A 56,937-nucleotide genomic window follows, 5' to 3' on the forward strand; every position below is an offset into this window, starting at 1 on the left:
CTCGATATCCCTTCCGAACACGTCGAAGATCCGTTTGCCCTTCTTATGCAAGTAATACGAATAAGCCTGCAATAAAGTCACGTAGACTTCGACCCCATACTCGCGGGCTCCGGCTCCCGCCTCCTCAAGCTCGTCGAAGATTAGACCCAGCTTGCTCTCGAAAGCCCCCCACTGCTCGAGATCGATCAGCTCCATTAAAGTCTGGGAACGATAAAGCTCCGCAAGCGGCCGGATCTCCAAAGCTTCCTTCTTCTGCTTCGCATGAAAAAAGCTTTCCGTCTGATAGCCGATATAGTCGGTGTAGATTGACAATGCGGAGTGGTACATGGACGGAACGTCCTTCGGAAACCCGCCCCGGTTGCTTAGCACGATGGACACCTTGGATTTCAAATACAATTTGATTTGATGCTGGGAGAGCCTCGCCAAATCTTCTATCCGATCGGAGCCGTCCCGGGCCCGATCATCCGCCGGTTTGGGTTGAACGAGGAAAATCAAATAGTCGTACGAATCTTTGCAGTAGATCACATGGAATCGATTCGAGAAAACTTCTTCCACGATGTTGAACATGGCATATTCGATCAAAGACAGGCTGTAGAGGTCCGTCTTCGAATTCTCCTCCACCCTCATGCACAAGAGGACGGCTTCCTTATCGACTTCAAAAGGAAGCTCGTACAGCTGAAGCTTGTCCTTTAAGACGGGTGCGGGATACTTTTTGGCGGATAACAGATCGAACAAGAACATCTCCCTCAACTTGGGCAGGCTTTCGCGAAAACGGTAATAAAATTGCTGCTGGTCCAGCAGCGCCTTTCCTTCTTCCGCAATTTTGCCGATAAGGCTGCGAATGGTCCGTTCCAGCTCCTCGTTCGAAACCGGCTTCAGCAAATAATCGCAAACCTGCTGCTGGATTGCTTCCTTCGCGTACTGAAACTCGTCGTATCCGGTAAGGATGACGGCCTTCGTGTTTTTCCATTTCTCGTTCATTCGGGCGATCAGTTCGAGTCCGCTCATTCCGTTCATCTGGATATCCGTGACGACGATATCGACGGAACGGTAATTCAGCAGCTCCAGCGCCTCTTCGCCGGAATAAGCCTTATAGACGCTGGAGATCCCCATCTGCTCCCACGGAAGTCCGATGGCCAGACTGTCGACCAAGTGCGTGTGATCGTCCACGATCAAAATTTCGTACATGGTTGTCCCCCTCGGTCAAGACGCGTCTTCTCTGTCGCTCCAGCACAATTCGGCGCAAAGCCCGCCCAATTTCGATTTGCTGAGCCGCAAGCCCGAGCCGCCGCCGTACGTCAACCGCAGACGTTGGTGAACGTTGGTCAGCCCGGACTCCTCTTCCTCGTTGTTCGTATAGCTCTTTTTTCTAATGGACTCGATCGCCGAATCCTCGATTCCAGCGCCCGTATCCTCGACCGCCACATGGTACGCGCCTTCGTCCCTCCAGCATCGGATTCGAATCATCCCGTATTCCGAATGATTTTGGAACGCATGAAGAATAACGTTCTCGACCAGCGGCTGTACGATGAGCCGCGGAACTTGCAAATCCTCCATCTGCGGCTCGATCTCGATTTCGAATTCGAAATCGTCTCTTAGCATGCAGTGGATTTCCAGGTAGAAATGGACCAAGTCCAGCTCCTCTTTCAGCCGCACCGTCTTGCTTCCCGTTTTCGTCGTGTACCGGTAGTATTTGCTCAAATTCATCGTCATCGAGATCGCGGCCTTGTTCTCGTTCAGCTCGATCATGCTCTTGATATAAGCAAGCGTATTGTACAGGAAGTGCGGGTTGATCTGCGATTGAAGCTGCTTCAGCGTCGCTTCCTTCGAACGGAGCTGCTCCTTGTACACGTCCTCGATCAGTTCCTCTATTTTGGAAGCCATGGAATTGAACCGCTCATAGAGAAACCGGTACTCCCCCTTGGCCGTATTCGCCATTCTTATCGAATAAATGCCCTTCTCGATCAAATTCATGTTCTGGATCAGCTTGCGGAACGGAATCTGAATATTGCGATACATGACGAAGGCCAGATACGCCCCCATAAACAGCAGCATGCCGCTGATGATATAAAACATGATCTGGTTCCGGCTGATCGGCGCCATAACCTGACTGATAGGGACATAGTCGACCAGATACCAGCCTAACGAATCCAGCTTCTGATAATGAACCTGAAACTTCGTATCGTCGGATTCCAGCAGCATGTAGCCGCTGTCCGTTGAAGAATCGATCCCCCCGAGCCCGGGAAGAAACTCGTCGATTTGCTCATAATTGACGGAATAATTGTAAATCGGGCTGTATTCCGGGTGATACAGAAACGGATCTCCCGAACCGTTCGCCTTGAATTTGGTCAGAGAGCTTCGCAGCGCGGCTGCGCCGAACTTAAGCACGACTCTCATATGCGCCTCGTCCGTCTCCGCCAAATTTTCGGGATAAGACAGAATTTCCATGAAATAATCGCCGCCCGGATCGGTGTAATACCGCCAGAACGTGTCCTGCTCGGGAAGCTCTTGCGGAAGCGCATTCAAGCTGGAGCTGCTTTTGATGACGATTCCGGTTCGAGGATAGACGACCGCAATGACCGCTTTCCAGTCGCCGTAGCCGGCAAGCCGGTTGATTTCCTCGGAGACGGTTCGGTTGATTCTATATTTGCTCAGGATGTCGTCAAGCAGATCCGGATAAGCCAAGTTGCGCACGTCCGTGCTTTCGTACAGCATTTTCTGATACGTATCGAGCTGGAAAAACAACTGATCCAATTGGCTGGCGAACGTCTCGATCTGGTACCGCTTGACCTTGATGATTTCATCGGTCAAGACGCGCGTGCTCGTTCGGTTCGACGCGACAAACAGGAGAAGAATCGGGATCAGCAATACAAGCAAAGTCGCGATCAGCTTGGTGAAGATGCTGAATCTGTTCATGTTATCGTCCTCTCGGGGCTTAGCCTCTAGCGTTGCAGACGGAATTCCGAGAACTGCCTTTGCAATTCGGCGAACACCCGGTCGAAGCCCGCCCTCTTGAGCGCCGCGAGCGCATCCTCGTAATGCTCCTCGTAGCCGGCCAGGCCGAAATTGATCGGCTCGAATTTTTCCTTGTAGACAGCCGTCACCTGCGCCATCTCGTTTTTGACGGACGCCTCGTTGAAGTGGAACCCGAACAGCTTGGAGACGCGGGAATTCTCGTCGTTCGCGAGCATGTCCCGGATCATGTCATCCTCTACGCCGGCTGGCGCTACGAAGAAATCCTTATTGCGCCACATCCACTCGTACATCAGCTGGTCGTTGGTGAGCAGCTTGATTTTGCCTTTTTCCAGCTCGTAGTCCTTACCTTCCACCCCGTAAATGATAAAACGATAATTCTCCTCGCTCTGCAAAATCCAGTTCATGAACATCATCGCGCGTTCGGGATTTTCCGATGCGGCCGCGATCATAAACGCTTCATTGCTCGGGGTAACGATAAACTTGGGCTTCTCCTTGGCCAAATAATATTCTCGGAGTCTGGCCTTCGGATCGGCGTTTCGGGCCGTCTGCAGATTTTCCATCGCCCGGGACACCGCGCCTACGCGAAAAAGGAGCTTGCCCGCATTTTCCTGATCGATCTTGGCCGACGGATTGCCCACCAAATTTTTGTCGATGATCCCCTTCTCCACCCACGACTCGCGCAACTGAACGACCTTTTTGTACAGATCGGACTCCACGTAGCTGAGCATCTCCCCGGAATCTTCATCGACGATGAACAGCATACGCTCGTCCAGCGAAGAGTAGTTGCGATCCGTCAATTCGCGCCACAGCATTTCATGACCCCGATCCGTTTCCAAATAGCCGTAATAGCTCGGATCCAGAGCCTGCACGCTTTCGTAGAATCGCTCCAGATCGGCGATCGTCTGAATGTCCGTCATGCCGGCCTTCTCCAGCAGATCCTGGCGGACCATGACGGAGGAGAACTTCCCCGCGGAAGTGAACGCCTGGGACGGGATCGCCCACAGCTTCCCGTCGATCCGGTTCATCTTGAAGTTCTCGTCGGGAATATGCTTGACGAGATCCCGTCCGTATCGGTCGAGCAGCTCGTCCAAAGGCTGGATATAGCCTTTCGTGTAGTACACGGAGACGAACGGCGCCCCGTACCAGAACAAGTCGTACTTCGCTCCGGTCGACAGAGCCAGCTCCAGCTTTTGCTGGTAACTGGACCACGGGATATACGTCAATTCCAGCTTCATATTTAAATCTCGGACGAGCCGGTCGTTCAATTCGTTTTCCACGAAATCGCCCATGCGCGCCGACAAATCGCCCGGCATAATCACTTTCAAGGTGACGAACGATTCCGGTACGCCTTCCGCTTGCGGATTCGCCAATTCGGCACTTTGCGCACCCGGAGAATCGGATGAGCCGGAACCGATAAATTGGCTGTACAGGATGTAGGCCAGAGACGCGAACAGGATCGCAACTCCGCCGATCACGGCAGATTTCATCGGGCATCGCCTCCTTCGGCCTTGCTCCTTAATGCAAGTCTACACCAAATCTGTCGCGGTTAGATAGAATGGGGCTGTATCCTAAGAGGTCAGGAGCAATAATTGTATTATCGATGAATATGAACGGGGTATATATCTCCCTACGCTGCTTATAGGGTCACAGATTAACCCGTGGAAGGGTAATTCCATGACCGTATAAGGTAGGCGCTTCGCTCTCCGGGAGATATATACCCCTATTTTTATCTTGATAATACCTCTTGCCTGACTTATGGGACAAGCCTCTCGTTCAATCTCCTTTAATTCATAAATCGTACGGACTGCAAAAACCGTTTGATGGCGACAACCGCTTCGGCTCGGCTTGCATAGGCGGCGGAATCGGCCGCGGTGTCTGAATTGCCGGCCGCGTCTTCTCCGTCAAGGCTGCCGCTTACATAGTACAGAGCTCTGGACAGTATAGCATCCATCTGCTCGCGGCTGATTCGTTCATTCGGTTTGAAAGAACCGCCCGGATAGCCGTTCACGATCCCCGCATCGGCCGCTCGCGCGATCGCATCCGCAAACCAGTCTTCGTCGGCGACGTCGCGATAAGGGGCAGCCGCGTCCGGAGAATTCAAGCCAAGGGAACGAACGAGCATGGCCGCGAACTCCGCGCGGGTAATCGGTCTATCCGGCGAAAATTCGTCAGGCTTAACCCCGTTTATAATTCGCTTGGAGGCCAGCAGTTCGATATCCGATTCGGCCCGATGGCCGCGAACGTCGGCGAAAGCTTTGCTCCCCGAAGCTACGACATATAGGCTGTTTCCGTTCCTTTTGATGACGACCTCCGTATTTCCGCCGCTGCTCAGAAGCAGGGACGGAACAAAACGAAATGCAGCCGCATTCGGATCGAAGAGGAACGCGGTCGTCGTCGACGGATCCCATGTTCCCTGGAGAATCATCGTTCGTTCGAGGTAAGCGCCGCCGAAGTCGGTCAACTCGATCGACCGCCCGTTCGCTTGAACCGCAATTCCGTAATCCAGGGCAGGAGCAAGCAGCTTTAATCCTTCTCGCTCCGCTTGTTCGGACAGCAGCTCCGCCGTGCGGCCTGCGACCCGGTTCATTCGAATGCTCAGGGTCATCTCTTCGAGACTCGCGCCGAGCTTCTCCGCCAAAGCCGTCAAGCCTAAAACTTTGACAGGGACGTTGTAGCTTCCGTAGTCCGTCCGCACCGTTATCGACGCGTCCGGGAGCTCGGTCATCGCCTCTGCTAACGCTGAGGACGGAACATCGACCCTCACGCTTCCGCCGTCGTTGTTCAACTCGAGGATGACCGGCGAATCCGAACTGACGTCGGTTGAACGGTTTTGAAGAAGACGGAAAGCGTCCCGAAGCTTCTTCGCATCCAAAGTCGCCGTGGTCACGTTTACGCCGTCCTCGTTTTTGGACTGAACGGTTGTGACCGCATCCGCGCCCAGCTTGACTCCTCTGTCCGTAAGCTCCGGCTGCGGCTCCGGAACCGGCGTTGCAGGCGCAGTCGACGAACCGCCGGAGGACGAACCCGAACCGGCGCCGGCCGGCACCGTCACGTCAAAGCGCTTTTCCAGATTCCCGTCCGAGGATTTGGCCGTAATCACGGTCTGACCAGCGCCTACGGCCTTGACCAAACCCGTTGCAGATACATAGGCAACTTTAGAGTCTGCCGAGGACCATACGACCCGCTTATTCCCGGCCTCCGCGGGTTCCACGCTTACCTCGATTTGAGCGCTTGAACCTGGGGACAGCTGCAGGCGGTTCGGCGAATTCGCCGTTAACCCCGTTACCCTTACCGGGGCTTGAGCAGCGCTATCCGCCACCTCTACGCTCCCCAGCCTCAGCCATCCGTCGCCATTCTGCTCGACATTGGCGAAGCGGAACTTGTTGGCGTCCGCGTTGACTGTCTCCAGCGGATTGACGTAGCGCATCCATATCTCATAGCTGCCGTTGCTTAATGCCGGATTGTCGGTCGATTCGAACAGCTTGTTGTTGTCAAAGCCGTTCGTATTCGGGAGAATGCCTTTCAGATCCCAACCCGGCTCCCATATGCTGACGATGCCTTCTCCCGACTTGGCCGCAAGCTCGACCTTCCAATCGTAGTAGAACGGCGCCACTCCTCTGTTTTCAAGTTCCACGCCTACTTTCAGAGCGCCATCCGACGCCTCCAGATAAGCGGCGGGCACATAGTATTCGTACCCCATTCTACGGGAGCCTTCAGCGGCTCTCGCCAGCGGAACGGGGGCCAGCGGCGTTTGGAAAATTCCCTGCGCAATCAGCCAGGAAGCATGGGTCAAGTTCAGACTTGTGTAGTAGTCTTCGCCCTGCGCCCCCTCAATCGGCGTCGATGGCTCATTGTATATTGGCGGATCGTTATCCCACATCTTCACCTGAATTTCAGGTCTCATTTCTCCGCCCATGCTGTTTTTCTTCCAGAACTCGGTGACCCCCGCGTCGTTCACTCTGCCCCAGAAATGCCAGCCCTGTCCGCCCAGGCTCGGAGGGAGCGTCTGGAACGCAAACGAATCGTCATGATAGCCGACATCGAAATTTTTCGTTTTCAGCACGCTGTTGTCCATCGGATACCTTAAGACAAGCTGCGTGCGGTCGAACGCATCGTCCATTGCGGCGAGAACCCGCTTCAGATTGGCGTCGGAAGGCATCAGGTTCGGCGATTGGATGTTCCCGTCATAGGGATACGTATGCCATTCGCCCCAGAATCCGATCAATCCGATCATAATAAACCCGACGCGGGGATCGCCGTCGTAGCGCGCTCCCAGAGCCTGAATGAAATTTTCCAAAGCTCCCATCAGCTTCTCGTCGTTGTAGTCGGGGGCCAGGCTCGTGGCATCCTTGCCGTTGTTGTATTCCGTGTATTCGTAGGTTTGCAGCCCCTCGTCCAGAAGAAATTGCGGGATTCCCGAAGGTTTGTTCGGATAATCCAGGTACACCCTGAACACGGCGTGGTTGCCTCTGGAGGCTACCGCTTCAAGCCGCCGGTCCAGTTCGGTCCAGCTAAAATCGTTCAGATTGTTCATCAGCTTGCTAAGCGGCAAGTAGAAAAATTCCAGGCTGTAGGGAAGCTGCGAAGGCCGGTCTCTCCAGTCGTCGCCTTCCGTGAAATAAGCCTCCTCGGACGCATCGTAAAACGGAAGGAAACCCTTCAACGGATTGTCCGCCGGCGCATTCCGATACTCGAGCGCATGCGTTCCGGCCGCTGTCGCCCACGCCGGAGGGCCAGGATGGTCGACAGGTTCCGTCGTCGGGCCGCCTCCGGATTCGCTCGATCTGCCCGACAACGCATACAATCCGATCCGATCAATACTCAGGACATTGTCAAGCTGCTGGATCGGAGCAAAACCAAACTGAATTTGCAGCACCTTGCTCGCATCGAATGGCGCGTCGCAAGCGTCGCAGCCTTGCCATTCGGATTGGGAGAGGGCGCTCCACGGAATTCTGACCATTCCTTTGTACCCCGCGGCGATGGAGAGGGAGCCTCCTTCGAGGAAGGTTGTCTTCCAGCCGTCGGCTGCATCGTAGAACGCCACGGCTCCTCCTTGTTTTAAGGAGAATTCTCCTTTAGGCGCACCCGTAACCAGCGAAAGGTTCAGATCCATCGCCTTGCTGCTCGGCGACGCATTGTTGACCCAGAAGACGAGCCCGTCGAACGCGGACCAGTCCGTATCCGTCCCGGTAAACGCCGTGCGCTTAATGTTGGCCCAGTCGGATGCGGGGCCGCCCGAAGGAGGGGACACCGACAACTTCATCGCTTGTCCGCCATCCGCGTAATTCGTCCGGTCAATCGTTCGCAGCGCGGACGGCTGGCCCGACTCCCAATCCACCCTCCAGACGTTCTGCAAGGCGGCATCGTCGGCGTATGCTTCGAAATCTTCCAATACTTTATCGGCGCGATAGAGCGCGATGTCGTCAATCGTGATCACGTTATGAACGTAGCCCGACGGCGAGTATCCGAACTGAAGCCCGGCGACTTCGCTGGCATCCAGCACGGCCGCGCAGTCTGCTTGAACGCCGTCGCACTGCCATGCGGATTGAACGAATTGATCCCAAGCCATTCTCACGACTCCCTGGAACCCCGCAGGAATAAGCAGCGAACTTCCGCTAAACGCCGCGAGCTGCCAGCTTCCGTCTTCGGCGATCGTCAAGGCCGTCCCGCCTTCCTTTAAACCGAATTCCCCTTTCGCCGCAGGCGTTTGAAGCGCGACGTTTAAGCTGAAATTTTTATTGTCGTTCGTCGTATTGTCCACCCAGAAGCTCAGCCCGTCGAAAAGGGACCAGTCCCTCTTGTCAGAAGGGATCGAATAGGCGATATTCGCCCACTCCGAATTGGCGATGGCCGCCGCAAGCTCCAGCCCCTGGCTTCCGCTCGAATGGCCGAGCGCCCTTGCCACCGAGCCGGGTTTGTCCGACCACGCTTCGGTCCACGCCTGCCTAAGCGCATCATCGTCCGCATAAGACTCGAAATCCTCGATCAGTCCCGGTTTGTCCGAAGCCGGCTCGGCGTATGCCCGGTTTGCGGAATTCGTCCAGAGCATGCTCGACAGCAAACATACGATGAGAAATACTTTGAACGATGCTTTCCCCATATTGCGTAAGTGTAACGGATCCATCGAAATCCTCCTTTTTATCGCGCAGCAGCCGATCAGCCTTTATGCGCGCTGAATGCGATCCCTTCGATGAATTGCTTCTGGAAGATGAAGAAGAGGACGATCATCGGAACGACCGCCATGAAGGCGCCTGCCATCAGCACCGGATAATCGGTCCCGAACATGGACACCAGCGTCGCGATCCCCGACGACAAGGTCATCTTCTCGGGCGAGCTGTTAATGATGAGCGGCCATTGCAGCTCGTTCCACGACCACTGCAATTGAATTATGACGATGGCGACCAAAGCCGACTTGACCAGAGGAAGCATGATATGCCAATAAATCTGAAACGGATTGCAGCCGTCAAGCACGGCCGCTTCCTCCAATTCCTTGGATATAGTCAGAAAAAACTGCCTGAGCAGAAACGTGGCGAAAGGACTGACCAACGAGGCAATCCACAGCGCGGTAACCGTATTGACCAATCCCAGGTCGCTCATCATCATATATTGCGGCGTATAAAATACGGGATTAGGCACCATCATGACCGAGATGATCAGAATAAAAAGAACCGAGCTTCCCGGAAACTTGATCCGGGCGAAGGCGTAGGCCGCCATCGAGCTGAATAGGACCGGGAATGCGGTCTTCATGGCCGCCGCGATCACCGTATTCAAATAATAATACGGGAACGCGGACTGCTTGATCGCCTCGATGTATCCTCTTAAACTGGGGGCCTCGGGAAAATAACGGATCGGAATTTGCGTCGCTTCCGTCGTCGTTTTCAGCGAAGTCAGCACCATCCATACGAATGGAACGAGCATAGCCACGGAACTGACGATAAGAATGATATGCACGATAAGGTTGATTTTCCTCGCCGATGAGACAGGCACCTCCGTCCCCCCTTTCCTTAGTCGTAGACGACCCATTTTTTCTGAAACGCAAATTGAATGCCCGTGAGCAAAAGATTGATCAGCAGCAAAACATTGACGATAGCGGCGCCGTAATTAGGATTAAAATAAACGAAGCTGTTCTGGTAGTAAGCGTATACGAGCGAGCGAACCGACGGAAGCGCCACATTCGTCTTCCCGATAATCAGGTAGATAGAGTCGAAAATCTGCGTCGCTCCGATCAGCAGGATGATGCTCGTGAAGAAGAGCGTCGGCGTCAGCAGCGGCACCGTAATATAGCGGAATTTATTGAATCTCCTGGCTCCGTCGATTTCCGCGGCTTCGTAGAGCGATTTCGGAATCCCTTGCAGTCCTGCGAGAATGAGCAGCATGTTCAAGCCGATCGCCCCCCACACGCCGACAATGACCAGCACGAACATGGCGTAATTGGGATCGGACAACCAGGCTACGCGAGTTCCAAGGAGATGATTGACGAGTCCGAAGTCTTTGGCAAACAGGACGACCCACACCATTGCCGCCGCTGCCGGCATCGTGACTTGAGGCAGGAAGAACACGACGCGATACACGGACAGCGCTTTGATCTTCGAATTCAGCAGCACCGCAAAAAAGGTGGAAAGCGCCAGCGTAAGCGGCACGAACAGAACGACGTAGTACAAGGTGTTGCGCAGATTTTGCCAAAACTCCGGATCCCGGAACAGCTTCGCGTAGTTGTCGAAGCCGACCCAATGATTAACGAGCCCGAAATTCTCGGACTGCTGAAATCCGAGCAAAATCGAATGGAGAACCGGCCAACCCCAGAAAACCAATGTGCCCAGAAGAGTCGGCGCGATCATGAAATAAGCCCACACATATCTGCTTCTGGAATTCAATCTGACCACTCCCTATTCAGGGGAGACGTTCCCGGTATTCCAGAACGTCTCCCGAATCGCTATATTTTGGACGACAGGCTTATTTCGTTTCCTCGATCGCTTGATTCATCATTTCGGCGACCTCCTTGGCGGCTTCCTCTACCGGCACGGCTCCGCCCCACGCTTGCGACATGATCTCAGGCTCTTTGGCAAACCATACCGGGTACGCCTTGGAGCCGCTCGGATACGGAATCGCATCGGCCACTTGATCAATGAAGATTTGCAGATTCAAGTGAGGTCTCGACGTCAACCACGCTTCCTGAGTTCCGTTGAATGCCGGGATGGCGGCGCCCATCTCCGCCGTAATTTCCGCCGCTCTCTGCGATCCAAGGAACTTGAGGAACAGCCAGGCTTCTTCCTTATGCTTGCCGCTTGCCGACATGACGTTGCCCAGGCCGTTAATGATGTTGCCTCTTTTGACCTTGCCTTTAGGCAGCTTCGCCCAATCCCATTTCCCCTTGATAATGTCGCTTCCGTCGATGTCGCTGATCCGCCAGGATCCGTCGAAGATCATCGCCAATCTTCCGGACTTGAACATTTCGGTCGCTTCCGTGTCCGTCATTTGCTGATGGGTCGGAGAAGCGCCGTCGAGCGTCATTTGATAACGGGCCTGCAGCGCTTCGATCGAAGCCGGGTCGTCGTAGCCCGATTTGCTCATGTCGTCGGACAAAATGTACCCGCCGTTAGCCAGCATGTCGTTCCAATATCCGGTCTGCGTGTCCAGCTTCGCTCCGAAGCCGTAGATGCCTTTGTCCGGCTGGCTCAATTGCTTGGCCGCCTCGGCAAGCTTCGCATAGTCCCACGTGTCGTCTGGATAAGGAATGTTCGCTTGATCGAACAGCTCTTTGTTGTAAGCCAAGCCGATCGTGTCGAAATCCTTCGGTATGCCATAATTTTCGCCGTCCAGCGTGTAGATGGAAGCGAGATCCGCCGCGTATTGGTTCAGATCGATTTCTCCGGCCTGCACCTTGCTCGTGATCGGTTCCAGGAAATGGCCCGTTGCGTATTTGACGAATTGGCCTCCATGCATCCAGAACACGTCGGGCAGCGTTCCGGCGGGTGCGGCGGCGGACATTTTCGTCCAGTAATCGCCCCACGGGATAACTTCGACCTTGACCTTGATATGCGGATTTTGCGCCGTGAACTCCTCCGCAATGGCTTCCATTGCCGGCTGCTGGATTTTATCCCAGATGGAATAGGTTATCGTGACGTTCTTTTTGGTCTCGTTCGCCGTTCCCCCGGCGCTGCTGCCCGGGCTGCTGTCCGATGCGCCATTCGAGCTGTTGCCGCATGCGGACGAGACCAAAGCCAATACGAGGAAAACAACTGCAACACGGAATGAAAACGGGTTTCGCTTTACCATCTTATATCCCCCTGGTTGATTGTTTAGGCAAATTTTTGCGTCATTAACGCCGCAAACACTTTTGCCTCGTTACATTCTTCATTTTAGTTGAACGCCGCAATCGTTTGATATGCCTCATTTTTAAGATCGCATGCCTTATTATTAAGATAAAAAGATTTGCATTTGAAAATGGTTTTCCCCATAATAGTGTTTGAATAGTTGCGCAAATTATTTTCATCAAATGAGTTGGGAGTGTCTGTCATGACGATTACCGTATTGCAAAGAGAACCCGGGGAATATTGGTGGGGAGGCGTCGTCAACGAGGGGCATTCCATGCCGTTCGGCGATCGTCCGCATTCGCGCGATCTGCGTTTGACGGACGACAATCAAGCTTCCCCCTTATTGCTCTCCAGCCTGGGAAGGTATATTTGGTGCGAAGAACCGTTTGCCTTTTCGATTGACGAGAGCGCCCTTACTCTCGATCACGCCCATGAGATCCGGATCGAAGAAGGACATGAAACCCTTCAGGGCGCATACCGGCATGCCTGCCGCAGCCATTTCCCCCCTTCCGGCGTTACGCCAGACAAGCTCGCCTTCTTGGCGCCGCAATACTGCACATGGGTGGAGATGTTTTACGAACCGACGCAGGAGAAGCTGCTCGATTACGCCAGATCTATTATTCGGCAAGGCTTTCCGCCAGGCGCGTTGATCATTGACGACAACTGGATGCAGGACTACGGAACCTGGGATTTCGACAAGCATCGTTTTCCCGACCCCGCCGGAATGGTCGATGCTTTGCACGAGATGGGCTTTAAGGTCATGCTTTGGGTATGCCCGTACGTAAGTCCTGACAGTCTCGTCTTTCGGCAATTGCGCGATCTCGGGATTTTGATGAAGCATGGCGACGGCGCGCCGCTCTTAAGAAGATGGTGGAACGGGTACAGCGCGGTCGTCGACTATACGAGCGCGGAAGGAGCCGCCTGGTTTAAGCGGCAGTTGGACAGGCTGATCGAAGATTACGGGGTGGACGGCTTCAAGATGGACGCGGGAGAGCCCCTGCTGCCCGGTCTGATCGACGACGTTGCGAGCGACATCGCCTGGTCGCGGCCGATTCGGCCGATGGAGGATTGCGAAGCTTACGCCCGATTGGGGATCGGATACGCGCTCAGCGAATTGCGGATGTGCTGGAAGCTCGGCGGACAGGCGCTCATTCAGCGGCAGCGCGACAAGACGCACACCTGGGACGCGACCGGACTTGGCGGCTTGATCCCCAACGCGATCGTCCAGGGGCTGCTGGGGTACGCCTTTAATTGTCCAGACATGGTCGGAGGGGGAATGGACGGAGACATTAATTCGCCGGATTTCCGCTTCGATTCCGAGCTGTTCGTCCGTTACGTGCAATGCTCGGCTTTATTTCCCGTGATGCAGTTTTCCATGGCTCCATGGCGAGTGCTCGGCGGCGACGAGCTGAGCTGGTGCATGGACGCGGTCAAAATCCGGACAGAGCTGGGGCCTCTGCTCCTGGAGCTCGCTGATCAAGCCGCGGAAGACGGACTTCCGATTCTGCGCAGTCTGGAATTCGTCTACCCGCATCAAGGCTTCCACTCCGTTCAGGACCAGTTCATGATCGGAGATTCGATTCTGGTCGCCCCGGTCTTGAACAAGGGGCAGACGACGCGAACGATCCGCTTCCCGCAAGGCCGATGGCTGGGGGATGACGGCAGCGTGGTCGAAGGCCCGACCGCGTTGGAGGTCGACGCTCCCCTTTCTCGGCTTCCCTGGTACAGAAAAATGTAAAGCCTCGTCATTTTCAAGCAGGCTGAACACGGGCAAAAAAGAAGCGCCTCGCACGATGGGAACAGGAACGAATTCCATTTTTTACCCATCAGGAGGCGCTTCCTTCGCCGCGTCCTACTCTCTTCCGCCTTGCAAGCGGCTTACGGTCATCCCGCCTAGACGTCCGGCTGAAGCAGACGCCCGTTGTCGTTCCATTGGCCGTACATTTTATTTTCTCTGGTATAGGCTATAAATTTGTCCAATCTGCTTTTATACAGCTCCGGCTGATGGGCGACACTCTGGATCGTATCGATCCGAACCCTTTGATACAGCGACGGAAATCCCAGGAAATTTTGATACGTCTCGCTGTCCTCTTTAAGCCTTTGTTCGATTTCCGGGTTTATCTTAAACGAATCGTACGCCATATCGGGAAGCGACTTTCTCCCCTCTTCCCGCATGAATCCCAGCCTTTCAAGGCGGCGCGCGCGCTCTTTATTCAATTCCGTCCATGAGCTTGTTTTGGTTCTCGGAGACAGTCTCTGCGCCAGTTCGGTTTCGGTCACTTTCTTTTTGATCCCGTCGATCCATCCCACGCATAACGCCTCTTCGACCGCATCCAAGTACAACAGCCTTCCCGGGGCAGGCTTCATGCCGACGATCACCCAGCAGCATTTCTCGGTTTTGCTGTTTGCCTGCAGCCAGTCCCTCAAATCCTCTCTCGACCTTACGTCTAGCAGATTTTCAATTTTCATGGGCATGATCTGTTCTCCTTCTGTCAGGGGGCATTGGGACCATTATAAAATAAAAATGACGACAACCATCTGTCATCATTCTTGTTAACCTATGCACTTCATTGGATATTTGAATCCCCTGAACTTTGCTCGGGCCTTGAGGAGATCCGGATGCAAATAACTTGCGCAATTATTGTGGATTTGCATCGCTCCGAGTAGCATCCGCTACCCCTCGTCCGCCGGCGGCGAACACGATTCCCGCTCGATCAGCTCGGTCTTCAGGCTAATGTGGACTTCCGCGATATTGGGGTTCGCGATTAATTCTGTCAGCACTTTTGCGATGATGGAGCTAATGTCGTACTTGAATCTTCGAACGGTCGTTAACGGCGGGACCATGAACTCCGACAGCTTCAAATCATCGAAACCGACCAAGGAGACGTCGTTCGGAATGCGGACGTTCAACTCGGCCAAGCCCTTCATGGCCCCGAAAGCCATGATGTCGTTAAACGCAAAAATCGCGGATACGGACGGCTCGGCGCCCATCAATTGCTTGACCGCCTCGTACCCGTGAGAAGGATCGAACGCTCCCATGACGACATGGTCGTCGGACCAGGGCATTTTAAAGTCGCGAAACGCGTCCTTGCATCCGTCCAGCCGGTTTAAACTGACCAGGTGGTTTTTAGGCCCTGCAATAATCCCGATTTTCCGGTGTCCCAAGCCATGCAAATAGCGAATGACCTCGTAGGCGCCTTTGCGGTTATCGTAATCGATATAGTTCTGGCCGCTCTTATAGGTTCTTCCGTTCGTAAGCAAATACGGGATTCCATGCCTCTCCAGCTCTTCGAACATCCTGTCGTTGACGAACGGGTCGAATACGATGGCCGCGTCCGCTTTTTCCTCGCCCAGAAGCTTGTAGGCCGGAGAGGAATGCAGGTCCGGACTGTGCTTCGCAATATGAATCCGATGGCCGTAGGCTTCGAATTCTTCCTTTAAGTGATTCAAATCGGCAGAGGTAGACGGATCGTTATCGAAGAAGTCGCTGCTGCCTGGAACGATGACGACGATGGTATAGGAAACGCCGGTCAGCTTGGAGGGAGCGACGCCCGGCTTCAGATGCTCGTTTGCGATTTCCAACACTTTTCTGCGGGTCTCCTCGCTGAAATTGCCCTGATTGTTGATGATCCTGGACACCGTGCTGATCGAAACGTTTGCCTTTTTTGCGATTTCCTTGAGCTTGATAGACGCTTCCCTCCAAACCTGCGCAATTTTTTGCACAACAAGGAAATTATAGCGTTTCTTGCCGTTCCCGGTCAATCCTTCGTCGATCGAATTCAAGCGCGCAGCGCTAAGGGTTCACTCTCCAGACGCCCTCTCCCCAATCGTTTTCCCCCACTCTGACCGCCTCGACGATCCAGCCCCGGCCGTAATCCTGCGGGAATCCGAGAACGGAATCCGGCTGGGCGGTATAGTATTCGTACAGCCTTAGGCTGAACAAATACGTACGCTCGTCGACCTGGCGCTTGCCGGACAATTCGAAGGTCAGATGGTGCGGATTGGACGTCCCGCGGAAGTAGGCGTCCAGTTCCTCCGCTTTTTTCCCCGCTTTCCACTCGTCGCTTACCCATTTCAGCCCTGCGGCCGGATCCCGGCGGGACCAAGCCGAGGCAAACTCGTTCACTGCCTTCAGAGCGAACAGATATTCCCGCGTGATTTGCGGCGGCAGGTCGGCGGCCGGAACGGTTCCGTCGGGCAGCTTCAGCTCATCGAGAGGCGCCAGCGACGCGGCGACGAACAGCAGCTCATCCTTGCTGACCGACTTGGCCGAGCTGATGGAAAAATAGGTCGATCCGCGCGCAAAATACCAGCTGCCGCTCGCTTCGCTGTCGGGAAGCGGAATCCATTCCGCCGTAAAATCGGGAAAATACCGCTTTTCGCCGACGACATCGTCTTGATCCAGCGGCCGCATGTCCGTCCTGGACTGGTAGATCGCGAAGTGCGGGAACGTCAGCTTTAACGTTCCGTCCTCTGCCTTCTTCGCATCCACGACGTAATCGCTCGCAAGGCCTTTGCGCGGGACATACGGATCGTACACGCGCGCGCCGTCGGCCTGCTCTCGGATGCGCAGCGCTTCCTCTCTCGTATAGGGGATCGTAATGAAACGTTCGAAATCGTCTTCCTTCCGCGAGTACGACTGAATATGCGTTAAACCCTTCTCCTCCAGCCAATACAGCCGCAGCCGGGACTGATCCTGCCCGAACGCGGCCGTAACCGCTCCCTCGTCGTTAAAATAGACGGCTTCGGCCTTCAAAGCATCGTTAAGCGCGCAGCGTTCGATCCGACCGTCGCGCCAACGGTACACCACCGTATAGGGACTCGTCCCCGAGCTCGATACGACCTCCGGCCATCCGTCATGATCGACGTCCGCCTCCGAAGCATGTCCGTCCGTCACGGTCAGCAGCGGCTTCGGAACGTCGCCGACGAGCTCGAAGTAACGGCTGATCGAAGCGGCCGCTCCGACGGGGCCCTGGATTTTGACGACCTCCTTCCCGAATAGCCGCAAGCTGCGAACCGTCACTTGATCGTCCCCGGCATAAGCATATCCCGCGACCTCCCCAAGATCGTAAGATTTGTCCCCGTTCACCAAGGCTCCGTAGAGATGGTCCGTATCGTCTTTTCGGGCGTAGACGACGATTTTCGATTCGCGGGAGCCTCCCGCCGCAACTACGCTCGTCTCCTTTACAACCCGTTCCGCCTGCTTCAATCCCCCCGCCAGCAGCCGAACCGAGTCGGAATTCGAATAGCTCTCCCAGTGCAGCGGTACGTCTCCCTCCGCGCCGGCGTCATCGGCTTCGGCCAGCGGCGCGGCGACGGTCGCCGCATGCGCGGCCCCGGAGCTTCCGATCGCCTTCGCGCCAACGTGATTTCCTCGCTCCGCCGCGTTACTGCAAGCCGTGCCCGACAACAGAATCGCGGCGGCAACAAACAACAGTCTCCATTTCATGATATCACTCCAATTTCGTTGATATCTGATTAGACGAGCGAGCTTTGCCTAATGTTGGATGGAAGACAGGTTTGAATGGCTCTGCCAAGCCTGGCTGCATCTGACTGAGGAGAAAGGCAATACGTTGGACAGAAGCGTGAACGAGAAACTGCGCGGGGTCAGACGCGCTGACCGCCGTTAGCCCACCGCGGTTCCTTCGAGCGCGTTCTCGCGACCGCCTTCCTTGAGGCGCAGGGCGCGATCGCATATCGCATCGACATCCGCATGATCATGGGATACGAGCAGGCAGGTGATGTTCGCCTTCCGCAAAATTTGCCTAAGCTCGCTGCGAATCGCCGCTTTCAGATGAGCGTCCAAGCTGCTGAACGGCTCATCCATCAGCAGCACCGAAGGCTGCGGAGCAAGCGCCCTGGCCAATGCGACCCGCTGCTGCTGGCCGCCGCTAAGCTCATGCGGATAACGCTTCGCGTATTCGGTCATGTGCACAAGCTCCAGCATCTGCTCCAACCGCAGGCGGCGCATCGATCTCTTCAGCTTGTGCAGGCCGAAGACGATATTGTCGGCGACCGTCATATTCGGGAATAAGGCGTAATCTTGAAAAACCATGCCTACGCCGCGCTTCTCCGGTTCAATGAAGATGCGCTCGTTCGCCAGCAGGCGGCCGCCGACGGAAATGCTGCCGCTCTCCGGCATTTCAAGTCCCGCGATCAGCCGGAGAAGCGTGCTCTTCCCGCTGCCGCTGGCCCCCAGGACGCCAACGATTTCTCCTTGGGAGGCCGCGAACGACAGCTTGTCAATCACAGCCTGCTGTCTGGAGGCAAAGCGGAACGTGATACGATCAACCTCGACATAAGCCATGCGATTCATTTCCTTTCCGGTCTTAGTAGGATCAGGACGGAAACCAGTCCAATCAGCACGAGCAGCAGCGACGGCAGAGCGGCGTCGAATACGCGTTCGTCCGTGGCGTATTGATAGGCGCGAGTCGATAACGTATCGTAATTGAACGGTCTGAGCAGCAGCGTAAGCGGCAGCTCCTTGACGATTTCCACGAAGGTCAGCACGAAGCCGCTAAGGAGCGCGCCTTTGATGAACGGAAGCTCCACCCGGAGGAAGGTGACCCGACTGCTCCTGCCCAGCGTCTGCGCCGCCTCGGAATAGGATTTGGGCATCTTCTCGTACCCTGCTTCCAAGGCGCCGTACCCCGTTGCCATAAAGCGGATGACGTAACCAGTCAACAGCATCGCCAGCGACAAGCTGAGCACGAGAGCCCCGTCTTCTTTGCCCATCGCCCTATAGAGCGGAGCGAGCCGTTCGTCCAGCGCGATAAATACGGCCAGCACGCCAACGGCCACAATCGCTCCCGGCACGGAATATCCGGCCGACAACAGGCGCGCCAGAACCTGCATGAAAGGCGAGTCGAGCATTCGAGCGGCCCGGGAGGCGACAAGCGCGATCAGCAATACGATTGCCGTACCGATCCCGGCGCCTTTTAACGTATTCGCGATCAAATCGGCAAAATCGGAACGCCATACCGTACTGCCGTACTGAACCGACCAAGCCGTCAGCTGGGCGAGCGGAGCCAGAAAGGCAAGCAAAAAAACAACCGTGCAGCATGCCGAAGCTCCCCATGCCGCAGCCCCCTTCAACCGCTTCGGCTCGAGGGGACGGCTGCGGCTTGTCGTGCTCGCGTAACGCCGGCTTCGCCGAAGCCAGCGTTCGAGCATGAACAGGCCGATAACGCCGAGCATCAGCCAAGCCGCTAATCTCATAGCCGATTCCACGTCGTACATCCCGAACCAGGTTTGGAAAATGGCCGTCGATACCGTCTGGACGCCGAAATAATTCGCCACCCCGTAATCGCTGAGCACTTCGAAGACGACCAGCATGACGCCGCCCATGACGGCGGGCCTGGAGAGCGGCAGCACCACCCGGAAAAACACGGAAACCGGCGGATGCCCCAGCATCCTCGCATTTTCAATAAACGAGGCGCTCTGGCGCTCCAGAAAGACTCGGGTAATCATATAGACGTAGGGAAACAGAAACAGTGTCAGTACGAAAACGGCTCCGCGATCCGACATGATCTCGATGGTCCCGGGCGCCAGCGCGATGTCGAAGCGATTGCGCAGCGTCGCCTGGATAATGCCGGTATAGCCGGTCATCGAGCTGTACGTGTAGGCGGCGATATAGGGGGGAACGGCAAGCGGCAGTACGAGCGCCCACTTGTAAAAGTTTCGCAGCGGAAACGTAAAGCCCGCCACAAGCCATGCGAGCGCGACTCCGATAAAAGCGGCAAAAAAGCCGGTAAAAAACACCAGCTTCGCCGATCCCAGCATGTAATCCGTCAGCAAAAATTGTTTGACCTTGACCCAATTCTCGTTGGGCGGGCTGAACAGGGCGGAAAGCACGTAAAGGACGGGCAGCAGGACGACTGCCGCCCCGACCGCGCTTGTCATCGTCCATCCGTTGACGTGCCTTCCCGCCGATCTTGGAAGCAGAGTCTTCATCGCTTACTTCCAGCCGACCTTATTGGCGATCTCCACGGCTTTCGGATTCAATTCGCCGTATTTCGCGAAATCGATGTCCTGGGTCTTGAACTCTCCCCAGCTTTTCAGCAGCTCCGGAACTTCCGCTTGGCGGTTGACCGGAAATTCGAAATTGGCCTGCGAAATTTTCGTTTGCGCTTCCGCCGCGGTCAGAAACTCCAGCAGCTTCACGGCGTTGTCTTTATTTTTGCTGTGCTTGACAAGCCCTGCTCCGCTTATGTTGATGTGGGTTCCCGTCGTTTGCTGGTTCGGGAAAAATACCCCCACTTGCCCGGCAACCTTCACTTCTTCGGCGTCCTGCGAAGCTGCCAGCTGTCCAACGTAGTAAGTGTTCATAATCCCGACATCGCCAACGCCGGCAACGATCGCCTTCGCCTGATCCCGGTCGCCGCCCTCCGGCTCGCGCGCCAGGTTCGCCGCAATGCCGGCCGCCCAGGCTTCCGCTTCTTTCTCGCCCATGATCGCGATAAAGGAAGCCAGCATCGACTGGTTGTACAGGTTTGTCGCCGATCTTACGAGAACCTTGCCCTTCCATTTATCCTCGGCGAGATCTTCGTAAGTGGAAAGCTGGCTGGGATCGACACGGTCCTTGGCATATACGATCACGCGCGCCCGCGTGGATAAGCCGATCCAGTGATTGTCCCGGTCGCGCAGCTCGGAAGGCACTTGTTCGTCGATCACGCCGGATTCGACCGGCTGCAGAATCTCCCCTGCTTTGGCCGAGTTCAAAATGCCGCCGTCTACCGTAATAAACAGGTCCGCAGGCGTGCTCGAGCCTTCGCGCTTGATGCGCTCGATCAGCTCAGGAGCTTTTCCTTCCACCACATTGACTTGAATGCCCGTTTGCTTCGTAAACGCGTCATAGAGTTCTTTATCCACATCGTAATGGCGAGCCGAATAAATATTAACCTCGCCGCCCGTTTGGGCCGGCTCCGGGCTGGCCGACTCGGAAGCCTCCTGCGTTTGGCTGGGAGCGGCGCCGCCGGCCTGGCTTGAGTTGGACGGATTAGCTCCGCACCCCGCCAAAACCGCCATTACGATCATCATTGAAACAAGGACATACATCGAATTGCGTTTGCTGAACATCTTTATTTTCCTCCTCGTAATCGCCATAAACGACAACGATATTCATTCTCATCAAACTGTCAAATAAAACGCCCTTGGGCTATGATAATGAATATCATTATTAGTCGATCTGCCTATTTCTCATTTTAACAACCGAAAATGAGAAAATACTGTGAAAGAAAATCTTTTGTTCGCAAATGCAGCGATTCGACGATCCGCTTCCTTATTCCCAACCGGCTCTCTGGAAAATTTCCTTCGCCTGCTCATAAAACTGGCCGAGGCCCGCGATATCCACCGGCTGCCGCTTGAAGCCCTGCCAGTTCCTCAACCACTCGGGCCTATCGGCTTCGGCGTTTACCGGGAACTCGTAGCTCGTCATCGCAAGCATCGTTTGCCCTTCCGCGCCTGTCAGAAATTCGATCAGCTTCAGCGCGTTCTCTTTATGGGGAGCATGCTTGGCCAAGCCGATTCCGCTAATGTTCACATGGGTTCCCGTCGTTTGCTGGTTAGGGAACACTATACCGAGCTTCTCGGCGGCCTCCCGCTCGGCCAGATCTTTCGAACTGAGCATTTGCCCAATGTAGTACGTATTCATAATAGCCACATCCCCAACCTTCGCCGCGATTGCCATGACCTGATCTTTGTCTCCCCCTTCCGGAGCGCGGGCAAAATTCCGGACGATCTCCTCCGCCCACTTGGCGGCCTCCCGCTCTCCATGCAGACCGATAAATGAGGCCAGCAGAGCCTGGTTGTACAGACTCGATGCCGACCGAACCAGCACCTTCCCTCTCCAGCGCTCGCTCGTCAAGGCTTCATAGGACGACAAGTCCTCCGGGTTTACGCGATCTTTGGCATACACAAGCACCCTGGAACGGGTGGAAATTCCCGTCCAATAGCCGTCCGGATCGCGCCATTCCGCAGGCACGCTCCGGTTCACGGCTTCGGACGCTATCGGTTGAAGCACCCCTCTTTGCTTCGCAAAATGAAGGATTCCGCCGTCGACGGAGACGAACAGATCCGCGGGCGTGTGTTCTCCCTCCCGTTCCATCCGCTCGATAAGCTCCTCCGCCGTTCCCTTGATCTCTTGAACATGAATGCCTGTCCGCCGCGTGAATTCCTGATAGATCGCGGTATCCACCTGATAATGCCTCGCCGTGAAGACGTTGACGATCTGCCGATTGCCCGCGAATTCCTTCTGCCCCTTGTCCGCGCAGGACATGCACACCGTTACGAGCAGGGCAGATACGGCCGCCAGCAGCGCTCCGCGGTTAACCTTTTGTTTCATTGGATCTCCCCTCCCGACGATCCTCATAAGCACGGCAGGCGAACGAGAACGTGACGGTCGTTCCTTCGAACTCCCGGCTTTGGATCGTCATATGGCCGTTGTAGCGCTCGATCAGCCGCTTGGCGATCGCCAAGCCGAGCCCCGTTCCCCCCTGCTTGCGGCTTCGCGCCTTGTCCACCCGGTAAAAACGGTCCGTCACGAACGGCAGGTCTTTCTCGGGAATGCCTGCTCCGTTGTCGGCAATCTCGAACACCGCGACGTCGTCGCGCACAGAAGCCGTAACTCGGATAGAAGAGCCGGGCTCGGAGTACTTAACCGCGTTGTCGAGCAGAATCATGGCCAACTGCTCCAGATGCCTTTCCGAAACGACGACCTCCCGATTCTCAAAGCCGGCCGTCCTCGTCTCGAACAGATACTGCGGATGCAGCTGCTCCCATTGCCCGACAACGTCGAGAATTACCCGATCCGCTCGCGGCGTCGCTTCATACGCAGCCCCCCCGTCCTTCTCCGCTCGGGTAAGCGTAAGCAAATCCTGAACGAGCGCTTTAAGCCGGGTGAGCTCTTGATAGGAAATGTTCAACGATTCCTCCAAAGTTTCGGGATCATGCTTGCCCCAGCTCAGCAGCAGGGACAAATGCCCGTCCATGATGGCAATCGGCGTACGCAATTCATGCGAAGCGTCCTCGACGAACTGGCTCTGCCGGGAAAAAGAGCGCTCGACTTGATCCATCATCTCGTTGAAAATTTTCATCAGGGTTGAAATCTCATCCTCTTTATCCGGGACGGCGATCCGTTCCTGCAGCCCATTGCGTTCGACGTTCCTCATCGTCCGAGCCATCAATTGAAGCGGCTTGAGCAGTTGCCGGGCGAGCCATCCGCCTGCCAAACCGCTCAGAACGACGGCCCCCAGTCCGGAAAAAAGGAACACCCGCAAAATCGCTTCCGTCAGCCTGTGGAACTGGTCTATGTTCTTCACGATTTCGACCGTACCCTTGAACGAATGAATCGTAATCGGACTCCTTATGACCAGCAAGGAGTGGCCTGCACGACGGGTAACGGCGATTTCGGTCTCCGATCTGCCTTCGGGAGCGATCCACTCTTCCGGAATGCCGTCGGAAACGGCGATGACTTTATTCCCTTGCTGGTCGACGATCCGAATCAGCTGACCGCTCCGGTTTTTCTTATCGAGATAGCTCCGATTCCGCAGCAGCTCGTCTTCGGTAAAGCCGGCTTCCTGTTCCAGCAGCCCGTTCAGAATCTCGTTCATGTTTTGCCGCGCCTGCTTCTTCTCCTGGGCCATCATCCATTTCTCGACATACACGTACTGCACGGTATTGTAGGCGATGAACAGCACGAAAATGAGGAAAGCCGACCATAAGGTCAACTTCCACTTAACCGGCATGCGCGACAACGTTCGCTTCCAGGCTCGGCTGATCATGATTTCATCGCGTAGCCGATGCCGCGCAAGGTTTGAATATAGCTGGGCTTGTCCGGATCGTCGATTTTATTGCGCAAATATCGGACGTACACATCGACGACATTCGTGTCCACCACCGCTTCGAAGCCCCACACCTTATTGAGGAGCGTCTCCCTGCTCATCGCGCGATTGGCGTTTTCCATCAGCGCGACCAACAGATCGAACTCCCGCTTGGTTAGCCCGATTTCGACCCCTCCCCGCTTGGCGACCCTCAAATCGACGTTGACGGACAGATCCCGGAAGGTCAGGGAGGCTTGCGAGGATTCCGGACCGTCCTCCTGTCTTCTTGAAATCACTCTCATCCGGGCTTTTAATTCTTCCATGGCAAAAGGCTTGGGCATATAGTCGTCGGCGCCGCAATCCAGTCCCGCTACGCGGTCCGAGATGCTGTCTCTGGCTGTCAGCATGATGACGGGCGTTTTTTTCAGCGCGCGAATTTTCCGGCATACCTCCAGCCCGTCCAGCTTCGGCAGCATCAAGTCGAGCAAAATAAAATCCCATCGCTCGCCAAGCGCAAGATGAAGCCCCGTCGCCCCGTCATAAGCTAAAACCACTTCGTTTCCTTCTCGCCGCAGCTCCATTTCGACGAACCGCGAAAGATGCGGCTCGTCTTCGATGAATAAAATCCGTTTCATTCCGTTCGATCCCTCTCCGCAAAGCTTCCGCCTCTTAGCTGTCGTTCTCCGCAAAGCTTCCGCGTCTATTAGCTGTGGAATTTAGTATAGCATATGGCATTCATATTGAGAATCATTATCAGAGAGCGGCCGGCGAACCGTTACTTTAAGGAGTCACGATAAGTGGGGTAGAAAGAAAAAACGGGCAGTTGCCCGTTATGGAATTCGACGAATGCGCCCGAGTCGTCCTACTCGCTGAAGATTGAAGGCCCGGTCCTTGACAACGTACTCAAGCCTAAGGAAAGGATGGCATCCCTTTCATACCGGAAATTTTATGTGCCCGGAATCCCGGGCATCCGAGAGCGATTCATCCGCTGGCGCTGAGCCTCGAACAGAAGCACGGTGGCCGCCATGGCGACGTTAAGGGATTCCGCGCGGCCGGTCATCGGAATAAGCACATTCTTATGTACGAATTGACGGACTGAAGCGGACAAGCCTGCCCCTTCGTTGCCGAAGACGAGCCACACGCTGCCGTCCGCAAAGTCGTGTTCATAGCAGGAGGACGCCGCCTGCAGACTCGTTCCTATGATAGCGGCGCCGCGCTCTGCCGCCTTCGGAAGCGCCTCTGCCAAATCCGCCTCCAGCACGGGAACGTGAAACAGCGCCCCCATCGTCGCCCGGATCGTCTTCGGATTGTAGAGGTCCGCCGTCCCCTTGCCCAGCACGACGGCCGTCGCCCCGCTGGCGGCGGCGCTTCTGACGATCGTGCCGACGTTGCCGGGATCCTGCACGCCGTCCAGCACCGCGACCAGCGCTCGCTCCGTCCCGTACAGCCGCTCGTCGTCCGGCGGCCGCTTGCGAGCGACGGCGAAGATCGGCTGCGGCGTCCCCGTCGCGCTGCACTTGGCGATAATTTCGGGCGATACCGGGATCCAGTCCGGCCGCTTCCCTTCGACGCCGTCGTCCAAATCATCCCGGAATTGCTCCAGCACGCCCGAGCCTTCGTCGAAGGCGATCGCCTCCACCGGCCAGCCCGCCTCCAGCGCCTCCTGGACGAGATGAATGCCCTCGAGCAGAAACTTTCCCTCGCGCTCCCTGTATTTCCGCTCCGACAGCCTGGCCCATTCCTTCACCCGGGGGTTGGCAACCGAGCTCAAGTAGGGCTCAAGGTTCCGCATAAGCCTGCTCCAGCTTCGTTAATCGATCGTTCTTGCCGACGATGACGAGAATGTCGTCGCGAATGAGCGGCTCGTCCGCACTCGGGGTAATGTTCATCTCTTCGTTGCGCTTGACCGCCAGCACGTTGCAGTTGTACTTCTGCCGAATGTCCAGCTGCTTGAGATTTTTGCCGACCATGGACGATGGAAGCTTCATCTCCACGATGCTGAAATCCGGGGAAAGCTCGATATGCTCCAGAATATTCGGGGAAATCAGATGGTGGGCGACCCGCAGCCCCATATCCCTCTCGGGGAAGACGACCTTGTCGGCGCCGATCTTGTGAAGCACCTTGCCGTGAAGCTCGTTCTGCGCCTTCACAATAATGCAGGGCACGCCGAGGTCCTTCAGAATGAGCGTCGTCAATATGCTCGATTGAATATCCTGTCCGATCGCGACGACGACGACGTCAAAGTTGCGGACGCCGAGCGAGCTCATCGCTTCCTCGTCGGTCGAATCCGCCGCAACGGCGTGCGTGACGGAATGCGCCACATCCTGCACGCGCTGGGCGTTGTCGTCGACGGCCAGCACCTCGTACCCCATCTCCGCCAAATATTTCGCCACGCTCGAGCCGAACCGGCCCATGCCGATAATGGCGAACTGTTTTTTACCGTGCGGCTTCTTGGCCAACGTCCGTACCTCCTTCGTACGCAATCCATGCGCTCATTATATCACACCCGTTCGCGGCATAAGCGCCGAGCCGCCGGGACACCCTATTCGGGAATCTGTTCCCTACAGGAGGTTAGTCTCGTGGAAATGGACCTCAGACAAGCGATCGTTCAACGCGTGCAAGGCAAGGAAGACAGCGAATTGACCGACATCATCGAGAGCTCGATCGGAGCGGAGGAGATGGCTTTGCCCGGCCTCGGCGTCCTGTTCGAGATTATCTGGAAGAACAGCACCGAAGCCGCCAGGAAAAAGATGGTGTCCGTCCTGCAGAAGCAGCTGCCGCCCCGGCACGCTTAACCGATGTCTCTGGCCGCGTACACGACCGTTCCGTCGACGATCGTATAGCGAACGACCGGGATGCCGCGAATCTTGGCCACGACGAGGACGTCCGCCCGCTTGCCGATCTCCAGCGAGCCGATCTCCGCAGCGCGGCCTAAAGCGATAGCCGGATTCCGGGAGGCCATATTCACCGCATGAGGCAGCGGGACGCCTTCCGCCTCCAGCCCGAAGATCGCATGAAGCAGCGACGCCGGGTGATAATCCGAGCAGAGCAGATCCGCCACGCCCACGCGAACGGCATCGCTTGCCTTCAGATTGCCGCCATGCGAGCCGCCGCGCACGATGTTGGGCGCGCCGACGCACACCCCCATCCCGCGCTCGAAAGCGAATCTGGCCGTCTCCAGGTTCAGCGGAAATTCGGATACCGTCGCCCCGAACTCGAGCGAACGGCGAACCGCCTCGACCGTATCGTCGTCGTGCGAAGCGACGGCGATGCCGGCTGCGCGCGCCTGCGCGGTCAGCGCTTTCAGCTTGTTCCAGTCGACCCGGCTTCGCCTCGTCTGCAGCTCCTCCACGATCGCCGCGACTTCGTCGGCGCTGACCCCCTGATTTTTCATTACATATCTCTCGAACGCGCCGGGCCGGTGATATTGTCCCTGTCCCGGAGCATGATCCATCAACGACAAATAATCGAGCAGCCCGTCGTCCAGCAGCCGCCGAGCCAGCTCGAATCCCGTCAGATGCGACACCTCGTAGCGGAGATGCACGCCATGGCGAATCATCGCCCTTTCCCTGCGCATGGACGCGATCAATTCGATCATCTCTCCGACGAGATGCTCTCCTCTCAGGCTTAAGCCTACGCCAAGCGACAAGGAATGCAGCATCGTCGTAATGCCGTGCCCGGCAAGCTTGCGCTCGAATTGAAGGAACGCCATCTCCATCGGGAACAGCGTGTTCGGTCGCGGCTCGACCTCCTTCTCGATCGCATCGCAGTGCAGATCGATCAGGCCGGGCAGCACCCAGCAGCCCTCCGCATCGAGGTCTTCGCCTCGCCCTCCGCTTCCTGCTCCGCCGATCCCGGAGATCGCTCCGTCCTCAATTGTCAAATCTCCAATGTCTACGCCATCCGGACGGACGACGCTTCCGCCCCGGATCGTATACCGTCTGCCCATCGCACATCCGTCCTCCTTTCCGGTGAAGTCCTTTACGGGGCAACCTCCAGAAACTGCAGCTCGGGCATTCTCTCCATCGCGGTGCGCATCGCGTACTCGTTCTCGAACAGTGCGACGTCCACATCGTTCTTGTCCTTCACGAGAACCGAATTGATGCGGAACTTCGCCGGATCCACCTTGCCCCCGACAACCCAGCGCGCGAACTGGAAAGGCGTGCGGAACAGCTGAATATCGACGCCGTACTCGTTTTTCATCCGGTACTCGAACACCTCGAACTGAAGCTGGCCGACGACGCCGAGATACGTGTCCTCGAACGTGCCTACCGAGCGGAAAACTTGCACCATGCCCTCTTCGGTTAATTGATCAAGCCCTTTCAAATACTGCTTCTGCTTCAGCGCATTTTTGATCGACACCTTCGAGAAAATTTCGGGAGAGAACGTCGGCAGTTCGTTGAACACGACGTCCCGGCCTTCGCTCAGGCTGTCCCCGATCCGGAAGATGCCGGGATCGAACAAGCCGATAATGTCGCCCGGGTATGCCGTCTCGACGATGTCGCGGTCCTGGGCGAGAAATTGCTGCGGCTGCGACAGCTTGATTTCCTTGCCGGCGCGCACGTGGCGAACGCTCATCCCCCGCTGGAATTTTCCCGAGCAAATTCGCAAGAACGCGATCCGGTCGCGATGCGCCGGATTCATATTCGCCTGAATCTTGAAAATGTAACCGGAGAACTTCTCTTCCTCCGGAGCGACCGCGCCTTCGGTCGTCTTGCGTTCGGTCGGCTTCGGCGCCAGCTCCAGGAAGTTCTCCAGGAACGTCTGAACCCCGAAGTTGTTGACGGCGCTGCCGAAAAACACAGGCGTCAGCTGGCCCGTGCGCACCTTCTCGTAATCGAACGAGTCTCCGGCGACGTCGAGCAGCTCGAGCTCCTGCGCCAGCTTGTCGGCCAAATACGCCCCAGCCATCTCCTGGATGACCGGATCGTGGTAGTCGGCGGTTTTGCGGACTTCGATCTCGCTGTGGTCCTTCCCTTGGAACAGCTCGACCTGGTTTTTCATCCGGTCGTATACGCCGCACAGCTCCCGGCCCATGCCGATCGGCCAGTTCATCGGCACCGAGCGGATGCCAAGCACGCGCTCGATTTCCTCGAGCAGCTCGAACGGATCCTGCCCTTCCCGGTCCAGCTTATTAATAAACGTGAAAATCGGAATGCCGCGCTTGCTGCATACCTGGAACAGCTTGATCGTCTGCGCCTCGACGCCTTTGGCGACGTCGATGAGCATGACTGCGCTGTCCGCCGCCGTCAGCGTCCGGTAAGTGTCCTCGCTGAAGTCCTGGTGACCCGGCGTATCCAGAATGTTCACTTGCTTGCCCTGATATTGGAATTGCATGACGGAAGATGTGACGGAAATTCCCCGCTGCTTCTCAATCTCCATCCAGTCGCTTGTCGCGTGGCGCGCCGCTTTGCGCGCCTTGACGGAACCGGCGATATGAATCGCTCCCCCGTACAGCAGCAGCTTTTCGGTCAACGTCGTCTTCCCCGCATCGGGGTGGGAAATAATCGCGAAAGTGCGGCGCTTCTCGACTTCCTGCCGCAATTCCTCGCTTGTCTTTTGGCTCATCCTCGGATAGTCCCTTCACGATAAAATAACAGCTTCCATTATAGCACAACGAAAACGCGCAAAGATATTGCCTTTGCGAACGCCGACATCCGCCATCAGGGATCGGTTCATGCGATGTCCCCCTACCCCCATTGTCCTTTAAGCTGCTCGATGCATTCCGTCACGGAAATCCGCGCAACCCGTTTAACGCCATTCTCGAAATACAGCTCGGACGAACCGGACAGAAGAGCGAACGCAGAGACGCCCATCTTGCGTACAAACAAGAGATCGCAGGGCTGGCCCGCGAGCTTCGGAAAATGCTCCCGCAGCGTCTCCAGCAGCCGTTCCCCTTCCTCCAGGCTCATCTCTCCCGACTGGAGCAGCTTATCGACGATAAATAAGTAAAGCAGCTTGTCGAATGAATAGACGTGTGCCCCGTCATCGTCTGCGGCAAAGCGCTGCAGCACAATGCTCGAAACAATGTTTCGCTTCTCTGCGTCGGACTTGCGCATTTCGTAGTCGGGCAGCGCCGGAGACAGCTTGTCGGCCAGCTCGTCGAGCGACAGGTCGTCCTTCATGCTCATAATTTTGTCGATGCGCGCCACAATGAGATCCCGGGGAAAAAACGTCTCTTGTCCCGTGAACGTAGACTTGCGGATGAACCATTCTTCGGGTATAAGCTGCTTGCGCTTCCACCGGTACAGCTGTCCGTAGGAGATTCCTTTCTCCTCCAGCAACTCCTTCTTCGATATCAAATCGCGTTCCATGATGACCCCTCCGCCTAAATCGTAACATAACACTGTTACGTTAAACAACAAAAAAACGGCCTTTTAGGTAGGCCGAGAAGTTTTCTCCGTTATCCTTATTCAATCGCCCAGCAAAAACGCGCGAGCGGGGGCCGCTTCGACGCCGCGCAGCTTAAGCGGCGCGATGACGAGCGAGTAGTTGCCCGGAGGCACGTCCTTCAGACGAAGCCCCTCCACGATAATGACGCCGCTTCGCATTAGCGTGCGATGCGTCGGAAATTCCGCCTGGGCGCGTTCGATGCCAAGCGCGTCCGTCGCCACCAGACCGACGCCGACGTCGGCCAAATATCGGGCTCCGTCCTCGCGCAAATACACGAAATCCGTCAAAAATTGCTCGCTGTACGAGCTGGACGTCTTCAGAAGGATGCGTTCGCCCTTCGCGATCGCGAACGGCACGAGATCCTCCTTCGTAATATGCTCCTTAACGCCGGTCAGATCCAGCACCCGAGCCGGACCGACGAGACGCTCCAGCGCGATCGTATCGATCGTCTCTCCCCCGGCGAGCATATGCAGAGGCGCATCCACATGCGTCCCCGTATGCAAGTTCATCGCCAGCAGGCTTTCATACGGAACGCCCTGCTCGTGATTTTGCACGTTCTCGATTCGGGGCTTCTTCGCCTGCTCGTTGTCCCATGACGGCATGCTCTCCGTAATCGTCATGCTGATATCGTAGATGGTAGGTATGGTCTTCTCCTCCCGCCGTTTACTTGCCGGTATTCGACACCCACACGACGTTGTCCTCGTCCTGTCCGTTCACCGGCCACCAGTGATAGCCGTCGTCGCCGAGCAGCCGTTCCGCCTTCTCCGGTCCCCAGGAGCCTGCCGGGTACAAATCGGGCTCGATCGCATATTCCTTCCACGCCGCCGCGATCGGGTCGATGATCTTCCAGGCGGCCGCGAGCTCGTCCCAACGGGTGAAGTACGTGCCTTCGCCCCGGGCAGCGTCGAACAGAAGCCGTTCGTATGCTTCCGGCGTATTGATGCCGACCTGGCAGCTCTGGCAGAACTCCATCGCGACCGGTTGAATCTTCATATCGTTGCCGGGCGTCTTGGCGTTGATCCGGAAGTAGATGCCCTCCATCGGGTTGACGCGGATGACGAGCAGATTCGGCTGCAGATTCTGCTTCCGGGCGAACAGGACGTTGCCCGGCACGTTCTTGAACTCGACGACGATCTCCGTCGATTTGACCGGAAGGCGCTTGCCCGTACGCACGTAGAACGGAATGCCCGCCCAGCGGAAATTCTCGACGAACAGCTTGGCCGCGAAGAACGTCTCGGTCACCGATTCGGAGTCGACGTTATCCTCTTCCCGATAGCCCTTGAGCGCTTTGCCCTTAAGCGAGCCGCTCGAGTATTGACCGCGCACGATGTTGGCGCGAACCTCCTCCTCGGCGGCGTATCTTCTGACCGAACGAAGCACCTTCACCTTCTCGTCCCGAATGCTCTCCGGGTCGAGGCGGGCGGGGGGCTCCATCGCGATCATCGTCAGCATCTGCAGCATATGGTTCTGCACCATGTCCCGGAGCGCTCCGGACTTGTTGTAATACGCCCCGCGATCTTCGACTCCGACCGTCTCCGAGAGCGTGATCTGTACGTTGGCGATATGGTTTTTGTTCCATAGAGGCTCGAAGAAAGCGTTGGCGAACCGGATCACCTCGATGTTCTGCACCATTTCCTTGCCCAGATAGTGGTCGATCCGGAACACTTCCTCCTCCCGGAACGCCTGACGAATCTCTTCGTTCAGCTTCTCCGCGGAAGGGTAGTCGTAGCCGAACGGCTTCTCGATGACCAGCCTGTGCCAGCCGGCGCTCTCCAGCATGCCGCCGTCGCGCAGATTGCGCGAGACGCTGCCGAACAGCTCCGGCGCAAGCGCCAGATAGAACAGCCGATTGCCGGGAATGCCGTAGTCGGCTTCAAGCTGCTCCGTATGCTCCTTCAATTGCTTAAAGGCGTCGACGTTCCCGGTATCGAGCGACATGTATGTAAAATGATCGGCAAAAGCGCTCCAAACCTCGTTCTCCTCGGGCTTGTAACGGCAGAACTCGCCGATGGACGAGAAGACGTCGTCCCGGAACTGCTCGTTCGTCCGCGGCCTGCGAGCCAGGCCGACGACGGCGAATTTCTCTCCGAGCTTGCCTTCGCGGTACAAGCTGTATAAAGCCGGGAACAGTTTGCGGCGGGCCAGATCGCCCGTAGCCCCGAAAATGAAATAGACCGCTGCGGGAGCGGAAATCGTATCGTTTTTGTTGTCCGTCATGATCCTCATCTTTCTTATTGGCAGGATTGGATGAGCTGATTTTTGTCAAATCTCATGAATTGTAGTGTAGCACAATTAATGGAACAACGCTATGTTTTTACTGTCTTTTCCACACCGCATAGGTGATCGCCCGTACACGTTTGTCACGATGGGAATACAATGCATCAAAATCGACGACCCAGGAGGTTGGCATGCATGCTGGAAGATGATGATTCCGTAGACGAATACTCTCTCAGGCCGCTATTCGGCCGCGCGGTTTGCGTCGTCACTTACGACGGGGCCCGCCATACGGGGGTTTTGACCTCGTGCGGTGCTTCGACGCTCGTTCTTAACGGGGAGAGAACGAACCGCCCCGTCACACGGAGACGCAAATCGAAGCCGCAAGCCGAAATCAGCGCCTCGGAGCAGGAAGGGCCGGGCTATTCGGAGCCGGCCTATTGGGGAAGGTTGGAGCTGGAACCGCCGATGGCCGTCAGCTCGGCCAAATCGGTCATTTCCTTGGCGCGGGTGAAGGCCGTCTGGCCGATCTAGTCCGCCAACCCGTTGCGGTGAGCATAGATCGCCGCCTGCGTGCGATCCTCCACGCCCAGTTTGCCGAATAAGTTCGTAAGATGATATTTGACGGTCTTGATGCCGATGAACAGATCGTCGGCAATCTCCTGATTCGACTTGCCGAGCGCGATCAGCTTCAGCACTTCCATCTCCCGCTCGGTCAGATCCTCGTGAGGCTGCGCCGCCGTCTGCTGCGGACGGCGGAAGCGATTCATCATCTTGGAAGCGACCTGGGATTCGAGCACCGACTGGCCGCGCGCCGCCGCGCGAATCGCGTCCGCGATTTCGGAGGCGCGCGAAGTTTTGAGCAGATAGCTGAACGCGCCGGCCTCGATCACGGGATACATCTTCTCGTCGTCCAGGAAGCTGGTCAGTACGATGACCCGGCAATCCGGCATCTCTTCCATAATCCGGCGCGTCGTCTCGATGCCGTCCATGCCTTCCATCACGAGATCCATCAGCACGACGTCGGGAGAATATTCCCGCGCGAGCCGCAGCCCGTCCATTCCGTTGCCGGCCTCGCCGACGACTTCGATCCCTTCTTCCGTTCCGAGCACGGCCGCCAGGCCGATTCTGACCATCTCATGGTCGTCCACCAACAACACACGCACCAACGACTGTTCCGCCGCCATCCGAATCAACCGCCTTCCGCCATCAACGGCACTCTAATTTCGATTCTCGTTCCTTTGCCCGGGGCGCTCGTAATATTCAGGGAGCCTCCGAGCTCGTTCACTCGCTCTTCCATATTCGTCATCCCGTAGGATGCCTGCTTCTTCACCTGAGTGTCGAAGCCGATACCGTTGTCCCGAATGCCCAGTCGGACGGCTTCCTCCCGACGCTGCAGGACGATGTCCATTTTGGTCGCTTTGGAATGCCGCAGCGTGTTGGACAACGCCTCCTGGACGATGCGGAACAGATGATTCTCCACGCCCTTGTTCAGCGGCAAGTCCTGCTCGATATCGATGGAGATGTCGACCGGCACCTTCGCTTTCATCTCTTCCACCAGCTCCGGAATCGCCTGCGCCAGACGCTTGCCTTCCAGATGGACGGGCCTCAGGTGCAGCAGCAGCGCTCTCATCTCGGACTGCGCCGCGGAAGCCATCTCCTCGATCAGCTCCACCTGCCGCCGCGCCCGCTCGAAATCGTGGTCCATCGTCCGCCCGACCGCGGTCGCCGTCATCGAGATCGCAAACAGCTGCTGGCTGACCGCGTCGTGAAGCTCGCGAGCCAGGCGCTGTCGTTCCTCGACCACCGCGCTCATGCGGGCCTGGGCGGCCAGCTCCGCGTTGTTGGTGGACAACCGCTGCAGAGAGGAGACCTGCTCCTCCCACTTCCTGCCCAGCTTGACGAGATGCTCTCCGAGCCGCCCGATCTCGTCCTTGCCCAGATCGGGCGGCGGCGGGGACGGGTTCCCTTTCTCGAGCGTGACCATCGACTCCCGGAGCGCCTCCAGCCGACGGCGGATCGGGTAACTTCTCCAGAAACCGAAAACCGCCCCGGCGACGGTCAGCACTCCGATCGCGGTGAACGAGAAATAAATCGCTTTGTTCACCGACGGGAACGAACCGTCCACTCCGTAGCGGATCAGCAAATAGACGACAAGAGCGCCCACGCCCAAGGAGTACAGCACGGCCTCGCCCATGTGGCGCCATACCATGTTCGTGACCTTACGAGACTCCATGCGACTCCTCCTCATAACGACATTATACCGTACGTATTTTGATATCTCCTACGAGATAGAAAAGCTGAAGTTTCAGCTTCTGTTCGCATAGGTCGTAGTTCGGCGACTTCCAGGACAGACGCTGAATCATGCCGCCTTCCCGGGTTTTCCGAAAGGAAACTTGCCCGATGAGCACTGACGCGTCCACCTGAAGACCGTAATCCTCCGGAACGATCAGATCCAGATCGCCGACGATGCCCTGCAGGACGATCGTGGTCTCCCTGTCCTCGGGAACGGCCAGCGACATGTCCATATGGATTTCCCCAAGCGCGTGCCAGAGGCTCATCGAGTGAAGCGCCCAGGATTGTTCGTCCAGTCTCATGTTCACGAACAGACGATGCTGGCTGACATTCGTCCCGAATTCCGGAGGCCGCGCGCGAAAATAGTAAATGCCCAGGGACACGAGCACAACGACGACGAAAAGCGCGAATTGCGTGACGATCAGTACGAGCGTGCTGATCGCGATGACGACAACCGACACCTTCGATCGATCGATCCGGTACCGATGAATGCCGAGCAGCAAAAGCAAAATCGCGTTAACCGTCGTGTAACCCGCCATGGCGCCAAGTGCGAGGTAAATGCCGGCTGCTATGAACACGATCGCGTTATTGGATCTTCTCATGTCGGGTCACACCTCCTCCAGCCATATCCGTCTCCCAGTCGCAGGGAAAGCCATAACGGCGCTAGGTCCGTTATGGCTTGCCTTATGGCCAGACATCACTATCCGACATCATAGCATATCTTACGCCAAGCGAGAATGCTTGCGGCTTACTCTTTGTCCAGATTCGGCTGCGGTTGAACGCGGCTTCTGAGCGCTTCCAGCTCCTGCTCGACGCGGAACTCCTTCTCCGGATCGATGCGGCTCGGCGTTACGCCGTAAGAAACGCCGGGCAATCTGGCCACTTCGGCCTCCGCTTCCATCTGCAGAATTTTTTCCTCCATCCGGTGGAAGCCGCGGGAAGCCGCCCCGCTCTCGATCGTGTGCAGAGAACTGACTTGGGCCATTTGCTTGCGGGCTTTCGCCATTTGGGAACGGGCGACGAGCTCGTTGCGCTTGTTGCGGAGCTTGTAGTATTCTTCCTTCATCTCGTGAAGCTGGGCCGTCAGTTCGGACACCTGTGCGCTGGCTTGCCCGTGAAGCTCGGCCAGGCTGGAAGCCTGCTGGCTGTACTGCACTTTCTCCTCGAGCAGCTTGCGGGCAAGCGTCTCGTTGCCGGAGCGCAGAGCGTGCTCCGCTTGACCTTCGCGATCGACGCCCAGTCTGACCAGTTCCTCCAGGCGCTGCTTCATCCGGCGCTCGGATGCCATTTGCTTGGCTACCGTAACTTCGGCGTCGTGAATCTCGATTTCCATATCGCGCAAATATTGATTCAGCATCACGATCGGATCCTCAAGCTTGTCAAGCCAATCATGTACGGACGCCTTCGTCAGATCTTTAATTCTTTGAAATACTCCCATTGTGTTATTCTCCTTTCGATTGCTTCTCGAATTTTGATATTCTGGCTTTCAGTTCTTCAATCTCTTTTTGCAAAGATTTCTTCTCGATATCTTCCATCATCGCGTCCAGCCCATGGGACGAGCGGCCGGAGTTCGGCGGAGCCGACTCGGCAGGTCCCGGGCGGGAAGCGGTCGAAGAGGAATAGCCGGCGTAGCCGGAAGCGTTCGGGTTCCAGCTCGAGCCGTGGCCTGGGCCGTGATGAGGGCCTGGGCCGTTGGAATAGCCGTAATAGGACGAGTCATGTCCACGGTATCCCGGATCGTAAGGACCCGGACCGAAGCCGCCGTGGTAGGGCTCTCTCGGAATTACGAATCCTGCGATGATGTAGACGAGGACAACGGAACCCGCGGAGAATACGGCGACGACGATTAGCAGAATACGCAGCAGCGTCGCATCGACGCCCAGGAAGTCCGCCAATCCTCCGCACACCCCGAATAGCTTGCGGTCCCGGGTGGAACGGTAAAGTTTGCGCATTTCCGTTTAACCTCCTTGTTGCAGTTTGCGTTTCAGTTCCTCGAGCTCTCTCTCGATCGTATTTTTCACGACCTCTCCCGCGTGCAGCAGCGTTTCCTGGCCCATCCGGCGCAGGTCGCGAAGGCTTCGGGTCTCGAGCTCGATGTCGGTCAGGCGGTCGTCGATTTTGCGGAACATCTGCGACGTATCCGCGCTGCCCGGAGAGAACCTGTCGTTAAGCCTTTGCTGAAGCCGAAGCGACTCCATTCTCGCAACGTAAAACTGACGGCGATCGTACACCGCGCGGTACTCGCTGCGCAGCTCCTGGAGCAGCAGCTCCAGATCGTTCAGCTCGCTCCGGCTTTGCTCGTAGAGCTGGCGGTAACGCTGAGCGCTTTCCTCATGGATGACTTTATCTTGAAGGGCCAGCTTCGCCACGTTCTCCTCGCCCGCCTTCAAGGCGGTTACCGCTTGCTCCTCGCGCTTGGCCGCCCACTGCTCGGCGTCTTTCCATTGGCGGTATAAACTGTCCGTATGCGCGGCATACTGACGCTGCAGCCCTTCGCTTTGGGTAATTTCCTGATGCGTCGACCATAGAAACTGATCGATGACGCGGACCGGATCTTCCGATTTTTCCAGCCGATCGTTTAACGTTGCCATCGTAATGTCGCGCACCCTTTTGATGACGGTCATTCCTTTTTCCCTCCTCATTCCTGATTGCGGCAGCTATTCGATATAAATAAGGTTAGAATCTCGTTGCGCGATTGTTGCGTCCCAGCATCGATACTCCGAATACAATCAGCCCGATCGCCGCAATCCATACGAACAGAAAGCTCATCTTGCCTAACAGGACGAAGCCTCCGACGACTGCGATAACGCCTCCCAGCAGCTTGTTCCCGTTGTTCCATACGGCGACGCCCAGCAGGATCAACAGAATCGGAACCAGAATTCCGAACAGCCATCCCAATCCGAAGCCCAGTTTGCCGAGGATGATCAATCCTCCCAATGCGATCAACAGGAGCGCCAATCCATTTCCTCTTTTCAAATCGCTTCACCTCTTTTCTGCAGCTCGTTTACCTCATGACCTTATTGTAAACCTCTCGGCAGTTAGGCATAACGGACCCGCGTACGTTTTTGATCCTAGACTGTGGTCGAGGGCGGCAACGGTCTTGCGGTCATGCCCGATCGGCCTATGGTGCCGCCAATGGCAACAATTGTGGGTTTCCTTCCCCGATCTTCCTATGGTAGCGTTTTAATATCAGCTTATAGGGGGATCACAGCATGAAAAAGCAAGTCGCCGCCCTGTGCGCGGCAGCGCTGCTGGCCGGAGGCGGAATCGGCGCCGTTCCGCACCAGGCTTCAGCAGCATCTCAAAGCGAATTCGCGGGGAGCGGCTCTTCGCCGACAAGCCTGTCCGTTCGATCTAATGAAGTTGTCGGCGCCAGCAGTGCGAGGAACAACGGGAGCTCGAACGCAGAGTTGATCGAGAAGGTGATCGAGGAAGGCATGACCTATATCGGAACGCCGTACTTGTTCGGTTCGAACCGCAGCACGACGGAGACGTTCGACTGCTCCGACTTCGTTCGCTGGATCTACAAGGAGCAGACGGATCTCGTGCTTCCTCCCGACTCCCGCCAGCAGGGAGCGTTCGTGAAACGGCTCGGCACCGACACCTCCGACTGGCGCAGTCTGAAGCGCGGCGACCTGATGTTCTTCATGGACTACAAAGGGTCGACGGCAGCCGCTTATCGAGGCGTCGACCGGACGTCCGAACGGATCACTCACGTCGCTCTCTACTTAGGCAACGGAAAAATACTGCATACTTACTCCAACGCCAGCGGCGGCGTGCACGTCGAATCGTTCGCAGGCTCGCAATGGGAGCACCGCTTCCTGTTCGGGGGCAGCGTGCTGACGGAACAATAACGGAACCGCAACGAGCTGTCCCACGATTCCTCTTCGGATGATCAGGGACAGCTCGCTGCGGTTCCGGCGCGGTCGGCGGGGCTGGTGGGGCTGGAGGGGCTGGTGGGGCTGGAGCAATGTTGTCAGGTTAAGCAAACGGTCAACAAGCGGCCTTGCAGGAATCGTCCCAGTTGCCGGCGGAGCCCCGACAGTCATCGCGAACAAAGGCCAACTCGTGCCAATCCACGCCAACCTATGCCAGCTCGCGCCAACCACCACGTCAACCCACGCCAGTCCAGACCAACCTACGCACTCCGCTAACCCCCGCCAGTCCAGGCCAACCTACGCACTCCGCTAACCCCCGCCAGTCCAGGCCAACACACGCCAACCCCGCGAGCCCCCGCCAGCCCACTAACGTAACGGTTGCCAGCGCCGCTAATTGTGCCATTTTCGCAGTACGGAGGTTGTAACGGTTGCGGCAGCGGCTATTTCAGCCGAAAACGCCCGTTTCGCTCGATAACCCCAAAATAAGCGCGGTGGCAACCGTTAGCTTTTCCTTTTTCGGGAAAACGATCGATTAAGCGCCACTGCAACCGTTAGACGTTGCCGGCCGGTTGCGCGCCTTCGATCGCATACGATCGGTCGCATCCCATCGACCGTATGCCGTCGATCGCATACGACAACGGCTTAACCTGACAACATTGACGGGAGGGGAGGGGACAATGTTGTCAGGTTAGTAGAAATTGGTATAGTAGAGGTAAACGATAGAAACGGACGAACTGGTCAGGGCGTATTAAGAGGACGGCGATTTCAAAATCTACCTCGGATTTCGGCTGCTGGCCATGGACGGAAGTGTCATCGAGTTGCCGAACACCAAAGAAACACAGAAGGAATACGGGTACACGACGACATACAAAGTCGGGTTTCGGATTGCCAGGGCGCTTTCTTCCCGTCTGTACGACGTGGAAAACAAACTGGCGATCAGCACCTGCCTGAGCCGCTATGATGATAATGAACGCGATCTGGCTAAACAGGAATATCGAGCACATGCTCCAATTGGGGACCGGACCGGTGCGTAATTTGATCCTGTTCGATCGCGGCTATCCGTCCGCGGACTTTATGCTGTATTTACAAGAAAAGGGCATCTCTTACCTGATGCGGGCCCAAGGATCGTTTTACAAAGAAATTATAAACACGACGAAATAACCCCGTATGGTCGCCCGCCTCGCGCTTGCGATCCGGCTCCGGCTGCAAATGCGGTCTCATCACCGTTAGCCCCACTCCGAGTGCGCCCTTCTCACTGATAGGCCCACTTCGAGAAGACGGCCGCCTGTCCCCTGTCGTTTCCCTGCTCGTCCACGACGCTCCATAGCAGCACGTTGCGGATTTCGAACCTTCTGCCGCTGCTGGAGACGCGAACGCCGTAGTAACCGTCCGAATACCCCTTCTCTCTGGCGTCCGCCAACAGCTTTTCCCGTGCGGAGCGCTCCTCTGCCTCTGCGGTCAGGCGCGAAGGCGTCCGCGTGAACTGCTCCCAGGTCATCTCCCACAGCTTCAGCGCCGCCTCGTTGCCGTAGTTCAGCACCGGGTCGGCCTCCGTCCCGTGAGAAAGCAGGACGAACGGCGCCTGGAACAGAGCGGCGGCCGTCTCTTCTCTCGCCGGGACAGGCGCCAGCAAATGTCGACCCGTCGCCCGGCGGAAGCTATCCAGCAGCAGCCGACTGTGTGCTTTGATATCGGGACTGGAATAAAACGGCATGTTCATATCGACTCACTCCACTCTGTTTCACGGTGCGACGGGCTCTGTCCCGTCGCCTTTCCTCTATTATAGCAGCTTTCTTCCCGGAATCTTCTGTGCCGGCTGAGGCTGGATAGAGACGGAGCGGTTAACACCGGAGCGAGGCACGGGAGCGAGGCACCGATCGAAGCGCAGAGAGAGAAGCCCGCTCCCCCGGCCAACCTTTCCTCGCCGACACGACAACAGCATGCCGACCGCGACAATAGCGCGGCGACATGCTGTTCGATCCGGGTCCCCTATGCAATGACGTCGAGACCCGGCGGCGAGCGCCGAGCGGAAGCGCTCTCCCGGGAGCGTTCCGACGCCGTCCGACTCTTCACTCTCCGGAGGCGAGGAGAACCTCGAACTGCGCGGCCTCGATCCAGGCGCCCCGTTCGAAGTCCCGGCCTCTCACCCGCACGCGATCCGGGTATACCTCGACATAATAGCCTTGGCTGCCGTCCTTATGCTCGTCTTCATCCGTCCACAGGTAGCCGACGGACGCCGAGTTGAACATCGGCGGCAGACCGTCTTCTCCGTCGTAGAAGGTGCCTTCCGCTTCCAGCTCCCAATGGGTATGCCCGGTGAACACGATCGCGCGAGGATGGCGGGCCAGCAACCGGCGCAGCTGCTCGTCCTGCTCGACGCCGTACCATCGCTGCGATTCCCGGGAGCCGGCGACCGTATTTTTGAGCGGCTGATGCAGGAAGACGAACGCCGGCCGTCCGGAGGCGGTCTCCTCGACCAGTTGGGCGTCCAGCCATGCCAGCTGCTCCTCCGACAGCGAACAGAACAGCTCCAGCCCTTTCTCCGTCCCTAGAAAAAGAAACAGATATCCCTCTATCCGGTGAGCGTGATATGGCCCCGGCATGCCCGTCGCTTCCAGAAAGCGGCCAAGCTTCGTCTCCCAATCTTCCGGGCCGCTGCCGCGCTCTCCCGGCTCTAGCCGCATCTCGGACAAGCGCTCCCCATACTGCTCCCATAGCCGCTGAAGCTCCTCGCGTTCCCCGGAAGCGGTCGCATCGGAAAACTTCGGGACACCGCCGCCTTCCGCCCGTTCGGCCAGGAAGGCGCTCAGTCTCGCCTCCCAATTCGTTAAGGCCATATCGTGATTCCCCGTCGCGAACCGCGCCCTCGGCAGCCGCTCCCCGTATGAACGCCAGATCCGCGCCAGCTCCTCGTACTCCTCGGGAAAGCCGTGGTCGGTCACGTCGCCGACGTGCATAATGCCGCAGCTGTCCTCCGCATTCTCGGAGATGTCCAGCAGCGCGCGTTCCAGATTGCGATTGTGAACGTGCTGCGGATCGGCCGTCACGTGCGTGTCCGTAATGACCTGGAAGCTCAGAAGCGGACGCGCGGGCCCTCCTTCGATCCTGTCTGCTCTCATCTTCGTCCCCGTACCTCCTCTGCTTGTTTCCGCCGTATTTTCCCCGCTAATGTCCCCGATGGCTGGCGCTCAAGCCGATCACCCCGATGACGATCACCCCGATCCATACGACCGAGGCGGACGACAGCCGTTCCTCGAAAATGAAAAAGCCTGCCAATGCGACCAGGACGATCCCGACTCCCGACCAGATCGCGTAGACGACGCTGACCTCCATATAGCCGAGAGCGAAGTTGAGAGACGTAAAGCTGACGCCGTAGAAGACGAACAACAGCACGGAGGGGACGACTCGGGAAAAACTCTCCGACAGCTTCATGGACACGGTGCCGAACAGCTCCATGATGATCGCCAATCCAAGAAACAGCCACCCCATGCGGTTTTCCTCCTTTATTCCTTCTCCTCAATAGACAGTTCCAGATAGGAAGAGACGACGGCATCCGCCTCCGTAAGCTCGGCAGCGCCGGCAGCTCCCGGTTCGGCGATGCCGACTGCGACGGCCGCTCCCGCCGATCTGGCCATCTTCATATCCCCGTTCGTATCGCCGATCACGGCCGCTTCGCCGCACGACACGTTCAACTCCCGGCAAGCCAGCTCGACCATGTCGGAATACGGCTTGCCCCTCTCCACCCGATCCGCGCCGATGCATGCGGTGAAATAGTGGCGAATGCCTAGCCACTCCAGCTGCCGGGCGGCCGAGGCCGTCTCGTCCGCGGTCACGACAGCGAGAGAAAGCCCCGCGCTGCGGCAGCGCTCCAAGAAATCGAGCGCATGGGGAAGCGCACGAACCGGGCGGGTCTCCTCCAGACTCTCGTCGGCGCTGCGGCGGCATTCGTCGGCCAGCACCTTCGCCTCCGCCCAGGACAGTCCAAGCCGGTAGCCGTGCCAGGCGAGAATAGTCTGAAGATCGCCAACGGTTCCCATGGCGAGCGGACCTCTCCGATCGTAATCGGCGATCCTTCCGTCGACATCCGCCAGCGCTCCCCACCAAGCAAGCGAATCCCTCGGCAGCGTCGGCAGCTCCCGGCTGCGAAGCCCGGCGGAAAACCGGGCGAGCATCTGCTCGCTCCAGTGTCCCCAGGTGTAGATAAAATCGAGCAGCGTTCCGTCCTTATCGAACAGGATCGCCCGTACCGGATAACGGACGCCGTCCACGATCAACCGAGACATCGTCGTCCTCCTACTTCAGCTTGTCCAGCTCGCGCTGGGCTGTCTCCTGCGCTTCCTTAAGCGCTTCGGCGGCCGGAATGTTGCTGATCTGCACCTTGTCCGCCGCAATCTTGAGCGCGTCGTTGATCTTCCCGCCGGTCGGGTCCTGGAAAGGCTCGGAGGCGTGCGCCGCCTGCTTAAGCGGTATCGTGCTCTGAGGATTGCGGCTGCTGAATTCGACGAAGGCCGGATCCTCGAGCGCAGATTGCCGAACCGCGATATAGCCGGTATTCATCGACCAGAAGGCGGTGTTCTCCGGACTCATGAAGAAGCTGAACCATTTGAATGCGGCCTGCTGCTGTTCGGGGCTCGCCTTCGCCGGAATGCCGGCTTGTATCGCGCTGGCGACCGGCTTGCCCGGTCCCATGCCTTCCCAGCCCGGCTGCTCCATCGCCGCAATCTTCGTAAAGTCGAGGTCGCCCTGATCGCCGCTCGATCCGGTGTAGCCGGCGGCATTGCCCTTCATGACGTCGTCGATCGTCTTGTACCAGTACTCCCAGCCTTGACCGCCGTAATGAATGCGCATAATTTGATCTTCATGAATCCACTTGCGGAACTGCTCCCACGTGTCGATCCATTCCGGCGAATCGATCGTCACCGTCTTGCCGTCATCGCTCAGAATGCTGCCGCCTCTGCTCAGCGTCGCATCGATCATATTGTCCGCGCCCCACATCGGCTCCCAGCCGTAGAACGTCGTTTTGCCGCCGGATTTGACGGTCATCTTGGCCGCAGCCTCTCCCAGCGCCTCCCAGGTCGTCAAATCCTCGGCCTTGATTCCGTTTTTCTCCAGCACTTCCTTGCTGTAATACATCACCTGCGTCGTTCCGTACATCGGCAGGAAATACTGCTTCCCGTCCACCTTCCCTTGCTCCAGGAAAGTCGGAATGACGTCGGACGCGTTGAAATCCGGCGAGCTCGCGATCAGATCGTCAAGCGGCGCATAGTAGCCTTTGCGCGCCCATTCGATATTCGAAGACAGCACCGCAGCGGGAACGTCGCCGGACGCGATGGCCGCCTGCAGCTTCTTGCCCGTCTCGGAATAGTCCGCCTGAACGACCGGCTTGACGATGACTTCCTGCTGCGAGGCGTTGAACTTGTCGATCAGCGTCTGCATATTCTCGCCAAGCTTGCCGCCCAATCCGTACCAGAACTCGATCGTTACGGGCGCCTGCGCCGCCGGCGTCTCCGACGGAGCGGCCGGGGATGACGCGCCGGCAGCGGACGGCTGACCTTCCGGGCTGGACGAAGCCCCTTCGTTCCCGCCGTTTCCGGTCGACCCGCAAGCAGACGTCAGCAGCAGCGATCCCAACAGCAAACCGGCAAATCCTTTTTTCGTATTCAGCATGTGTATTCCCTCCGCATTTTTTTGATGAACCGTTGACTCTCAACCCTTTTCAGTTGACCTTCGACAGATGACTTCTACCCTTTGCTTGCGCCTGCGGCCAAGTCGACGCTCCGCATTATCGTTCTCTGCCCGATCAGGAAGAGCGCCAGCAGCGGCGCGATTGTGAACGCGCTGGCGGCCATGATAAGCGGCCACTTCAGCCCGTATGCACCCCCTTCCACGAAGAAGCTTCTCAGTCCGGCGGACACCAGCTGCAGGTCGGGATCCTTGGTGATCAGCATCGGCCAGAAGTAGTTGTTGTACTGCTCGATAAAGGCGATGAGAGCCAGCACGGCGAAGGAAGAGCGCGTCAGCGGGACGATAATCGTCCACAGGATGCGCAGATGCGATGCGCCGTCGATTTTGCCGGCTTCCACCAGCTCGTGGGACACTTGCAGGAACGCTTGCCGAATCAGGAAAATCGAGAACACGCTCACGCTGTTCGACACGATCAGACCGGCGTACGTGTTCAGCAGCTCCAGCTTGCCGAGAATAACGTAGCCGGGCAGATAGACCGCCGTGGCCGGCACCATGTAGCCGACGAGCACAAGCGCCGTCAAGGCTCCCTTCAGACGAAACCTCATATGGGTCAAAGCGTAAGCCATCATCCCGGAATTCAAAATCTGCAGGACGACGATCGTCCCGGCCACGAACACGCTGTTGAACATGTAGCGGGCGAACGGAGCGGCTTGCCAGGCCTCGGCAAAATGACTCCACATCGCATCTTGCGGCCAGAAGGTTGGCGGGAAACGCCAAATCTCGTCGTTCGTTTTTAATGCGCTTGTGGCCATCCAGTAGAACGGGAACGCCATCGCGGCGGCGGCGGCCGCCAACAGCAGATGACGGGCGACGGCGACAAGCCGGTTGCGGGCTCGCATAGTTTCTTCTCCTTTCGCGGCGAAGCGGGCTTGCTTCCCGGCCGCCGATTCCACGATTGCAGATCAGGAATAGTGAACGGTCCGCCTTCCGACGAAGAACGATACGAGGGACAGCAGAACGCAGCATACGATGAGCGCGATCGCCACCGAAGAGGCTTCCCCGATCCGGAAAGCGTCGAAGGCCGATTGATAATAGAGATACAGCAGCGTTCGCGTCGAACCGGCCGGTCCGCCCTGCGTCAGCACGTTAATCTGGTCGTAGGCCTGCATAGCCTGGACGAGCTGAACGATAACGAGAAAAAACGTCGTCGGCGAGATCAGCGGAAGAGTGACGCTGACCAGCTTGCGCAGCCCTCCCGCGCCGTCAAGCTCGGCCGCCTCCAGCAGATCGGACGGAATGCTGCGAAGGGCGACGAGGTAAAAAATCATGCACCAGCCCGCCGACTTCCAGACCGTAACGATCAGAACGCCGACCAGCGCCCAGTTCGGGTCGTGCAGCCAACGAAGGCCGTCCAGGCCGATCGCCCTCAGAACGCTGTTCGCAAGACCGACCTCCGGCTCGTAGATCCAGGACCATACGATGGATACGGCTACGGTAGGCGTCACCCACGGGGAAAACATCAGCATCCGATACAAGACGCCCGCTCTCATCCGGCGATTAAACAGCAGGGCGAGCGACAGGCCGATGACGATGACCGGAACGACGCTGCCGAGACAGAACAGAGCGGTAACCCGCAGCGCCTGGTAGAACGCCGGATTCCCGAACAGATCGCGATAGTTGTCCAAGCCGACGAACTGCTTGTCCGGACTCATGAAATCCCACTCCATAAAGCTCAAATAAATCACATAGCCTAGAGGAATGAACCAGAACAACGTGAGCGGAACCATCGCGGGAAGCGTGAACAGCAGCGCCTTGAGCTCTCCGGCAAGGCGGGAACGTTTCATGTTTACCTCCTTCACAACCGTTCAATAACGATTGAATATTTGGTATAATCGACGTATATGAATGGTGTTTCCTAACATCGTTCAAGAATTATTGTACGTTCATTCGAAAGAAGAAGGGTTATTTCCGCATGAAGCGAGGATGAATTTTATGTAAAATTTCGACTGGCGCCGCGTATCGCGGAGACGAGAAGGAGCGGATATATAATGAAGAAAGCCACTTCGGGGAAAATGAAGGAGCCGACCTGCGTGCGCGAGGAGGTTCGGTTAAAGGTGATTGACGCTATTGCGCAGACGATGGATCTGTACGGGGTGAACTATACGTTCGGACAGCTGTACGGCGTCATGTTTTTCGAGGATCGTCCGATGACGCTGGAGGAAATGCGAACGAGCATGAATATGAGCAAAAGCAATATGAGCTACGCCGTCCGGTCGCTGGTCGAGTCGAAAATGGTAACGAAGCTGGACGAGAAAGTGGAACGGAAGGATCTGTACGCCGCCGAAACGGACTTCTTCAAAGCGTTTCAGGCGTTCTTCGCGACCAGGCTGCAGCGGGAGATCGACGTGATGCGAGAGGCGGTCGAGGCCGCCATACCGAAGCTGGCGGAAAGCATTCTCGAGGAGGAAACGCCAGAGGAGGAGAGACGTCTGGCCCTGAGCGACCTGCATAAGCTGAAGCACTCCGTCAGCTATTACGAATGGCTGCAGCGCTTCGTCGAAAGACTCCGGGACGGAGAGTTCTTCGAAGCCCCTCCGCGGAACGGGACGGGCGGGCCTGGCTGATCCTGGAGCATGTCCGCCCGCATGCTCTCCTTCCTTAAGCTTGGCCGCTTCTCCCCTGCCTTTCTCCGAATTCCCGTTGCTTATGGGGGGATCATATGTTATCAATAGGGCATACGCATCCTATTCGCAAGGGAGAATCGCCATGGCCTCTTCGACGTTTATGCTGGAAGGCAAGCTGTACTGGACGCCCGAATTCCCGATCGCGGCGACGCGAGAGCGGGAACGCTTCTCGCTGCCGATCCACATTCACGATTTCGTGGAAATTCAGTTCGTCGCCGAGGGAAAGGGCTTTCATTATATTGGGAACGAGCGGCTCTACGCGGAGAAGGGAGATTTCTTCATCATTCCGATCGGCACCCGTCACGTCTACCGTCCGGCTTCCGAAGCGCCCAAGGATGAGCTTATCGTCTACAACTGCCTGTTCGACCCTTCGGTGCCGGAGAGGCTGACGCGCGCGTACCCGCTGCCGGCCCCGGCGTTGGAGCTGCTGTCCGGAGGCGAAAAGCCCTATCGCCGGTTCAAGGATGCTGCCAACGAGGGAAAAGCGTGCATGGAGGCGATCTACCGGGAATACCGCGCGCGGCTGCCCGGCTACGAGGCCGTCCTCTACGCTCGGCTTGCCGAACTGCTCGTTCTCCTGCATCGCCTGGAGTCGGCGGCGGCTTCCTCCGCTTCGGCCGGCTCGCGGCTGGCGGCGGCGCTCGAGTACCTCGAGCGCAACTGCGAGCGCCCGATCACGCTGGAAGAAGCCGCCGCCCTGCTTCCGGTGAGCGCCAGCTACATGCAGCGCATGCTCAAGAGGGCTACCGGGCAATCGTTCACCGAGTACATGCAAAACCTGCGAATCCGCAAAAGCTGCGAGCTGCTGCGCCGGACGGCGCTGCCCGTCAAGGAGGTCGCCGCCAGATCGGGCTATCGCGACCTGAAGTTTTTCTATGAGCTGTTCCGCAAAAAGACGGGCCGAACCCCTCGCGAGTACCGGAACAGGGAGGGCGGCGATTGGCGCTAGCATCGGCCGAACCGCTACGGTTTCCCCGCTTCGGATGAACCGCGAACGCCTTTGAAGGAGCTAGCCGGACGGTTCAGCAGCGCCGTCGAGCATGCCGCCAGCGCGGCCAGACCCGCTCCGACCGCATACATTGACCCGTAAGAGAACCGGTCCGCCACCGGTCCCATCGCGAACCCTCCCAGAGAGACGCCGAGATCGGCCGCGGCAATAAACAGCCCGATCCGCACGTTCCGGGAGGCTTCCGGCAGCACGAAGGTCAAATACGAGAACAGCGTCGGGTACAGCAACGCCTGCGCCAGCCCGATCAAGGCTGCCGAGATGTAAAAAACGAAGGCTCCCCCCAGCTGCGAAAGCGCGAGCAGAGACGACCCGAGCCCGGCGCACAGACATATCGCGCTCAGAAAAGCGGCGGGCCATCGGCCGTCTGACGGAATGCGCTTGCTGAGAAAAAAACGGCAGACGACGATGACCGAAGCCTGAAGCATAAAGTAGACGCCGGCATTCCCGCCCTCGATCTGCTTGGCGTACAGGGGAGTGAACGTCGATACCGATCCGAACACGACCGATGCGGTCAGCATAAGCCCGCAGCTTACAAGCAGCGGAAGCCGGCTCCCGCGCCGCTCTTGCGGAACGCGCCTCTCCTCGGCTTCCGCGCCCGGCGGGGGCGCCTGCATTGGCGAGAGATAGCCGAACGCAGCGGCCGCTGCAGCCAGACCGATCAGGACGACCGAGAAGGCGTCCATGCCTCCATGGTCCCATACCGCCACCGCAATTAGCGGACCTATGACGCTCGGCATATACGTGGACAGCGAATAAAGCGATATGCCCTGAGAACGCTGCTTGTCCGGAAGGGCGTCGATAATTCCGATCTGCAGCGCCATCGAAAAAAAGGCGGTACAGACGCCCTGGACGACGCGGGCGGTCAAATAGCCCTCCAATCCCGCAAACGTATACAGGACGAGGGCCGCTCCGTTAACGAACAGCAGGACGCGGAGCACCGCTGCGGGACCGAGTCGGCGAATCCAATGTCCGGCCCACGGACGGAAAACCATGCAGGTCAGCATATAGGCGCCCATAATGAAGCCGATTAGGCCGTTGCTCGCCCCCAGTTCCGCGCTGCGCAGGGGAATGATCACGTTCAGCATCGCATTGGCGCTAAAAAACAACAAAGCGAGCGCATACAAACGCAAGAATGGCGCCGATAAAGCCTTGTCCTTGTCCGTCACCCTGCCTCGTCACCTCCGTCCGTATCCACAAGGAGAATGGCCTTCATCCGCAATTGCCCCTTCCCCTTCTTCTAACCTAAGCCTCTCTCCAGCTCTCCGGCGCATTGCAGCAGCAATCGCGTATAGGGCTGACGGCTCTCGAGATGAAGCGCGTTCGCCGGCTTGACCTCGCAGAAGCTTCCTTCGTTCATGACGGCGATGCTGTGGCAGAAGGAGCGAAGCACCCGAACGTCGTGCGAGATCATGATCACGGCAAAGCCGTATTGGCGATGCAGACGCTGCAGCAGAGCCAAAATCTGCGCCTGGACGCTCATATCCAGCGCAGACACCGCTTCGTCGCAGATCAGCACGTCCGGCTGCAGAACCAGCGCTCTGGCGATCGCGATCCGCTGGCATTGGCCTGTGCTGAGCTGCGGCGGCCTTCTGTCCTGCAGCTCACCGGCGATGCCCGCCTCGTTAAGGTACATTCGGGCCAGCGCCTCCCGTTCCCGCCATCTTCCGATACGCAGGTAGCGAAGCGGCTCTTGAACGAGCTGTACGGCAGTGCGCCGGGGATTCAGGCTGGCTCTGGCATCTTGAAACACCAGCTGGATGCGCCTGCACATCTCCCTCCGCGCGCTGCCTCGCAGTCGGTCAATGTCCGTCCCCCGGTACAGAATGCGCCCGCCGTCCGGCCGCTCCAGCCCGGCGATGCATCTGGCCAGCGTCGACTTGCCGCAGCCGCTCTGGCCCAGAATGCCGACGATTTCCCGGCCATGAAGCGTCAAGTCGAGCTGGCGGAGCACCTGCTTCTGACGGAAGCTCTTCTCCAGCCGCACCACTTCCAGCACTGGCTCGGGAGCCGGCGTTCCGCCCGAGTCCCGGGCCGCAGGAGCGACCAGCTCGCGCGAGGCGAGCAGCTTGCGCGTATACGCCGCTTGCGGCCGGGAAAGCACGGCTCCGGCTTCGCCTTCCTCCTCGATCGCTCCGCGATTCAGCACGAGGATCCGATCGCTGATCGCATTCGCCGCCGCAATGTCGTGGGTGATGAACAGAACGGCAACGTTCAGTTCCTCGCGCACCCTCCTCAGCGCGTCCAGCGCCTCCCTCTGGCTGACCGTGTCGAGCGCGGACGTCGGCTCGTCCGCGATCAACACGGCCGGCTCCAGGCTGAGCGCCAGAGCGAGACACACCCGCTGGCTCATCCCCCCGCTTAATTGGAACGGATAGCGGTCCAGCACGGCGGCCGGATCGGAAAACCGGAGCTGCGAGAGCAGCCGCGCGGCGGTGCCGTCAGCTTCCTTGGCGGAGGAGACGAGCCGATGGAAGCGCAGACTTTCCCGAAAATGCGCCCTAACGGTGAGCAGGGGGTTAAGCGCCTGCTGCGCGTCTTGAAACAGCAGGCCGATCTCCTTGCCGCGAAGCCGGCTCCACGGTACGCTGACTCCCGCCAGATCGACGGGCGCGCCGTCGCCGACCGTCAGTCTCCCGCCGCCTATAGCGGCGGAAGGCGGCAGCATGCCGGTCAACGCTTTGGCGATCGTCGACTTCCCCGAGCCGCTTTCGCCCAGCAGGGAGACGATTTCTCCTTGGCCCAGCGAGAAGGAGAGATCGCCCAGTACCGGAACAAACCGGCCGTTATGAGCGTAGGAAACCTGCAGGCCTTGAACCTGAAGCGCTGCCGGGAGATGAAGCTTCGTCATCCGCCTTCCTCCTAGAGGTCCGATTTTTCGTACGGATCGAGCCGGTCCCGCAAGCCTTCGCCGATCAGGCTAAATGCCAGCACCGTCAGCGCGATAAACAGAGCGGGACCGAGCAGAATGTGCGGGGCCTGAAGGAAATGATCCCGACCGTCCGCGAGCATGCTGCCCCATTCGGGAGCGGGCGGCTGCGAGCCGAGTCCGAGAAAAGAGAGCGCCGCGACGGACAGAATCAGACTGCCCAGCTCGAACGTCGCCAGCACGATCGACGGACCGAGCGCCTTCGGCAGCAGCTCCCGCAGCAGCAGCGCGGCGCCGGAAGCGCCAAGCACGCGGGCCGCGTCATAGGAGGTCTCGCTCTTGGCATGAAGCGCGGCGCTGCGAGCCAAGCGCGCGAAGCTTACCCAGCCCACCGAGACGACCGCGAGCAGAAGATGAAACAGGCCGGTGCCGAACAAGGCCGCGACGATCATCGCCAGCACCATAAACGGAAAGGCGAGCAGCACGTCGATCAGCCGCATCAGCGCGGCGTCGAGCGCCGACCCGTGGAACATCCCGGCGAGCAGGCCGATCAGCAGACCGATCGCCAGTGCGGCGACCAGCGCGGTCACGGAGGCGAGCAGCGTCGTTCTCCCGCCGTGCAGCGCGCGAGACAGAACGTCCCTGCCGAATCGGTCCGTCCCCAGCGGATGCTGCAGGCTCGGCTTCTCCAGCCTGGCGGACGCCTGCTGCTTCAGCGGATCGTGGGGAGCAAGCCAGGGGGCGCCCAGAACCGCAACCGCCAGCAGAAGGAGCAGCGCAAGCCCCGCCAGTAAACTGCCCGTCGGTCTATGGAATTGAGTACCGAAGCTGTTCATAGCGCCTCCGCCTCCTTCTTTCGGGCCACTCGGGGATCGAGAAGCGCGTACGCGACCTCCACGACGAAATGAATCAGCACGACCAGAGAAATCATGACGACCGCATATCCCTGAATGACCGGGTAATCCTTGCGCATTATGCCGTCCAACGCGTACTTGCCGATCCCCGGCCACGAAAAGACGCTCTCGATGACGACCGCCCCTCCGATCGTCGCCGTCAGCGACAGCGCGATCAGCGTCACAAGGGGCAGCAGGGCGTTGCGCAGCGCGTGCCGGACGACCAGCCGGCGACTCAGTCCTCTCGCCAGCGCGGAAAGCACATAGGTTCGGCCAAGCTCGGACAGCAGTTGAGCGCGGACGACGCGGGCGAATTGAGCCGCTCCGAGCAAGCCCATTGCGACCGCGGGAAGCCACAGTCTGCCCGGACTCGCTTCGCTGCTGATCTCGTATGCGCCCAGCGTAACCGCAAACAGCCCGAGCAGCGCCAGCCCGACGACAAAAGCAGGAACGGAGGCCAGCACGACGCAGGCCAGCCGTACTGCGTTGTCCGCAAGCTTGCCCGCTTTAAGCGCCGACGCCATTCCGAGAAGCAGCCCGAGTCCAACCTGCACCGTCAAAGCGGAGAGGGACAGCGCAAGCGTGGCTCCGAGCCGGTCGGCCAGCTCTGCGCCGACCGCCATCCCCGTATGGATCGAGGAACCGAGATCGGCCTGCGCGAGCCTCTTCAGCCAGGAAACGTACTGCACGGCAACGTTCTCGTTCAGGCCGAGCTCCTCCCGCAGCTCCGCCGCCTTGCGGTCGAACGCCTGCGAATCGCTCAGAGCGACTTCCGCGCCGGAGCCGAGCAGCAGCTTGACGGGATCGCCAGGGGCCAGCCTGACCAGGACAAAAAGAATCCATGTCGCGCCCAGCAAGGTGATCAGCGCCTCCAGCAGCTTCCGCACTATCAGCCTGAGCATGGTCTCATGCTATTTCGCGGCCAGAGTCAGATCGGCGTTCACGACGTTCTCGAACTGCCGGAAGTGCGGGACAAAGCCCTGCAGCCGCTTGCTGACGGCCGAAATCTGCGGACGCGGGAACAGGCTGACAATCGGAGCCTGCCATGCGACCCGCTCGTTGATCTGCAGCGCCAGCCGGCGGCGCGTCTCCTCGTCGGACGCTTCCGACAGCTCGGCCAGCAGAGCGTTGGTCTCTTCGTCGTCATATCCGCCGTAATTGGCGCTTCCCTGCGGAGAATATTGCCCGGCCAGCACGGCGTATTCCTCTCCGAACGTACTCCACGCCTCGATCGACGCGTCCCAGTCTCCGGACTCGCGCGCCGTCTCGATCAGACTGTAGTCGCCGTGCTGCACCTCCGCCTTAATGCCGGCCAGCGTCCACTGGTTTTGCAGCGCTTCTCCCAAAGCCTTGTCTCCCCCCCACGTCATCAGCCGCAAGGTCAACGGCTCTCCGTCCTTATAGCGAATGCCGTCGGAGCCGAGCTTCCAGCCCGCCTCGTCCAGCAGTTGCGCCGCCCTCTCCGGATCGTGCTTGTCGTACACCGCTCCCCGGGCTTCGGCATAAGCCGGATTGGAGCTGAGCCAGGTCGCGACGGGGAAGCTCTGTCCTTCCGCAGCCAGCAGGACCAGCTCCTCCCGATTGAGCGCCCACGACAGCGCCTGCCTGACGCGCGCGTCCTGAAGCTGCGGCAGGCGCAAATTCAAATAGACCGCCTGCGTGTTAGCCGCCGGCTCCGCCGAGACCTCGGCCTCCGAGCCGTCCTTAAACTGCGGCAGGCTTGTCGGACTGACGTTCAGAACAATATGGCTTCGTCCGCTGAGCGCGGACAATACTCTCGTCTGCTCGTCTGCGATCTCTTCGTAGACGACCCGCTCGATCTGCGGCTTCGCTCCCCAATAATCCTCATGGCGCTCGAGCGTCATTCTCTGCTTGGGCGTAAAATCGACAACCCGGTACATCCCGGTCAGATCCATCGTAGCGACCGAATCGTGCTTGGCTTCCGAATTATGAATGATCGTCTGGTAGTAGGACAGGTTAAGCGGCACCGGCAGATGCTCCCGCTCGGTGCGCACCTGTATCGTCAAGTCGTCCGTCTTCGCGAACGACAGCTCCTTCAGGAACGGCTGGGCCTGCAGATCCTCCGTTCTGGAGCGCTCCAGCGAGGCGATGACGGCATCGGCGTCCACCGATTTGCCGCTCCAGAAGCGGATTCCGGGCTTCAGCCGGATCTCCCAGGTGCGAGAATCCGTCTCCGCCGCGCTGTCCGCCAGCTCAGGTACCACCTTGCCTCCCGCATCCACCTTGAACAGCGCCTCGGCGGCTCCGATATTGCGCAAGTAGCTGGATGTCAGCGGCTGAACGGGATCGAGCGTAGCCGCGATCTCTTGGCCGGCCACGATGAGCTCCCGCTCCTGCTGCGAAGCCGATCCCTCCGGGCTTGCCGTCTGCGGATCGGTTTGACCGGCTGGACTGGCTTGGCCGGTCTCGCTGACGGGACTCGCGTTACGGTTCGTTTCCGAGCAGGCCGATAACGTAATCATTACGATTAGAAGAAGAAAAAAAAGCGGTTTTCTCATAGGATAGCCTCCACTCTTTCGAATACAAATCCATGGCTTCATGGCTTTGGCTGCTTCACCGCTCAGGGGCGGCGCAGCACCGCCAGGCAGCCGATGCGGCCGCCTCCTGGGCCGGCAGATCCCCCCTTATGCGCGGCTCTCCTCGGGCACGAAGCGGACCGCAAGGCGTCCGAGCGCCTCTTCCGCATACCGTCTGGCGTTGAAGCCGGTCTTGTCCTCCGCGATCGCGTGCCCCAGGTAGCAGGCATTGTCGATAGGAGCGGAGACTGCCCTGCCTGCGAAGCCGGCCAGCGTGTGACGAACGATATGCTCGTCGGCGTCCAGCGCGTCAACCCCTTCAATGCCCGCCACAGTGCCGCCTTGGGGAGGAACGAGGAACATGACGGCCGCGCTCGCGATGCCGGTGTCCGCCGGCGCAACGGAAGGCGCGACGCCTAGAGAAAGCTCGACGAAGCAGCGAAGCAGATCGACGCCCTTCACCCGCTTGATCAGTTCCACGATGTAATTGCCCGCAGTCCGCGGATTGATCTCGACGATTCGCGGCCCGTGCGGAGTCAGCTTCACTTCCGTATGGGCAATGCCGTGATCGTAACCGACCGCCAGAAGCGCGCTGCGAACGTACTGCGTCACCGCCTCCTCCGTCGCTTCGTCCAGCCGGGCTGGGAACATGTGGCCGTTCTCGATAAAGTAAGGAGAGCCAGTTACCGACTTGTCCGTGACGCCGAGAATCTTCGTGTCGCCGTGGAGGCTCACGCTCTCCACGCTGATCTCCTCGCCCTCCATATACTCCTCGAGCAGATAGACGGGCTCGCGCCGCTGGTCTCTGAAATTGAGAGGGAACGCTTCGAGCGCCCGATAGGCCTCCTCCAGCTCGCCGCCGTTGCGAATCAAGCGAACGAAAGCGCTGGAGGCCAGATCCACCGGCTTAAGCACGAGAGGATACCCGATCGCGGCAGCGGCCTCGATGACCTTGTTCCATCCGTAGGCAAGACGGTAGCGCGGATTGATTACCCCCGCGAGGTCCAGCGCTTGGCGCATCAGATGCTTCTGCCTCGCCTTCTTCACCTCGCGCGGGAACGGGCAGGGAAGGCCGAACGCCTGAGCGATCTCTCTTGCCGTCTCGATATAGTAATCGCATACCGTAATGACGCCGTCGAAGCGATACGGCTTCAACCGGTCGATCAGGCCCGGAACGTCGTTCGTCTCGGCTTCGAGAACCTCGTCGGCATACCCCAGAGCCGGATGCGCACCGTCGCCGGACGAGCTCGGGTAGAGCCCGGGCTTGCGCGTCACAAAGGTGTAGGTGTGCCCCATCTCCTTCAGTAGCGGCGGCAGCAGACGCCCGCTGGCCCCTACCCAGCTTTCAAGCATTAAAAGATGTGCCATCATGTCCCCCTCATTTATTCGTAATATTTACGATTAAACGAAGTATACAATGGCCCTTATGCAACTGTCAATTGTTACCTCCCAATATGGCGTCGTTGTGCCGTGAGGCGCCTGTGCAGAGTATATAAAAAAGAACCGGCATCCCCTGGTTGAGAGGATGACCGGCTCTGTCCGGAGAGGCGGCGCGCTGCTTGGAGAGCCTCGTCGCCACTCGCCAAGGAAGTCGCCGAATCGCCGGCTTCCCCGAAGCCTCCTGCGAATACAGCCGCAGAAGGCCTCGTTATCCGGCGAACACGAGCTTCCCGAACCGCTCGGAGATATGGTAGTTGACCGCCCCGGTAGGCGACCAGGCTTGATATTGGCGGGCTCCGTCCGGCTGCTCGTCGATGCGAAAAAAGTTGATTCTCCATTCGGTCCCCGGCGCCGGGGCCTTCGAGAAATTCGAGAAGGGCAGCTTAAACGTGTACGTGCGCCGGTCTCCGTCGGCGGCGATGCTCTGCTCGAAGCCCTGAACCTCCCAATCCCGGTCCGCTTGGAAGCGATTCGGTTCGTTCTCGTCGCCGTGATCGATCAGCAGGTCGCAAAGCACGCCGTTCGGGCTGACGACCAGCTCCATGTACCGTCTGCACTTGCCTTCTTCGTCGATGAACATCTCCACGACGTCCTGCTCCCACAGCGGGTCCTTGCGATTCGTAAAGTGCGATACGGCGTACGTATCCACACATTCGAATCTTACGTACAAGGCGCGGTCGTCCCAGCAGGCTTTCACCTGCGTCGGCTCCCGAACGTCATCTCCGGTGACGACGTCCACGAGATCGATCGAGGGGAGGCTCTGCCATATGTCGTTCTTGCTGCTCGAATATTTGCAGGTATAGCTCGGGATTTCTCCAAGGTTCGCCATCGTGACCTCCATCGGAATTGCGAATCGGTTTGTCGATACCCACCGATTATACCGCTAGTTCATATCCTCTTCCAGCGGTTATGCCCATTCTTCTCCTGCAAGCGA

51 protein-coding genes (1 of these 51 cut by a window edge) are annotated in these 56,937 nt (G+C 58.1%); 7 read left to right on the plus strand and 44 right to left on the minus strand.

Annotated features, from left to right (window positions below; genetic code table 11):
* The 7 genes from ACFO3S_RS02620 to ACFO3S_RS02650 all read right to left on the minus strand — a co-directional run.
* On the minus strand, nucleotides 1-1,188 hold the 5' portion of the coding sequence (locus ACFO3S_RS02620) for a response regulator transcription factor (protein ID WP_378091917.1). Its footprint begins 426 nt before the window's first position; 1,188 of the gene's 1,614 nt are visible here — the first part of the coding sequence; its start codon is at nucleotides 1,186-1,188; its stop codon lies beyond the left edge, outside the window.
* Nucleotides 1,189-1,203: 15 nt separating this feature from the next.
* Nucleotides 1,204-2,916 (minus strand): sensor histidine kinase, encoded by a 1,713-nt coding sequence (locus ACFO3S_RS02625; protein WP_378091919.1) that lies wholly within the window; start codon nucleotides 2,914-2,916, stop codon nucleotides 1,204-1,206.
* A gap of 26 nt (nucleotides 2,917-2,942) precedes the next feature.
* Entirely contained in the window at nucleotides 2,943-4,463 is a 1,521-nt protein-coding gene (locus ACFO3S_RS02630) for an ABC transporter substrate-binding protein (protein WP_378091921.1), read from the minus strand.
* Between the two features lie 296 nt (nucleotides 4,464-4,759).
* Nucleotides 4,760-9,100, minus strand: coding sequence for an S-layer homology domain-containing protein (locus tag ACFO3S_RS02635; protein ID WP_378091923.1), 4,341 nt, complete (start codon nucleotides 9,098-9,100; stop codon nucleotides 4,760-4,762).
* A gap of 32 nt (nucleotides 9,101-9,132) precedes the next feature.
* Complete coding sequence (locus ACFO3S_RS02640) at nucleotides 9,133-9,894, minus strand: carbohydrate ABC transporter permease (protein WP_378092240.1); 762 nt, start codon at nucleotides 9,892-9,894, stop codon at nucleotides 9,133-9,135.
* Between the two features lie 86 nt (nucleotides 9,895-9,980).
* Nucleotides 9,981-10,850, minus strand: a complete 870-nt coding sequence (locus ACFO3S_RS02645; protein WP_378091925.1) for a carbohydrate ABC transporter permease — start codon at nucleotides 10,848-10,850, stop codon at nucleotides 9,981-9,983.
* Between the two features lie 79 nt (nucleotides 10,851-10,929).
* Nucleotides 10,930-12,252: an ABC transporter substrate-binding protein gene (locus ACFO3S_RS02650; protein WP_378091926.1), complete on the minus strand. Its 1,323-nt coding sequence runs from the start codon at nucleotides 12,250-12,252 to the stop codon at nucleotides 10,930-10,932.
* A gap of 240 nt (nucleotides 12,253-12,492) precedes the next feature.
* Here ACFO3S_RS02650 and ACFO3S_RS02655 point away from each other — a divergent pair, with 240 nt between their 5' ends.
* Nucleotides 12,493-14,028 carry a glycoside hydrolase family 31 protein gene (locus ACFO3S_RS02655; protein WP_378091928.1) on the plus strand — a complete coding sequence of 512 codons (1,536 nt, stop codon included), beginning with the start codon at nucleotides 12,493-12,495 and terminating at the stop codon, nucleotides 14,026-14,028.
* Between the two features lie 155 nt (nucleotides 14,029-14,183).
* Here the strand turns inward: ACFO3S_RS02655 and ACFO3S_RS02660 are convergent, their stop codons facing one another.
* The 11 genes from ACFO3S_RS02660 to ACFO3S_RS02710 form a co-directional block, all read right to left on the minus strand.
* Complete coding sequence (locus ACFO3S_RS02660) at nucleotides 14,184-14,759, minus strand: YdeI/OmpD-associated family protein (RefSeq protein ID WP_378092242.1); 576 nt, start codon at nucleotides 14,757-14,759, stop codon at nucleotides 14,184-14,186.
* Nucleotides 14,760-14,963: 204 nt separating this feature from the next.
* Complete coding sequence (locus ACFO3S_RS02665; RefSeq protein WP_378092244.1) at nucleotides 14,964-16,013, minus strand: LacI family DNA-binding transcriptional regulator; 1,050 nt, start codon at nucleotides 16,011-16,013, stop codon at nucleotides 14,964-14,966.
* Between the two features lie 70 nt (nucleotides 16,014-16,083).
* Nucleotides 16,084-17,739 carry a hypothetical protein gene (locus ACFO3S_RS02670; protein WP_378091930.1) on the minus strand — a complete coding sequence of 552 codons (1,656 nt, stop codon included), beginning with the start codon at nucleotides 17,737-17,739 and terminating at the stop codon, nucleotides 16,084-16,086.
* A gap of 177 nt (nucleotides 17,740-17,916) precedes the next feature.
* Nucleotides 17,917-18,597, minus strand: coding sequence for an ABC transporter ATP-binding protein (locus ACFO3S_RS02675; protein WP_378091932.1), 681 nt, complete (start codon nucleotides 18,595-18,597; stop codon nucleotides 17,917-17,919).
* A gap of 5 nt (nucleotides 18,598-18,602) precedes the next feature.
* Entirely contained in the window at nucleotides 18,603-20,243 is a 1,641-nt protein-coding gene (locus ACFO3S_RS02680) for an ABC transporter permease (protein WP_378091934.1), read from the minus strand.
* 3 nt (nucleotides 20,244-20,246) lie between these two features.
* Nucleotides 20,247-21,368 (minus strand): Fe(3+) ABC transporter substrate-binding protein, encoded by a 1,122-nt coding sequence (locus tag ACFO3S_RS02685; RefSeq protein WP_378091936.1) that lies wholly within the window; start codon nucleotides 21,366-21,368, stop codon nucleotides 20,247-20,249.
* 202 nt (nucleotides 21,369-21,570) lie between these two features.
* Complete coding sequence (locus tag ACFO3S_RS02690) at nucleotides 21,571-22,632, minus strand: extracellular solute-binding protein (protein WP_378091938.1); 1,062 nt, start codon at nucleotides 22,630-22,632, stop codon at nucleotides 21,571-21,573.
* Nucleotides 22,616-24,070, minus strand: a complete 1,455-nt coding sequence (locus ACFO3S_RS02695) for a HAMP domain-containing sensor histidine kinase (protein ID WP_378091940.1) — start codon at nucleotides 24,068-24,070, stop codon at nucleotides 22,616-22,618. Before ACFO3S_RS02695 ends, ACFO3S_RS02690 begins: the two co-directional genes overlap by 17 nt.
* The gene (locus ACFO3S_RS02700) at nucleotides 24,067-24,744 is read right to left on the minus strand and encodes a response regulator transcription factor (protein WP_378091942.1); all 678 of its coding nucleotides are present in this window, start codon (nucleotides 24,742-24,744) and stop codon (nucleotides 24,067-24,069) included. Before ACFO3S_RS02700 ends, ACFO3S_RS02695 begins: the two co-directional genes overlap by 4 nt.
* 311 nt (nucleotides 24,745-25,055) lie before the next feature.
* Nucleotides 25,056-25,901: a TrmH family RNA methyltransferase gene (locus tag ACFO3S_RS02705; protein ID WP_378091944.1), complete on the minus strand. Its 846-nt coding sequence runs from the start codon at nucleotides 25,899-25,901 to the stop codon at nucleotides 25,056-25,058.
* Nucleotides 25,888-26,568 (minus strand): potassium channel family protein, encoded by a 681-nt coding sequence (locus tag ACFO3S_RS02710; protein WP_378091946.1) that lies wholly within the window; start codon nucleotides 26,566-26,568, stop codon nucleotides 25,888-25,890. Before ACFO3S_RS02710 ends, ACFO3S_RS02705 begins: the two co-directional genes overlap by 14 nt.
* Before the next feature lie 126 nt (nucleotides 26,569-26,694).
* Here ACFO3S_RS02710 and sspI point away from each other — a divergent pair, with 126 nt between their 5' ends.
* Nucleotides 26,695-26,904 carry a small acid-soluble spore protein SspI gene (sspI, locus tag ACFO3S_RS02715; RefSeq protein WP_378092246.1) on the plus strand — a complete coding sequence of 70 codons (210 nt, stop codon included), beginning with the start codon at nucleotides 26,695-26,697 and terminating at the stop codon, nucleotides 26,902-26,904.
* On the opposite strand, the gene ACFO3S_RS02720 is transcribed toward sspI, so the two are convergent.
* The 5 genes from ACFO3S_RS02720 to zwf form a co-directional block, all read right to left on the minus strand.
* Nucleotides 26,901-28,058, minus strand: a complete 1,158-nt coding sequence (locus ACFO3S_RS02720; protein WP_378091948.1) for an alpha-D-ribose 1-methylphosphonate 5-triphosphate diphosphatase — start codon at nucleotides 28,056-28,058, stop codon at nucleotides 26,901-26,903. The two genes, sspI and ACFO3S_RS02720, sit on opposite strands and share 4 nt — an antisense overlap.
* 32 nt (nucleotides 28,059-28,090) lie before the next feature.
* The gene (locus ACFO3S_RS02725; RefSeq protein ID WP_378091950.1) at nucleotides 28,091-29,677 is read right to left on the minus strand and encodes a peptide chain release factor 3; all 1,587 of its coding nucleotides are present in this window, start codon (nucleotides 29,675-29,677) and stop codon (nucleotides 28,091-28,093) included.
* A 122-nt stretch (nucleotides 29,678-29,799) separates the two neighbouring features.
* Nucleotides 29,800-30,423, minus strand: a complete 624-nt coding sequence (locus ACFO3S_RS02730; RefSeq protein ID WP_378091952.1) for a YhbD family protein — start codon at nucleotides 30,421-30,423, stop codon at nucleotides 29,800-29,802.
* A gap of 99 nt (nucleotides 30,424-30,522) precedes the next feature.
* Nucleotides 30,523-31,122, minus strand: a complete 600-nt coding sequence (locus ACFO3S_RS02735) for a cyclase family protein (RefSeq protein WP_378091954.1) — start codon at nucleotides 31,120-31,122, stop codon at nucleotides 30,523-30,525.
* A 43-nt stretch (nucleotides 31,123-31,165) separates the two neighbouring features.
* Complete coding sequence (gene zwf / locus ACFO3S_RS02740) at nucleotides 31,166-32,719, minus strand: glucose-6-phosphate dehydrogenase (protein WP_378091956.1); 1,554 nt, start codon at nucleotides 32,717-32,719, stop codon at nucleotides 31,166-31,168.
* 195 nt (nucleotides 32,720-32,914) lie between these two features.
* Here zwf and ACFO3S_RS02745 point away from each other — a divergent pair, with 195 nt between their 5' ends.
* Nucleotides 32,915-33,250, plus strand: a complete 336-nt coding sequence (locus ACFO3S_RS02745; RefSeq protein ID WP_378091958.1) for a hypothetical protein — start codon at nucleotides 32,915-32,917, stop codon at nucleotides 33,248-33,250.
* On the opposite strand, the gene ACFO3S_RS02750 is transcribed toward ACFO3S_RS02745, so the two are convergent.
* The 7 genes from ACFO3S_RS02750 to ACFO3S_RS02780 form a co-directional block, all read right to left on the minus strand.
* On the minus strand, nucleotides 33,247-33,903 hold the full coding sequence (locus tag ACFO3S_RS02750; RefSeq protein WP_378091960.1) for a response regulator: 657 nt from the start codon (nucleotides 33,901-33,903) through the stop codon (nucleotides 33,247-33,249). The genes ACFO3S_RS02745 and ACFO3S_RS02750 overlap by 4 nt on opposite strands.
* Nucleotides 33,904-33,908: 5 nt before the next feature.
* Nucleotides 33,909-34,952, minus strand: coding sequence for a HAMP domain-containing sensor histidine kinase (locus ACFO3S_RS02755; RefSeq protein WP_378091962.1), 1,044 nt, complete (start codon nucleotides 34,950-34,952; stop codon nucleotides 33,909-33,911).
* 22 nt (nucleotides 34,953-34,974) lie between these two features.
* The gene (gene liaF, locus ACFO3S_RS02760) at nucleotides 34,975-35,613 is read right to left on the minus strand and encodes a cell wall-active antibiotics response protein LiaF (RefSeq protein ID WP_378091964.1); all 639 of its coding nucleotides are present in this window, start codon (nucleotides 35,611-35,613) and stop codon (nucleotides 34,975-34,977) included.
* A 146-nt stretch (nucleotides 35,614-35,759) separates the two neighbouring features.
* The gene (locus ACFO3S_RS02765) at nucleotides 35,760-36,449 is read right to left on the minus strand and encodes a PspA/IM30 family protein (protein ID WP_378091966.1); all 690 of its coding nucleotides are present in this window, start codon (nucleotides 36,447-36,449) and stop codon (nucleotides 35,760-35,762) included.
* Between the two features lie 4 nt (nucleotides 36,450-36,453).
* On the minus strand, nucleotides 36,454-36,963 hold the full coding sequence (locus ACFO3S_RS02770; protein ID WP_378091968.1) for a PspC domain-containing protein: 510 nt from the start codon (nucleotides 36,961-36,963) through the stop codon (nucleotides 36,454-36,456).
* A gap of 6 nt (nucleotides 36,964-36,969) precedes the next feature.
* On the minus strand, nucleotides 36,970-37,635 hold the full coding sequence (locus tag ACFO3S_RS02775; RefSeq protein WP_378091970.1) for a PspA/IM30 family protein: 666 nt from the start codon (nucleotides 37,633-37,635) through the stop codon (nucleotides 36,970-36,972).
* A gap of 52 nt (nucleotides 37,636-37,687) precedes the next feature.
* Nucleotides 37,688-37,987 (minus strand): LiaF transmembrane domain-containing protein, encoded by a 300-nt coding sequence (locus ACFO3S_RS02780; protein ID WP_378091972.1) that lies wholly within the window; start codon nucleotides 37,985-37,987, stop codon nucleotides 37,688-37,690.
* Between the two features lie 236 nt (nucleotides 37,988-38,223).
* Here ACFO3S_RS02780 and ACFO3S_RS02785 point away from each other — a divergent pair, with 236 nt between their 5' ends.
* Both ACFO3S_RS02785 and ACFO3S_RS02790 read left to right on the plus strand, forming a co-directional pair.
* Entirely contained in the window at nucleotides 38,224-38,865 is a 642-nt protein-coding gene (locus ACFO3S_RS02785) for a C40 family peptidase (protein WP_378091974.1), read from the plus strand.
* 842 nt (nucleotides 38,866-39,707) lie between these two features.
* The gene (locus ACFO3S_RS02790) at nucleotides 39,708-39,923 is read left to right on the plus strand and encodes a hypothetical protein (protein ID WP_378091976.1); all 216 of its coding nucleotides are present in this window, start codon (nucleotides 39,708-39,710) and stop codon (nucleotides 39,921-39,923) included.
* Nucleotides 39,924-40,141: 218 nt separating this feature from the next.
* Here ACFO3S_RS02790 and ACFO3S_RS02795 read toward each other — a convergent pair whose 3' ends face one another.
* The 7 genes from ACFO3S_RS02795 to ACFO3S_RS02825 form a co-directional block, all read right to left on the minus strand.
* On the minus strand, nucleotides 40,142-40,609 hold the full coding sequence (locus ACFO3S_RS02795; protein WP_378091978.1) for an MEKHLA domain-containing protein: 468 nt from the start codon (nucleotides 40,607-40,609) through the stop codon (nucleotides 40,142-40,144).
* 349 nt (nucleotides 40,610-40,958) lie between these two features.
* Nucleotides 40,959-42,008: a metallophosphoesterase family protein gene (locus ACFO3S_RS02800; protein WP_378091980.1), complete on the minus strand. Its 1,050-nt coding sequence runs from the start codon at nucleotides 42,006-42,008 to the stop codon at nucleotides 40,959-40,961.
* Nucleotides 42,009-42,054: 46 nt separating this feature from the next.
* Complete coding sequence (locus ACFO3S_RS02805; RefSeq protein ID WP_378091982.1) at nucleotides 42,055-42,378, minus strand: DMT family transporter; 324 nt, start codon at nucleotides 42,376-42,378, stop codon at nucleotides 42,055-42,057.
* Nucleotides 42,379-42,392: 14 nt separating this feature from the next.
* The gene (locus ACFO3S_RS02810) at nucleotides 42,393-43,172 is read right to left on the minus strand and encodes an HAD family hydrolase (protein WP_378091984.1); all 780 of its coding nucleotides are present in this window, start codon (nucleotides 43,170-43,172) and stop codon (nucleotides 42,393-42,395) included.
* Nucleotides 43,173-43,182: 10 nt separating this feature from the next.
* Nucleotides 43,183-44,556, minus strand: coding sequence for an ABC transporter substrate-binding protein (locus ACFO3S_RS02815; protein ID WP_378091986.1), 1,374 nt, complete (start codon nucleotides 44,554-44,556; stop codon nucleotides 43,183-43,185).
* 74 nt (nucleotides 44,557-44,630) lie between these two features.
* Nucleotides 44,631-45,473, minus strand: a complete 843-nt coding sequence (locus ACFO3S_RS02820; RefSeq protein ID WP_378091988.1) for a carbohydrate ABC transporter permease — start codon at nucleotides 45,471-45,473, stop codon at nucleotides 44,631-44,633.
* 63 nt (nucleotides 45,474-45,536) lie between these two features.
* Nucleotides 45,537-46,418: a carbohydrate ABC transporter permease gene (locus tag ACFO3S_RS02825; RefSeq protein WP_378091990.1), complete on the minus strand. Its 882-nt coding sequence runs from the start codon at nucleotides 46,416-46,418 to the stop codon at nucleotides 45,537-45,539.
* 204 nt (nucleotides 46,419-46,622) lie between these two features.
* Here ACFO3S_RS02825 and ACFO3S_RS02830 point away from each other — a divergent pair, with 204 nt between their 5' ends.
* Together ACFO3S_RS02830 and ACFO3S_RS02835 are read left to right on the plus strand one after the other, a co-directional pair.
* Nucleotides 46,623-47,198, plus strand: coding sequence for a GbsR/MarR family transcriptional regulator (locus ACFO3S_RS02830; protein ID WP_378091992.1), 576 nt, complete (start codon nucleotides 46,623-46,625; stop codon nucleotides 47,196-47,198).
* A gap of 142 nt (nucleotides 47,199-47,340) precedes the next feature.
* Nucleotides 47,341-48,207, plus strand: coding sequence for an AraC family transcriptional regulator (locus ACFO3S_RS02835; protein WP_378091994.1), 867 nt, complete (start codon nucleotides 47,341-47,343; stop codon nucleotides 48,205-48,207).
* Between the two features lie 14 nt (nucleotides 48,208-48,221).
* Here the strand turns inward: ACFO3S_RS02835 and cntE are convergent, their stop codons facing one another.
* The 7 genes from cntE to ACFO3S_RS02870 form a co-directional block, all read right to left on the minus strand.
* Complete coding sequence (cntE, locus tag ACFO3S_RS02840; RefSeq protein WP_378091996.1) at nucleotides 48,222-49,433, minus strand: staphylopine family metallophore export MFS transporter CntE; 1,212 nt, start codon at nucleotides 49,431-49,433, stop codon at nucleotides 48,222-48,224.
* Between the two features lie 71 nt (nucleotides 49,434-49,504).
* On the minus strand, nucleotides 49,505-51,115 hold the full coding sequence (locus tag ACFO3S_RS02845; RefSeq protein ID WP_378091998.1) for an ABC transporter ATP-binding protein: 1,611 nt from the start codon (nucleotides 51,113-51,115) through the stop codon (nucleotides 49,505-49,507).
* An 11-nt stretch (nucleotides 51,116-51,126) separates the two neighbouring features.
* Nucleotides 51,127-51,969 carry an ABC transporter permease gene (locus tag ACFO3S_RS02850; protein ID WP_378092000.1) on the minus strand — a complete coding sequence of 281 codons (843 nt, stop codon included), beginning with the start codon at nucleotides 51,967-51,969 and terminating at the stop codon, nucleotides 51,127-51,129.
* Complete coding sequence (locus ACFO3S_RS02855) at nucleotides 51,966-52,928, minus strand: ABC transporter permease (protein ID WP_378092002.1); 963 nt, start codon at nucleotides 52,926-52,928, stop codon at nucleotides 51,966-51,968. Before ACFO3S_RS02855 ends, ACFO3S_RS02850 begins: the two co-directional genes overlap by 4 nt.
* A gap of 9 nt (nucleotides 52,929-52,937) precedes the next feature.
* Nucleotides 52,938-54,545, minus strand: a complete 1,608-nt coding sequence (locus tag ACFO3S_RS02860) for an ABC transporter substrate-binding protein (protein ID WP_378092004.1) — start codon at nucleotides 54,543-54,545, stop codon at nucleotides 52,938-52,940.
* 126 nt (nucleotides 54,546-54,671) lie between these two features.
* Nucleotides 54,672-55,931: an ATP-grasp domain-containing protein gene (locus tag ACFO3S_RS02865; RefSeq protein ID WP_378092006.1), complete on the minus strand. Its 1,260-nt coding sequence runs from the start codon at nucleotides 55,929-55,931 to the stop codon at nucleotides 54,672-54,674.
* A 280-nt stretch (nucleotides 55,932-56,211) separates the two neighbouring features.
* On the minus strand, nucleotides 56,212-56,832 hold the full coding sequence (locus ACFO3S_RS02870; RefSeq protein ID WP_378092008.1) for a carbohydrate-binding family 9-like protein: 621 nt from the start codon (nucleotides 56,830-56,832) through the stop codon (nucleotides 56,212-56,214).
* Nucleotides 56,833-56,937 lie beyond the last annotated feature (105 nt).

Source organism: Cohnella hongkongensis (assembly GCF_042654645.1).
Taxonomy (GTDB): domain Bacteria; phylum Bacillota; class Bacilli; order Paenibacillales; family Paenibacillaceae; genus Cohnella; species Cohnella hongkongensis.

What these genes read in the sequence shown, in the direction of transcription:
- ACFO3S_RS02625 (WP_378091919.1), bottom strand. Translation starts at nt 2,916, where the DNA reads ATGAACAGATTCAGCATCTTCACCAAGCTGATCGCGACTTTGCTTGTA.
- ACFO3S_RS02630 (WP_378091921.1), bottom strand. Translation starts at nt 4,463, where the DNA reads ATGAAATCTGCCGTGATCGGCGGAGTTGCGATCCTGTTCGCGTCTCTG.
- ACFO3S_RS02635 (WP_378091923.1), bottom strand. Translation starts at nt 9,100, where the DNA reads ATGGATCCGTTACACTTACGCAATATGGGGAAAGCATCGTTCAAAGTA.
- ACFO3S_RS02640 (WP_378092240.1), bottom strand. Translation starts at nt 9,894, where the DNA reads ATGCTCGTTCCATTCGTATGGATGGTGCTGACTTCGCTGAAAACGACG.
- ACFO3S_RS02650 (WP_378091926.1), bottom strand. Translation starts at nt 12,252, where the DNA reads ATGGTAAAGCGAAACCCGTTTTCATTCCGTGTTGCAGTTGTTTTCCTC.
- ACFO3S_RS02655 (WP_378091928.1), top strand. Translation starts at nt 12,493, where the DNA reads ATGACGATTACCGTATTGCAAAGAGAACCCGGGGAATATTGGTGGGGA.
- ACFO3S_RS02660 (WP_378092242.1), bottom strand. Translation starts at nt 14,759, where the DNA reads ATGAAAATTGAAAATCTGCTAGACGTAAGGTCGAGAGAGGATTTGAGG.
- ACFO3S_RS02670 (WP_378091930.1), bottom strand. Translation starts at nt 17,739, where the DNA reads ATGAAATGGAGACTGTTGTTTGTTGCCGCCGCGATTCTGTTGTCGGGC.
- ACFO3S_RS02675 (WP_378091932.1), bottom strand. Translation starts at nt 18,597, where the DNA reads ATGGCTTATGTCGAGGTTGATCGTATCACGTTCCGCTTTGCCTCCAGA.
- ACFO3S_RS02680 (WP_378091934.1), bottom strand. Translation starts at nt 20,243, where the DNA reads ATGAAGACTCTGCTTCCAAGATCGGCGGGAAGGCACGTCAACGGATGG.
- ACFO3S_RS02685 (WP_378091936.1), bottom strand. Translation starts at nt 21,368, where the DNA reads ATGTTCAGCAAACGCAATTCGATGTATGTCCTTGTTTCAATGATGATC.
- ACFO3S_RS02690 (WP_378091938.1), bottom strand. Translation starts at nt 22,632, where the DNA reads ATGAAACAAAAGGTTAACCGCGGAGCGCTGCTGGCGGCCGTATCTGCC.
- ACFO3S_RS02695 (WP_378091940.1), bottom strand. Translation starts at nt 24,070, where the DNA reads ATGATCAGCCGAGCCTGGAAGCGAACGTTGTCGCGCATGCCGGTTAAG.
- ACFO3S_RS02700 (WP_378091942.1), bottom strand. Translation starts at nt 24,744, where the DNA reads ATGAAACGGATTTTATTCATCGAAGACGAGCCGCATCTTTCGCGGTTC.
- ACFO3S_RS02705 (WP_378091944.1), bottom strand. Translation starts at nt 25,901, where the DNA reads ATGCGGAACCTTGAGCCCTACTTGAGCTCGGTTGCCAACCCCCGGGTG.
- sspI (WP_378092246.1), top strand. Translation starts at nt 26,695, where the DNA reads ATGGACCTCAGACAAGCGATCGTTCAACGCGTGCAAGGCAAGGAAGAC.
- ACFO3S_RS02720 (WP_378091948.1), bottom strand. Translation starts at nt 28,058, where the DNA reads ATGGGCAGACGGTATACGATCCGGGGCGGAAGCGTCGTCCGTCCGGAT.
- ACFO3S_RS02725 (WP_378091950.1), bottom strand. Translation starts at nt 29,677, where the DNA reads ATGAGCCAAAAGACAAGCGAGGAATTGCGGCAGGAAGTCGAGAAGCGC.
- ACFO3S_RS02730 (WP_378091952.1), bottom strand. Translation starts at nt 30,423, where the DNA reads ATGGAACGCGATTTGATATCGAAGAAGGAGTTGCTGGAGGAGAAAGGA.
- ACFO3S_RS02735 (WP_378091954.1), bottom strand. Translation starts at nt 31,122, where the DNA reads ATGACGATTACGGAGAGCATGCCGTCATGGGACAACGAGCAGGCGAAG.
- zwf (WP_378091956.1), bottom strand. Translation starts at nt 32,719, where the DNA reads ATGACGGACAACAAAAACGATACGATTTCCGCTCCCGCAGCGGTCTAT.
- ACFO3S_RS02745 (WP_378091958.1), top strand. Translation starts at nt 32,915, where the DNA reads ATGCTGGAAGATGATGATTCCGTAGACGAATACTCTCTCAGGCCGCTA.
- ACFO3S_RS02750 (WP_378091960.1), bottom strand. Translation starts at nt 33,903, where the DNA reads ATGGCGGCGGAACAGTCGTTGGTGCGTGTGTTGTTGGTGGACGACCAT.
- ACFO3S_RS02755 (WP_378091962.1), bottom strand. Translation starts at nt 34,952, where the DNA reads ATGGAGTCTCGTAAGGTCACGAACATGGTATGGCGCCACATGGGCGAG.
- liaF (WP_378091964.1), bottom strand. Translation starts at nt 35,613, where the DNA reads ATGAGAAGATCCAATAACGCGATCGTGTTCATAGCAGCCGGCATTTAC.
- ACFO3S_RS02765 (WP_378091966.1), bottom strand. Translation starts at nt 36,449, where the DNA reads ATGGGAGTATTTCAAAGAATTAAAGATCTGACGAAGGCGTCCGTACAT.
- ACFO3S_RS02770 (WP_378091968.1), bottom strand. Translation starts at nt 36,963, where the DNA reads ATGCGCAAACTTTACCGTTCCACCCGGGACCGCAAGCTATTCGGGGTG.
- ACFO3S_RS02775 (WP_378091970.1), bottom strand. Translation starts at nt 37,635, where the DNA reads ATGACCGTCATCAAAAGGGTGCGCGACATTACGATGGCAACGTTAAAC.
- ACFO3S_RS02785 (WP_378091974.1), top strand. Translation starts at nt 38,224, where the DNA reads ATGAAAAAGCAAGTCGCCGCCCTGTGCGCGGCAGCGCTGCTGGCCGGA.
- ACFO3S_RS02795 (WP_378091978.1), bottom strand. Translation starts at nt 40,609, where the DNA reads ATGAACATGCCGTTTTATTCCAGTCCCGATATCAAAGCACACAGTCGG.
- ACFO3S_RS02800 (WP_378091980.1), bottom strand. Translation starts at nt 42,008, where the DNA reads ATGAGAGCAGACAGGATCGAAGGAGGGCCCGCGCGTCCGCTTCTGAGC.
- ACFO3S_RS02805 (WP_378091982.1), bottom strand. Translation starts at nt 42,378, where the DNA reads ATGGGGTGGCTGTTTCTTGGATTGGCGATCATCATGGAGCTGTTCGGC.
- ACFO3S_RS02810 (WP_378091984.1), bottom strand. Translation starts at nt 43,172, where the DNA reads ATGTCTCGGTTGATCGTGGACGGCGTCCGTTATCCGGTACGGGCGATC.
- ACFO3S_RS02815 (WP_378091986.1), bottom strand. Translation starts at nt 44,556, where the DNA reads ATGCTGAATACGAAAAAAGGATTTGCCGGTTTGCTGTTGGGATCGCTG.
- ACFO3S_RS02820 (WP_378091988.1), bottom strand. Translation starts at nt 45,473, where the DNA reads ATGCGAGCCCGCAACCGGCTTGTCGCCGTCGCCCGTCATCTGCTGTTG.
- ACFO3S_RS02825 (WP_378091990.1), bottom strand. Translation starts at nt 46,418, where the DNA reads ATGAAACGTTCCCGCCTTGCCGGAGAGCTCAAGGCGCTGCTGTTCACG.
- ACFO3S_RS02830 (WP_378091992.1), top strand. Translation starts at nt 46,623, where the DNA reads ATGAAGAAAGCCACTTCGGGGAAAATGAAGGAGCCGACCTGCGTGCGC.
- ACFO3S_RS02835 (WP_378091994.1), top strand. Translation starts at nt 47,341, where the DNA reads ATGGCCTCTTCGACGTTTATGCTGGAAGGCAAGCTGTACTGGACGCCC.
- ACFO3S_RS02845 (WP_378091998.1), bottom strand. Translation starts at nt 51,115, where the DNA reads ATGACGAAGCTTCATCTCCCGGCAGCGCTTCAGGTTCAAGGCCTGCAG.
- ACFO3S_RS02850 (WP_378092000.1), bottom strand. Translation starts at nt 51,969, where the DNA reads ATGAACAGCTTCGGTACTCAATTCCATAGACCGACGGGCAGTTTACTG.
- ACFO3S_RS02855 (WP_378092002.1), bottom strand. Translation starts at nt 52,928, where the DNA reads ATGCTCAGGCTGATAGTGCGGAAGCTGCTGGAGGCGCTGATCACCTTG.
- ACFO3S_RS02860 (WP_378092004.1), bottom strand. Translation starts at nt 54,545, where the DNA reads ATGAGAAAACCGCTTTTTTTTCTTCTTCTAATCGTAATGATTACGTTA.
- ACFO3S_RS02865 (WP_378092006.1), bottom strand. Translation starts at nt 55,931, where the DNA reads ATGGCACATCTTTTAATGCTTGAAAGCTGGGTAGGGGCCAGCGGGCGT.
- ACFO3S_RS02870 (WP_378092008.1), bottom strand. Translation starts at nt 56,832, where the DNA reads ATGGCGAACCTTGGAGAAATCCCGAGCTATACCTGCAAATATTCGAGC.